Consider the following 55,640-nt stretch of genomic DNA (forward strand, 5'->3'; position numbering starts at 1 on the left):
GCGCAGGATGCGGCTTGGCGTAATGCGCTGGCCGTGCCGTTCGGCTACCGGCATCCCGATTACGACGCCTACGTCCTCCACACCACCTTCGCCTACCAGATCCAGCATCTTGCGGATGATCGGGCCGCCGCATGGCTGGGGCCTGTTCGATGATTGCCTGGCACTTTTTGAACAGCAGGCTCCCGTAGTCGAAATCAAGCCGCCCCCTTCTGCAGCTTCAGGGACATGGAGCACTTCGAGGAAACTGCTGGTCCTGGGCCTGCCGTAGACTCCGGCCTGTGGAGCGTAACAAAACTGACATCACCGCGACACGGCAGGTTCATATGGCTGCGCTAGGCGAGAGCCTGACGATCAATGGTCCGGACTGGAACCTGCCCCATGTCAGCAAGCTCTGCCACGCTCGAAATCCGCGGTGTCAGCCGACGATTTGGCAAGAACACCGCCGTCAGCGACATCAACATCGCGATCCCGCAGGGTCAGATGGTCGGCGTCATCGGCCGTTCGGGCGCCGGCAAATCGACCCTTCTGCGCATGATCAACCGTCTCATCGATCCCAGCCAGGGGTCGATTTTTTTTGACGGCGCCGAGGTTTCCCAATTGCGCGGCTCGCCGCTGCGGCGCTGGCAGCGTGACTGCGCCATGATCTTCCAGCAGTTCAACCTGGTGCCGCGCCTCGACGTGCTGACCAACGTGCTGCTCGGCAAGCTGAACCACCGTTCGACCATCACCAACCTGTTCGGCATGTTCTCGCGCGCCGAATGCGCCGAGGCGGTCGCGGCACTCGAGCGGCTCGACATCGCCCGCACCGCGCTGCAGCCCGCAGGCACCTTGTCGGGCGGCCAGCAGCAGCGCGTCGCCATTGCCCGCGCCATGATGCAGCAGCCCAAAGTGATCCTCGCCGACGAGCCGATCGCCTCGCTCGACCCGCTCAACGCCAAGGTGGTGATGGATTCGCTGCAGGACATCAATCTGCGCGACGGCATCACCGTCGTCACCAATCTTCACACGCTGGACACCGCCCGCACCTACTGCAATCGCATCATCGGCATGGCCGCCGGCAAGGTCGTCTTCGACGGCCCGCCGGAAGAACTCAACCGCGAGGCCGTGCGCCTCGTCTACGGCGCCGACAGCAATGGCCAGGAAATCTCCGAGGCCATCACCTCGACCAGCGTTGCCTTCAGCCGAAAAATCGCCGCATCCGCCGGACCGCTCGAACCCGCATTCCCGGGATATTGAGTCCATGATCCCGAAAAGTGGAATCCGGTTTTCGGGCAAGATCATGGACAAACAAGAGAGCGGCCTGGATCGACAGCCCGCGTCAAGGGCACCTGTCAAAATCGAGAACGCTGCCGGCGCGGGGCCGGAACCTACAGGAGAGATTACAGATGTTCAGGAAGATGGTTTTCAGCGCCGTTTCGGTGCTCGCCATGGCGACCAGCATGGCCCATGCCGCCGACATGAAGGAATTTCGCGTCGGCATCCTCGGCGGCGAAAACGAAACCGACCGGCTGCGCAACTACCAGTGCCTCGCCGACCATCTGAAGGCCGAATTCGGCTTCGAAAAGGTTTCGCTGTTCCCCGCCGCCGACTATGACGGCGTCATCCAGGGCCTGCTTGGCGGCACGCTCGACTTCGCCGAACTCGGCGCTTCCGGCTACGCCAGCATCGCTCTCAAGGACCCGAAGGCGGTCACCCCGATCCTCACCACCCAGCAGACCGACGGCGCCACCGGCTACTATTCGATCGGTCTGGCGCTGAAATCCTCCGGCATCACCGATATCAAGTCGGCCAAGGGCAAGAAGCTCGGCTACGCCGATCCGGATTCGACCTCCGGCTATCTGATCCCGCTGACCCAGATCCCGAAGGACACCGGCGCTTCGAACGAAACCTTCTTCGCTTCGACCCAGTTCAACGGCGGCCACGAGAACAATGTTCTGGCCGTGCGCGACGGCAAGGTCGATGTGGCGGTGGACGATTCCTCCGGTATCGGCGACTTCAAGGACGGCTACACCTCGGGCACCTTCCACAAGGAAGTCGCCAAGGGCGCCGTCGACCCCAACGACTTCGTCGAAGTCTGGCGCTCGGGCCTGATCCCGAACGGCCCGCTGGTCGTGCGCACCGCGCTCGGCGACGAAATGACCGCCAAGCTCGCCGACTTCTTCACGCAGTTGCCGAAGAAGGACAAGGCTTGCTTCGAAGGCGTCGAAGGCGGCGACTTTACCGGCTACGTCCCGGTTAAGGCGGACTTCTACGACGTCATCGTCGAAGCCCGTAAGGCAGCCATTGGCGGCTAACGGCGAAATCAGGAAGGGCGGCGTCGAGAAAACGCCGCCCTTCTTGCATGTCCGATCATGACCCTTTCCGTGACAGCCCCTTCCGGCGCCACTCACCAGATGGCCGACGCCTGGCGTCGCCAGACGTCCTTGCGCCGGCTCTACACCGCCATCGGTGTCGGCCTTCTCATCGTCGCGCTCGGCAGCACCATGTGGTTCGCCGACGAAGCCAATGCCGGGCATTTCTTCGACCGGTTGCCGCATTTGCTGGACTTCCTGAGCTGGCTCGTCCCCAAGGACTGGAACGATGTCTGGCGGGCGATGTTCGACATCGCTTCCCCGCATGACACCGGCACCCAGGAATTCAACTTTCCGCTTGGCCGCTCCTATGTCTGGGGCAGCTTCTACATCCCCGAATATTTCGAGCTGATGCTGACCACGCTCAACGTGGCGCTGGTCTCGACCTTCATCGGCTTCGTCTTCGCCGTGCCGTTCTCCTTCATCGCGGCGCGCAATCTGACGCCGCATCCGGTGCTGCGGCTGATCGTCAAGCGCCTCATGGAGCTGCTGCGCGCCTTTCCCGAGATCGTCATCGCCGGCCTGTTCGCCGCCATCGTCTCGATCGGCCCGATCGCTGCCATCATCGCCATCGGCCTGCATTCGATCGGCGCGCTGGGCAAGCTGTTCTACGAGATCAACGAGAACATCGACATGCGCGCCGAAGAGGGCCTGAGGGCTGTCGGCGCCAACTGGTTCGAGCGGGTGCGCTTTGCCGGCCTGCCACAGGTGCTGCCCAACTTCATGTCCTACACGCTGCTGCGTGTTGAGATAAATGTCCGCATTTCCACCATCATGGGCGCGGTCGGCGGCGGCGGCATCGGCGAGGAGTTGAAGCTGTCGATCTCGCGCGGCTTCGGCGCCAAGACGATAGCCCTCGTGCTGCTCCTGTTCACGACGATCTTCATCGTCGACCAGTTCTCCGCCTGGCTGCGCCGCAAGCTGGTCGGCGAGCAGGCTTTCGTGGTGGGGGCTTGACCATGGCTGCCTTGACCGCCGATCAAATCCAGTCGATCGAAGAGCGCTTCCCGCAGGTGTTCCAGCGGCCGTTCCACAAGCGCTTCGGGCCGCTGATGCTGCTTGGCGGCATCTTCCTCTACCTGCTCTATGCCTTGTGGTTCTTCAACCTGCCGCAGGTCATGCGGGAATCGCACTGGGAGCGCCTGCCGCTGTTTCTGACCCAATGGATCAGCTACGACGTGCAGCCGATCTTCCGCCTCGACGAAACGCGGATCACCGCCAAATATCCACGCTTCTCGGTGCTCGGCCCGAACCCAGATCCGGACTGGGTGAAGACCAATGCCGATGGTTCGGTGACGGTCCTTATCGACGGCGCCGCCAAGTCGGTCACCTTCAGCAAGACGCAAGCGACGATAACTGCCAATGGTGAGACCGTTGCGGTCGTGCTTGGCACCGGCAAGCCGCTGATCTCGGGGCCGGTTCCCGGCTGGATCACCGCGCATGAAGATGAGGTCGTCGCCGACATGGGCTTTGCCGGCGAGGCCCGTGTCGCCGTTGACCGCGTCAGGATCCGAAAGCGATTTCTCGGCTGGGCAAACTTCGTCTTCGACACCCGCTCGCCGTTCTTCGGCAAGTCGGCAAGCGAAGTCGCCTCGCTGATCGTCTCCGGACCGGAACTGAAACCAGGCACGTCCAACCTGGCACTGGCCGGCGACAACATCTGGAACAACGCCCAGTGGCAGCATGGCGATGTCTGGACCAAGCTCCTGCAGACCATCGTCATGGCCTTCCTCGGCACCATGCTGGGCGGCATCGTCGCCTTTCCGCTGGCCTTCTTCGCCGCTCGCAACATCACGCCCAGCCGGCTGGTCAACCAGGTGCTCAAGCGCTTCTTCGACTTCATGCGCTCCATCGACATGCTGATCTGGGCGCTGTTCTTCACCCGTGCCTTCGGGCCGGGACCGCTGGCGGGCAGTGCAGCCATCTTCTTCACCGAGATCGGCACGCTCGGCAAAACTTATTCCGAGGCGCTGGAGAACATCGACGACAAACCGCGCGAGGGTATTACCTCGACCGGAGCCAACGGCCTTCTGGTGCAGCGCTACGGCGTGCTGCCGGAAGTGGTGCCGGTGTTCATCAGCCAGACGCTCTACCAGTGGGAATCCAACACCCGCGGCGCGACCATCATTGGCGCTGTCGGCGCCGGCGGCATCGGCCTGAAGCTGTGGGAAGCGATGCGCACCAACTCCAACTGGGCCAACGTCTTCTACATGGTGCTGCTGATCCTGGCCGTTGTCTTCATCTTCGACAACATCTCCAACTTCCTGCGCCGCCGGCTGAGCCAGACGATCCACGACTACAACAGGCTTCAGGCTGAGCAGGGATGATCGTCCTGTGGTTCACAATTGGGCGAAAAGTCGGCGGGACAGCACCCCCCTCTGGCCTGCCGGCCATCTCCCCCGCAAGGGGGGAGATCAGATGTCCGTCGGCCTTCGCTAGTCTCCAGCGTTGGAAGGAAGGCGCCGCCAGCGGAACCGCCAATCTCCCCCCTTGCGGGGGAGATGTCCGGCAGGACAGAGGGGGGTGTGAAGGAACGCGGCGGCAGGTGTTGGGCGGCTTCGCTCAGTCCCACTATAAGGAAGGCGCCTACGCCGCCCTCTTCCACCCATTTTTGATATGCTCATACCCCTCGCGATAGACAGCTTCCGGCGTTTCGGAAAAATCGCGCCACACCTTGGTCGCCGCCGCCAGGTCCTTCAGCGAACGGCCGAACGCTTCGATCGTCAGCCAGCCGTCATAGCCGCTCTTGCGGATGGCCGAGAATGTTTCCTTCCACGGAATGTTGCCCCGCCCCGGTACGCCGCGATCATTCTCCGAAATATGGATATGCACGACATTCCTGCGGTGTTTCGTGTAGGCGCCGATCGGGTCGGCCTCCTCGATATTGGCGTGGAAGGTGTCGTACATTGCCTTGATGTGCGGCCGGTCGATGGCGTCGATATGCTCCGACAGATCCGCCATCGTGTTGAGGAGATAGCATTCGAAGCGGTTGAGCGCCTCGAGCCCGATGGTGACGCCCTTGTTGCCGGCATGGTCGCCGATCGCCCGCTGCGAGGCGACGGAGCGCTTTTTCTCGGCAGCGGTCGGTCCGGAGCCGGAAAAGGCGCCGAGCGTCGAATGCAGCGGGCCACTCAGCGTGTTTGCGGCAAGTGCCTGCGCGCAGTCGATCGCCCATTTCATGTAGTCGACACCGGCCTTGCGCGTCGCCGCGTCGGCCGAGATCAAATTCATCCGGGGATCGCCCATGGCCGAAACCGCGGTCCGCTCCAGCCCGATGCGGTCGAGCAGATCGCCGAGCTTTTTATAATCGTCCGGCGCGCCGGCGAAGATCGGTATCTCGACGCCATCAAAGCCGGTTGCCTTGATATCGCGCAGCAGTGGTTCGTGTGCCTTCGACACGGCCGTCGTCCATAAGAACATGCACATGCCGATTTTCATCGACGCCCCCCTCCCCTTGGATCCCCCGGACCGCCTCTATTTCAGAGCTTCGTCCACGCCCCATTCTTCTTCGACGACTTCACGCAGGCCTCGATGAAGGCCATGCCCTCGACGCCGTCCTGGATGGTCGGGAAGACGACGTCCTTGGCCGGCTTGCCGCCCTTGCGGCGTGCCGCGCGGATGGCGCGCGCGGCCTCCTGGTAGATGTTGGCGAAACCTTCGAGATAGCCTTCCGGATGACCTGACGGCACGCGGCTGACACGGCCCGCCACCGGCAGCGCGCCGGCGCCGTTGCGGGTGATCAGTTGCTTCGGCTGGCCGAACGGCGTGTACCAGAGATAGTTCGGGTCGGCCTGCACCCATTCCAGCCCACCCTTCGAACCGTAGATGCGCAGCTTCAGCCCGTTCTCATGGCCCGGCGCCACCTGGCTTGCCCAGATCATGCCCTTGGCCGGGTGCGTCTTGCCGACCGGCCTGAAGCGCAGCATGACGTTGACGTTGTCATCGAGTAGCCGGCCCGGCACGAAGGCGTCGAGATCGGCCGACAGGGAGTCCAGTTCCAGCCCCGAGACGAAGCGGGCGAGGTTGTAGGCATGCGTGCCGATATCGCCCAGCGCACCGCCGGCGCCTGCCTGCTTGGGGTCGGAGCGCCACGCCGCCTGCTTCTGGCCTGTCGCGGCCAAATCCTCGGTCAGCCAGTCCTGCGGATATTCGGACTGCACGATGCGTATGTCGCCGAGCACACCCTTGGCGACCATTTCGCGTGCTTGCCGGATCATCGGATAGGCGGTGTAGTTGTGCGTCAGCACGAACACCTTGCCGGTCTTCTCGACTATCGCCGCAAGCTTTTTTGCTTCGGCGAGCGTCGTCGCCAGCGGCTTGTCGCAGATGACGTGGATGCCGGCCTCGAGGAAGGCCTTTGCCGCCGGCACATGGACATTGTTGGGCGTGACGATGGCCACTGCCTCGATGCCGTCGGGGCGCTTCGCCTCGGCCTTGGCCATCTCGGCATAGGATGCATAGCTGCGTGCGGGGTCGAGCCCCAGTTCGGCGGCCGAGGCCTTGGCACGAGCCGGGTCGGCTGACAAAGCACCGGCAACCAGCACGAAATCATTGTCCAGCCGCGCCGCGATCCGATGCACCGCGCCGATGAAGGCACCTTGCCCGCCGCCGACCATGCCATAGCGGATCGGGCCGCCTCCCGTTTCCGACTTCGATGCGCCGACCATGTCTTTCTCCCTCGTTGTCTCACCTCCCTTGAGGGGAGGTCGATCCGCGCAGCGGATCGGGTGGGGTCGTTGAGGCAGAGTTCGGCATGAACCGACCCCTCCCGGCCCTTCGGGCCACCCTCCCCTCGAGGGGGAGGGGAAACCGCGTCAGATTCCCATCATGGCGCGCAGCAACTTCTTGTCGGTAGCGCCACCGGCGAAGTCGTCGAATGCCTTTTCCGTCACCCGGATGATGTGATGCTCGATGAAAGGCGCGCCCTCGGCCGCGCCGTCCTCCGGATGCTTCAGGCAGCACTCCCACTCCAGCACCGCCCAGGAATCATAATTGTACTGCGTGAGCTTGGAGAAGATGCCGCCGAAATCCACCTGTCCATCGCCCAGCGAACGGAAGCGCCCGGCGCGGTTGGTCCAGCTCTGATAGCCGGAATAGACGCCTTGCCGGCCGGTCGGGTTGAACTCTGCGTCCTTGACGTGAAACGCCTTGATGCGCTCGTGATAGATGTCGATGAATTCGAGATAGTCGAGCTGCTGCAGCAGGAAATGCGACGGATCGTAATTGATGTTGCAGCGCTTGTGGCCGCCGACCGCATCGAGGAACATCTCGAAGGTCGCGCCGTCGAACACATCCTCGCCGGGATGGATCTCGTAGCCTAAATCGACACCATTATCCTCATAGACATCTAGGATCGGCTTCCAGCGCTTGCCGAGCTCAGCGAACGCTTCCTCGATCAGCCCTGCCGGCCGCTGCGGCCAGGGGTAGAGGTAGGGAAAGGCCAGCGCTCCCGAGAAGCTGACCGAGGCCTTGAGGCCAAGGTTCTTCGAGGCCTTGGCCCCGAACTCCATCTGTTCGACCGCCCATTTTTGCCGTGCCTTGGGATTGTTGTGCACTGAAGCCGGCGCAAAGCCGTCGAACTGCGCGTCATAGGCAGGATGCACCGCCACCAGTTGCCCCTGCAGATGCGTCGACAGCTCGGTGATCTCGACGCCGGCATCCGCGCAGATGCCCTTCACCTCATCGCAATAGGCCTTGGAGGAAGCCGCCTTCTTGAGGTCGAACAGCCGCGCGTCCCAGGTCGGGATCTGCACGCCCTTGTAGCCGAGACCGGCCGCCCATTTGGTGATCGACGCCAGTGAGTTGAACGGCGCGGCGTCGCCCGCGAACTGCGCCAGAAACAGCCCAGGGCCCTTCATTGTCGTCGGCATCGGCATCCTCCCTCATTTCTCTCGACCGAGCATAGCGCCGATTGGAAACAGGGCCAGCCACTTTGGTCTTTTCTCAACGGGTGCTTGCACGCACCGCCATTCTGGTATTACCAAATGTGGAAATTTGGTCAAGCCATGCAATGCGCCGTCAAGACCCCAAAATCACCCGGTGCAGGCCTATATATCTCAATATAATCAAGCAAATAATCCACAGCGAAAGTTGCATCCCAGCGCTTCTTGCCGATCTGGAGAATTTGCTGTAGACCTCGCTTCAGGCCCAATTGGTCGAACCAGTTTGCGAGAAAAGGCTGGGAACGCCTTGGGGAGGAACCTTTGTGTCGCCTTTTGGCGATGCATGTCGCAGGCGAACCATAGAGACGATTTGGGAAGGACAGACCATGCATCTTTCGACGCACAACTGGATGCGCGCGGAACCCTTGGAGACGACGCTCAAGCGCATCAAGAAATTCGGCTATGAGTCGATCGAGATTTCCGGCGAGCCCGAGCAGTACAAGACCAAGGAGACCCGGGCGCTGCTGAAGGAGCATGGTATTCGCTGCTGGGGCGCGGTGACCCTGATGCTGGGCGAGCGCAACCTTGCCGCCAGGAACCAGGGCCAGCGCGAGCGTTCCGTTCAATATGTCAAGGACGTGCTGACCATGGTCAGCGAACTCGATGGCGAGATCATCACGCTGGTTCCGGCGACCGTCGGCAAGGTTGTGCCTGACGGGACCGAAGAAGAGGAATGGAAGTGGGTCGTCGACGCCACCCGTGAATGCTTCACCCACGCCAAAAAGGTCGGCGTCAAGATCGCGGTAGAGCCGCTCAACCGCTTCGAGACCTATCTGTTCAATCGCGGCGCCCAGGCACTCGCTCTGGCCGACGCGGTCAGCCCCGAATGCGGCGTCTGCCTCGACGCTTACCACATCCACATGGAAGAATTTAACGTCTATGACGCGATCCGGCAGGCCGGAAAGCGCCTGTTCGACTTCCATGTCGCCGACAACAACCGGTTTGCCGCCGGCCTCGGCCAGATCGACTGGCCGAAGATTGTCGCCACCTTGCGCGAGATCGGCTACGACGGCGCGCTGACCAATGAGTTCGTCGCGCCCGTCGACCGGACGCCGGCAGCCCCCTATCCCGACATGGTCGAGCGTAATCCGGTCGACATCTCGCCCGAGCAGCTGAAGTTCATCCAGGACCACGGCTCCAGCGTGCTCACCGAGAAATTCTACACCGACCAGATGCGCATCAACGCCGAAACGTTGCTGCCGCTGATCAAGTAGTCGACCGCGTCTGGGAAATTCGCCCTTCCGCCCTGACCGGCGGCAGGGCTGGGGAAGAACATGCGTATCAAGTCCGTCCAAGCCTGGTGGATCCGCGTTCCGATCGAAGCCGCTCTGCAGCACCGCAGCGACTTCGGTCAGGTGACGACCTTCGACGCCGCCATCCTGCGCATCGAGACCGATGACGGGCTGGTCGGCTGGGGCGAAGGCAAGAACGCCGCTGGCAGTGCCGGCAGCTACGGTGCGCTCGTCCACATGCTGAACCATGAGGTCGGGCCGCAACTGGTCGGCCGCGATCCGGCCGACATCGGCGTCATATGGGAGATGCTCTACAATGGCGTGCGCCACGACAGCGCCGCGCGTGGCGGCCACGCCATGCCGCAACTGGCGCGGCGCGGCATGAGCATCGCCGCCATCAGCGCCGTCGACATCGCGCTGTGGGACATTCTTGGCAAATCGCTTGGCGTTCCGGTCTGGCGGCTGCTCGGCGGCCGCAAGCTCGATCGCATGCCGGCCTATGCGTCCGGCGGCTGGGCAGCCGCCGACGCCATCGGCGAGCAGTTGAAGTCCTATATCGCCAAGGGCGGTTTCAAGGCACTGAAGATGCGCGTTGGCGCCATGGATGGCGCGGCACACATTTCCGCCACCCGCGTGCGGGCCGCACGGCAGGCGCTCGGCCCCGATGTCGAACTGATGGTCGACGCGCACGGCACCTACACGGTGGCCGAGGCCAAGCGCTTCATCCACCTTGTCAACGATTTGGACCTCGCCTGGTTCGAGGAACCTATTATCGCTGACGACAAGCCCGGCATGGCTGAAGTGCGGGCGTCAGGTGCCGTCCCGATCGCCACCGGCGAAAGCGAGGCGACACGCTATGCCTTCCGCGACCTTGCCGTGCTCAAAGCCGCCGACATCTTCCAGCCTGATCCCGCTTTCTGCGGCGGCATCAGCGAGGCGATGAAGATCGGCACCATCGCCAGCGCCTTCAATTTGCGCTTTGCACCCCATTTGTGGGCCGGCGCGCCCTGTTTTTTCGCAGGCTTGCATGTCTGCGCCGCCTCGCCGTCGAGTTTCACCGTCGAATATTCGCTTGGCGCCAACCCGATGATCCATGATCTGGTCGAAGAGACTGTCGAAGCCAGGGACGGTATGATAGCGATCCCGGAAAAACCGGGTCTGGGATTCACCATTTCGGAGCGGTTCCTGGAGGCGCACGCGCAACGCGGTTGACGATGAAAGAAAAGAACCTCCTCGCAGAACTCGCTGCCTACCTGTTCTCCCATTCGGACAAGGAGAGCGGCCGAACGCCTTCGGAACGCGAACTGGCGGAGCATTTCGCCGTCAGCCGCGGTCAGATCCGCGAGGCGCTGGCCATCCTGGAGGCCATGCGCATCGTCGAGCGTCGAGCCAAGTCCGGTATCTACATCGACACCAAGCAGGCCAGTGTGGAGGCCATGGCGCTTTTTGCCCGCGCAGGCCTGCCGCTCGACCCGATCCAGATCTACGAGACGGTCGAACTGCGCAAGATCCACGAGATCAAGGCGGCCGAACTTGCCTGTTCGCGCGCCACCGAGGAGAATTTCGAGCGGCTGCGCGAAATCCTGAAGGCTTCGGAAGAGCGCATCGCCGCCGGTGAAGGGCTTGCCAGGGAAGACCGCGAATTCCACCTCGAAATCGTGCGCGCCACCAAGAACAGCGTCTTCCACAATGTCTGCAGCGTCTACTACATGATGGGCGAGCAGCGCCTGCCGATCTATTTCAACGACCCCGAGCGCAACCTGCGCTCGCATGCCGAGCATATCCAGATTTATGAGGCGCTGCTGCGCCGCGACGGCAATCTCGCCCAGGCGCTGATGAGCGCCCATCTGCAAGGGGCTGAGAGCTACTGGAAAGGCCTGATCGAGGGCCATGGCGAGGAACCGCAAAGCCCGGCGCTCGAAAAAGCCTGACCGACATGGCCCGTATCCTCACGACACACCCGCTACACCCGCGCGCCTCGGCCATGCTGGCCGGCGCCGGCGAACTCGTCGTCGCTTCCGCCATCGATCCGGCCACGCTGGCCGCCGAGGCGAGGAATGCCGACATCGTCATCGTGCGCGCGCCGCTGCCACCACAGCTTTTCGACGGCGCAAAGCTGCTGAAGGCGGCAATCCGCCATGGCGCCGGGCTCGACATGATCCCCATGGAAGCAGCGACCGCCGCCGGCGTGCTGGTGGCGAATGTGCCGGCGGTCAATGCCCGCTCGGTTGCCGAGCACGTCATGTTTGCGGCGCTTGCTTTGCTGCGCAATTTCCGCGCCGTCGACCGCGACCTGCGCACCAAAGGCTGGCTCGCCGGCCGCGAGCACGCCAATTCCAACATCGAGCTTGCCGGCAAGACGATCGGCATCGTCGGCCTCGGTGCCGTCGGCCAGGCGGTCGGCCATATCGCCGCGCACGGCTTCGACTTGAAGGTGGTGGCAACGACGCGCAGCATGCAGCCGGCGCCGGACAAGGTCGGCTTCCTGTCGATCGACGCGCTGGTCGAGCAGAGCGACATCATCGTGCTCTGCTGCCCGCTGACGCCGGAAACGCGCGGCCTGATCAACCGTGAGCGGATCGCCCGAATGAAGCCCAATGCGCTGCTGATCAACGTGTCGCGCGGACCGGTCATCGACGACGACGCGCTGATCGAGGCGTTGCAGAAACGCCGTATCGGCGGCGCCGCGCTCGACGTGTTTGCGACGCAGCCGCTGCCGTCGAATCATCCCTATTTCGGCTTCGACACTGTCATCATCACGCCGCACATGGCCGGGATCACCGAAGAATCGATGATGCGCATGGGCGTCGGCGCGGCGGGTGAAGCCTTGCTGGTGCTGGCCAACAAGCTGCCGGTCAATCTGCGCAATCCGGAAGTGGTCGATCACTACCGGCGGCGGTTTCCGGCGAGCCTGTAACACATCGCGGTTTCGCCCCAATTCTCCGCGACGTTGAGAGCCATGTCCGATCCACGCCTCGCATCCCTGGTAGCCGTCGTGTGTTCGCTCTGCGCCATGCCGTCATTCGCGGCCGAAAGCAGCTATGTCTATTGTGACAACGGGCTGCGCTGCTTCAAGGCGCCCTGCCCATCCAACAGCGCACTCGACCTTGCCACCGGCACGATCATCAAGGGCGTGTCGATCGACCCCAGCGGATTGCCGCAGGCCGACAAGGCGATAACCGATCTTTCCGACGCGCTTTATGCCGGCAAGATCGTCGTCAGAGGCTCGATCGAGCACCGCACCCAGACGATCACCGGCAAGGAGCACAATCTGCCCTGGCTGGTCGCGACCCGTATCGTACGCACCGCCAAGGACAGCGAACGCAAGCACTGTTCGTCGCACTGATCGTCGGTCCAACCCCGGTCACGAGCCAAGCAGCGACTCAATTTCAGCAGCAATCCGCAGCAGGCGCCGGTCATGCCCGTTGCGCGCCACCAGCATCAATCCGGCAGGCAGCGCCGTGCCCGGCATCGGCAGCGAGATTGCGCAGAGATCGAACTGGTTGGCGACCTGCGTGTTGCGCAGCAGCAGGCCTTCGGTGCGGTCGCCCAGCTCGGCGTCGTCAGCCATCGAGACGATGGTCGGCGCCGTCACCGGCGTGGTCGGCAGAGCCAGCACATCGACCGATGCCAGCCGCTCGTCCATGGCGACGACGAGTGCTGTGCGGCGGCGCATTGCCCTGATGTAGACAGGCGTCGGCAGCATTGCCGCCCGCGACAAAGGTCCGCTGACATGCGGGTCGACCGGCACCGAAGCCCCAGCCGCCAGCCAGTCGGCATGCACTTCGGCCCCTTCCATGGCAGCGATCGAGCCACGCTTGGTGGCAGCCCGCAAATCGGCAAGCAGATCATCGATCGATAAGCCCGCGATCCGCGCGCCCGTCTGTTCGATCTTGCCAAGGCAGCGGTCGAACGCGGTCGCCACCTCGTCTTCCGTCTCTTCGAAAAGAATGCCGCGTGGAATGCCGACGCGAAGCCCTGCAAGGGCAATCGGCGTCAGCGCGGTCGGCACTTCACCGGCCATCACGGCGTCGGCGGCGGCACATTGGGCGACGGTTCGGGCAAGCGGACCGATCGAGTCCAGCGTGGCGGACAGCGGGAACGCGCCGGCGAGCGGCACGCGCCGCGCTGTCGGCTTGAAGCCGACGACACCGTTGAGTGAAGCCGGAATGCGTATCGAACCGCCGGTGTCGGAACCGATCGATATTTCGCTCGTCGCCTCACCGACCGAGACGCCGGCGCCTGAGGAAGATCCGCCCGGAATGCGGCTGGCGTCCACGGCATTGCCGGGCGTGCCATAGTGCTGGTTGTCGCCGATCGCGGTGAAGGCGAATTCGGTCATGTTGGTCTTGCCGATAATGACCGCGCCGGCTTGCCGCAGCCGGCTGACGATCACGGCATCGCACAGCGGAGGTGCTGCGGTCCTAAGCATCAGCGAGCCGGCCGTGGTTGGCTCGCCGGCGACATCGAACAGATCCTTGACCGAGACGATGGTGCCATCGAGCGGCCCAAGCGTCACCCCGGCTTGGCTGCGCGCATCGCTGGCATCGGCCGCGGCACGCGCGGCTGCGGCATAGAGCTTCGTGAACACGCGCTCTTCACCGGCACGGGCGGCAAGGCGCGCGAGAATGGTTTCCAGATGATCACGAACGGATTGCATTTCGGTGTCGGACTCCGAACGCCTTGAACGTCCTTGGGGAATGGCTTGCCGAGACTTAACCCGGCGCAGGCGGTTTTGCACCCTGTCTAATGCGAGGAAAAATCCGATGCTCTACAAAGGCAGCTGCCACTGCGGCAAGGTCGCCTTCGAATTCAAGGCCGAACTGACGGGCGCCTTGCGGTGCAATTGCTCGATCTGCTCGCGCAAGGGCGCCCTGTTGTGTGCCATCCCGCACGGGACCTTGCAGGTCCTGGCCTGGGGCGACGATCTGGGCATCTGCACATTCGGCAATCATGCCATCGCGCACCGGTTCTGCCGGGCCTGCGGCATCCATCCCTTTGCGGAGGATGTCCGCGAAGGCCGTGAACGCAGCGCCTACATCAACATCAACTGCGTGGCCGATCTCGACCCCTCGACCCTGTCGGTCTTCGATTTCGACGGGCGGTCGGCCTGAGTTCGTTCATCGCTGCCGTCACAACGGCGCCGGCCCGAAAACCGTGATGGTTCTCGGGCCGACGCGCAGTGTCAGGGAAGCCTGATTGCGTCCAGGCTACTCGGCCTGCTTCGGGCCGCGCAGGAACACCACGATGGCCGCCAGCAATGTCGCCGCGCCGCAATAGGCGAAGGCGCTGGCGACGCCGGTGTGGTCGACCAGCAGGCCGCCGAAGACGGCGCCGAGTGCGATCGCCACCTGGAACGTCGCCACGATCAGTCCGCCGGCGCTTTCCGCCCGGTCGGGTGCTGCACCTCCGGGCCGAGGAACAGGCCGATATCCGCCAGGCCAGCTGACGCACAGGGTTCCGAACTCAGCTTGACAAGGCAGCAGCCAGTTCGGCGGTCCCGGCAGTTTTTTTTGCGGCAGCTTTTCGCGATAGGAATTTTTTCTTGACTCGGTGACCTCAGCTATGCTACATTTTTGCCCATGGTGCTGATTTGCGCCAGTGACCCGCCGCACAGGCGGGTTTTGCGTCTGATGCTACGTCAGCCGACGCCCCGGCGGAGGAACCCGTTGGCCCGAGTTTGTTGCCCCTGAGCTGACGCATGGAGGCCGTGACGGACTGGTGATTCCAGGCTAGAGAAATCAGCATGGTTTTCACCTCGCCCAAGACTGGCCTGCCGGCCTCGGACGGTCCGCTAACCGACATCTTGCGCGGATTGCGGCTTGATGGCGTCGACTATGGCCGCTGCGAACTTTCAAACCCATGGGCCGTGTTGTTTCCTGCCCAGAAGGCAGCAAGGTTTCACTTTATCGGCCGCCGCCAATGCTGGCTGTTTTCGCCAGCCGGGGAATGGATTGAGCTGACACCCGGCGATGCATTGCTCTTGCCGCGCGGTGCCGAGCATGTCGTTGCCAGCGCGCCTGGCATTCCGGCCGTGCCGATCGAAAGCTACACTGTCGAGCCTTTGCAGGACAATGTCTTCAATGTCTCCAACGGCGGCCACGGCCCGAAAACCTTGCTGTTTTGCGGCAGCATGCATTTCAACCTGGACGGGTCACACCCCTTGCTGGGCATGATGCCGGACATGATGCGCGCCAAGGAATTGATGGCTGGCGAGCCAGGTATTCCGCATCTGCTGGAAGCTATGGCCGGCGAAATCACCATGAACCGGGCCGGCTCTGGCGGCATGCTGGCGCGACTGGCCGACGTGCTGGCTGCAAGCATCATCCGTTCCTGGGTAGAAAACAGTGGCGGCGACACCAGAGGCTGGACCGCGGCGATCAAGGATCGCGACATCGGCCGCGTACTTGCCGCCATTCATCTGCAGCCCGACAGGAACTGGACTGTCGAAGCGCTGGCGCGCGAAATGGGCGCCTCGCGATCGGCCTTCGCCGAACGCTTCACGGCCATCGTTGGCGAAACACCGGCGAGATATGTCGCCCGGATACGCATGCACCAGGCGCGGCAATGGCTGATCGACGATCGGATGCGGGTTTCAGTGGTCGCCGCCAGACTGGGTTACGATTCCGAAGCATCGTTCAGCCGGGCGTTCAAGCGCATCATAGGCATCGCGCCCAGCCACCTGCGCACCGTCGACGGCACCTCCGAAAACCGCTGAGGCGATCCCGGATCCGCGGCCGTGGCTTGCCGGGTCTGGATGAATTGCCGGGTCTGGATGAATTGCCAAGCCTTCCGGACGCAATGCCATTGCCGGGCCACCCGCATGCAATAGCTTGCCAGGACCAAGCAGCCAGAGGCCTGCGGCAAGTCGGTCCGAAGAGGAGAACCAATGCCAAATCATCCGAAGCTCATCGCACTCGCCGTCATGCTTGCGGTTCCCGGGCGCGCCTTTGCCCTCGAGGACAGCTACCTGCCGGCCGACAAGATCCCCTATGTGGCGGAAGTACCCGACCAGCCGCATCGTCTTGGCCCATTGTGGGGCAAGCGGGCCAAGGGTCCGGCAGGCACGTTGCTGAAGGTTCCCGGCAACTGGCGTGCACCGGTCCATGCGCACACCGCGGATTATCGCGCAGTGGTCATTAAGGGGCTGTGGGCGCACTGGCAGATGGATGGCGGCGAGGCGACCAAGGTCGAACTGCCTCCTGGATCCTACTGGACCCAGAAAGCCAATGAGATGCATGACGACGCCTGCGTCTCCGACACGGAATGCGTGATCCTGCTGATCAACGACACGCCCTACGAAACCTACTTCCAGAAATAGGCTGGGATGCGGCCTAACGCATGTCGCCCAAAAGTGACCTCGGTTTTGGGAGAACGACATGCACAAAAACAAAGACCTAAAGCGCGTCGCATGAATCCGTTTCAGCGCGACGCGCTTTATGAGGCGTGTCGCAAGCTGACGCCGCTGCCCTTGTCGAACAGCACCACCTTGTCGGGGTTCCAGGCAAAGCGCACCGCCTGCTCGATGGCGACGTCGGTCCTGGCCGGCACGGTGGCTCGCAGTGTCGCGTCGCCGACGCGCAGCGTCAGGATCTTTTCGACGCCGTGGTTCTCGACGTCGTGGACACGCGCCTCGACCGGCGCGCCGCTCTCGAGATAGACGTCCTCGGGACGAATGCCGAAGACGAGCGGGCGACCGTCGGTCGCCGCACCCGCCTTTAGCCCCCCGAAAATCTTGGCTCCCCCTGAAAATGGCAGTTCGAAATTCAACGGAGCCATCACCGCGCGGCCGTTCACAAGCTTGCCGTCGATGAGGTTCATCGGCGGCGAGCCGACGAAGCTCGCCACATAGGTGTCGCGCGGATTGTTGTAGATCTCGTGCGGCGTACCCGTCTGGACGATGCGGCCATGGTTGAGCACGCCGACCTTGTCGCCCATCGACATCGCCTCGATCTGGTCGTGGGTGACGAACAGGAAGGTGGCGCCGAGCTGCATCTGCAGGTTCTTCAGTTCAGTCCGCAGCGCCTCGCGCAGCTTGGCGTCGAGTGCCGACAGCGGCTCGTCCATCAGGAACACACGCGGCTTGCGCACGATGGCGCGGCCGATCGAGACGCGCTGCATCTCGCCGCCGGACAGCCGATCCGTCTTGCGGTCGAGCAGATGCTCGATCCGCAGCGTACGGGCGGCACGGTCGACGCGATCCTTGATCTCGGCGTCGGGCAGCCGGCGAATTTTCGGCTTCAGCGGGAATTCGAGATTTTCGCGCACCGTGTAGCGCGGATAGAGCGAATATTGCTGCAGCACCAGCGCCACGTCACGCTCGGCCGCACCCCAGTCGGCGACATCGACGCCGTCGATGAAGACCTGGCCTTCGCTCGGCTTTTCCAGCCCGGCGATAAGCCGCAGCGTCGTCGTCTTGCCGGCGCCCGTCTCGCCCAGCAGCACGAAGAACTCGCCATCGGCAATATCGAGATCGAGCCCGGTGAGCGCAGTGTGGTTGCCGAAGGTCTTCGAGATGTTCTTGAGCTGGATATGGGCCATCAGAGTCTCACCTCAAGCGACTTGCCGCTTGCCTTGTCGAAGAAGTGCGCCTGGGTCGGGTCGATCCTGGCGAAGACCCTTTCACCGGGTCCGGCAACAAAGCCGCTCTTGGTGCGAGCCCGCAGCAACTCGGTTCCGACCTTGAGATCGACGATGTCGAAGGAGCCGAGCGGCTCGACGATATGCGTGTCGACAGCAACGAAGCCCTCGGTCGCCTCGCGCCGAATGAGCACGCCCTCCGGTCGGATGCCCAGCGCGAGCTGCCGCCCGGCATGGCCGTTGAGCTTCGACAGCAATGCCTGCGGAAATTCGAAGCCGGAAGCCGCGCCGCCGACCGTTACCGAGACCGCGGATCCGGTCTCGGCGACTGCGGCATCGGTGACATTCATCACCGGGCTGCCGACGAATTGCGCCACGAACAGATTTGCCGGCTGCGAATAGACCTCGTCGGGCGTGCCGACCTGCTGCAAGACGCCTGCGTGCATGATGACGATGCGGTCGGCCAGGCTCATCGCCTCGATCTGGTCGTGCGTGACATAGATGGTGGTCGAGCCCTGCTTGATGTGCAGCCGCTTGATTTCCGCGCGCATCTCCTCGCGCAGCTTGGCGTCGAGCGCGCCGATCGGCTCGTCCATCAGCATGGCCTTCGGCCGCCGCACCAGCGCCCGGCCGATGGCGACGCGCTGCATGTCGCCACCCGAGAGCGCCGACGGCTTCTTGTCCAGCAGGTCGGTGATCTGCAGCGTCTTGGCGACGGAGCGAACCTCGCTGTCGATCTCCGTCTTGCTCTTGCGCGTGGCACGCAAGGGGAAGGCGATGTTCTCGTAGACGCTCATATGCGGATAGAGCGAGAACGACTGGAACACCATGGCGATGTCGCGGTCGGCGGCCTTCAAATGCTGTACCGGCTTGCCGTCGATGAAGATGTCGCCCTCGTCGATGGTTTCCAGCCCGGCGATGGCGCGCAGCGTTGTCGTCTTGCCGCAGCCCGACTGGCCCAGCAGCACGATGAACTCGTTGTCGGCGATCTTGAGGTTCAGGTCCTTGATGACCTGGACGGCGCCGAAGAATTTCTGGACGCGGCGAAGCTCGATCTGGGTCAATGCTGTGCTCCCGGATTGCGCACCTGGCCGGTGCCGGCCTTTTCCTCGGGCGCGATCTTGGAGGTTACGTTGAAGCCGACGAGTCCGATCAGGATGATGGTCAGGCCATAGGTGTGCAGCAGCATGCTCCAGGGCTGGCAGAGCGCGATGATGCCGAGCACCATCAGGATCTGCGATCCGGGCTCGAGGTATTTCTGGTTGATGGCGCGAAAACTCATTTGCGGATCGCTCCGAAGGACATGCCGCGCAACAGATGGTTGCGAAGCAGGAAGGTGAAGATGGCGACCGGCAGCAGGAACAGGAAGGTTCCGGAGGCGATCACCGTCCAGTCCGGCAGGCCCGAACCGACCTGGCTCGGGATGAAGGGAGGCGCGGTCTGGGCGCGGCGGTTGGTCATGATCAGCGCAAAGGCGTATTCGTTCCACGCGGTGATGAAACAGAACACGGCGGTGGCGGCGATGCCCGTGGCGGCCTCCGGCAGCACGATCTTGAAGAACGCCTCCATGCGCGTGTAGCCGTCGACAAGCGCTGCCTCCTCATACTCCTTCGGGATCTCGTCCATGAAACCCTTCATCAGCCACACGGAGAAGGACAGGTTGAAGGCGGTGTAGAGAATGATCAGGCCCAGATGCGTGTCGTTGAGCCCGACTGCCCGGTACATCAGGAACATCGGAATGGCGACCACCACCGCCGGCAACATGCGCGTCGACAGGATGAAGAAGAGCAGGTCCGCCTCCCCTTTCACCTTGAAGCGCGAGAAGCCATAGGCGGTGAATGTCCCCATGCCGACCGCCAACACCGTCGAGGTGATGGCGATGATGAGCGAGTTCAGGAAGCGGCTCGGATATCCCGACCATTGCACCTGGCCCTTGCCGTCGCGCACGATCTTCTCGCCGCCGTCGAACACGACGCGCTCCCACCACGGGGCGGCGGCATATTCTTCAGCCGACGGCGGGCTGCGCAACTGTGAGCGCTTTGTGAAAAGTTTGACGAAAGGCGAGATGGTCGGCTCGAACATCACGGTCGGCGGGATCGTCGTGGCCAGGTTGCGTGGCTTGAACGAGGTCGCCACGATCCAGTAGATCGGCGCCAGGAAGATGATCGTCACCAAAAGGACGGCGACAATAGCGACCTTGTTGAGCGCCCGTTCACCCGAAGTCTGGACGGCCGCCATCTCAGCGCTCCTTAACTTTGTTGAGGTATTTCACATAGATGTTGGTGATCGCCAGCACCATGATCAGCACGATATAGGCAAGCGCGCAGGAGCGCCCTGTCTGCCATTCCTGGAAAGCCATCTTGTAGAGACGGATGGAAATCACCTCGGTGCTCGGCTGCGTCGAGAGCACATAGGCAAGATCGAAAGTCTTGAAGGCTTCCATGGTGCGGAAGATGACCGCGATCATCAGGATCGGCGCGACCAGCGGCAGCGTGATGCGGAAGAAGGTATAGAACGGCCCGGCGCGGTCGATCGCGGCAGCTTCATAAAGATGCTTCGGCACCGCCGAAAGCCCGGCGAGCGACAACAGCATGACGAAGGGCGACCACATCCAGATGTCTGTGAACGCGACCGCGTAGAGCGCCATCTTCGGATCGCCGAGCCATTGGAATTTGCCGAGGTCGAGCACGTAGTTGATGACACCCCAGGACGGATCGTAGAGCAGTTTCCAGAACAGGCCGACCACCGCCATCGAAAGCATCATCGGCAAGAGCAGCAATGTCGTGATCAGGCCCTTGAGCGGAATGGTACGATTGAGCAGCATCGCCGTTCCAAAGCCGACGACAACCTGACCGACGACCGAGACGATGACGTATTTCGCGGTCACCGCGAAATTGTTCCAGATATAAGGGTCGCTGAGGAGTTCGCGATAGTTCTTCAGTCCGACGAAATTGGCCGGCGCATTGGTCGACGCGCGGAAGTCGGTGAAGGAATAGCCGAGCGAATAGATCAGCGGAAAGATGTTGAAGACGATCAGGAACACGATCGTCGGGATGATGAAGAGGTTGCGTATCGAAATGTCGCTGAGGCCGCGAGAGGCGGCTCTGGAGGAGGTATTCAGCGGTGTGATCATTGTGGTCGCCAAGACCTGCTCCCATTCCTGAAAAAGAAAACGGAGGAGGCACGGGCCTCCTCCGCACTACATGTCGGTTATTGGCCGCGGCCGTATTTCTTGAACGTGGCGTCCCAATCCTTCGCCAGCGCATCCAGCATTTCCTTGGCCGTACCATCGCCATTTACGATGTACGGATAGACACGCTGGTTGAGCTGCTGCAGCAGTTCCGCATATTCCGGCACCGCCCAGAAGTCCTTGACCTTGAACATCGTGTCGTAGAAGGCCTTGTTGTAGGGCGTGGCGTTCTGGAACTCGGCCGATTCCAGCACGGCCTTGTTGCAGGTGTAGCCGCCGAGGGCTGCCCACTTCTTCTGCGTATCGTCCTGGATGAACCACTTCAGGAATTTCATCGCCTCTTCCTTGTTGTTGGAATAGGAGACGACGGAAATGCCCTGGCCGCCGAGCGCGGCGAATTGCTCACCACCTGGACCTGCCGGGTTGGCGAAAAAGCCGGTGTTCTTGGCATGCGGGTTCGACGCCTCGTTGATCAACGAGGGGAAGAAGGCGAAGTAGTTCATGCTCATCGCCGCCAGGCCTTCGGTGATGGCCTGGTTGTTCTCGACGAAAAAGGCGTTGGTCCAGCCCGGAGGCGTGAAGCCGAACAGCTTGCGGTAGTTTTCTGCCGCGGCTACCGCCTTGTCCGAGTTGATGATGCCGTCGACCTTGTAAGTGCCGAAGTCGCCGAGCTCACCGCCATACGAGAACAGCGCGTTCTCGAAGCCCATCGCCAGGCCGTCATACTGATTCTGGGTGTAGATGGCGATGCCGTAGCGGTTCTGGTCGGGCCTATTGAAGAACTCCGCGATGTCGGTCATTTCCTTGAAGGTCTTGGGAACGGCAAGTTCGTAGCCATACTTGGCCTTGAACGCTTCCATTTCCTTCGGGTCCTCGAACCAGTCCTTGCGGTAGGCCCAGCCCACTGCGTCGCCCTCGGCCGGGATAGACCAGTATTTGCCGCTGTTGCCGGGATATTCGGAGTAGAACTTGACCGTCGCCGGAGCCATCTTGTCGAGAACCTGGTTCTCTTTGACGAAGTCCGTGAGGTCGACATAGTGACCGCCCTCGGAGGCGGCACCAAGCCATTGCGAGTCGCCGACGACCAGGTCATAGGCGCTGCCCTTGGCGTTGAACTCGGTGAAGGCCTTGGTCTGGAAATCGGCCCACGGGGTGGTTTCCACCGTGATCTTGACGCCGGTTTGCTTCTCGTACTCGTTGCCGAGTTCCTGCAGATAGTTTGCGGGATCCCATTCAGCCCAGAAGATGGTGAGTGACTTTTCCTGCGCGTAAACGGACGTTCCGCAGGCAAGCGTTAAGCCGATACCAGCAAGTACGCTGGTCACTAACTTGCGCATAATGATTTCCTCCCTTGTGCGCGTTCTACCTTATCGTGCGAGCCGGCAACGTGGCCGGCCCTGGTAGTCCCTCCCGTGATCGCACCTTTCCGGTTTCGAGCCTCCTCGCCCCGCCGGAAAATGGATCGCAGCCCTCACTTTCGATCCGCATTTCTGATCCAATCTGGTATTACCAATTTTGCATGCACGTCAAGCCCTTTCTTGGCAGCTTGACATGGCCATTGCCATGGGATTCCCGCTTTATCTGCCTGTTTTACCAAGATTTTCCTACTCAGTGATATGATTTGGTATTGTCCGATACCCCACCCAACGGCTAAGATCGGTAGTGTGCATGCCAATCTGGTCGAACCAGTTAGGCTCTATTTCATGACTGCCTTCGGATCGAGGCTGCCTCCTTCATCGACCGATTCCGCGACTGCCGCACGCACCAGCGCCCCGGCCGCCCACTGTGCGACCGCCCTCGTCCGGCGGCTGTCCAGCCCCCAGATATCCTTGAGCACGATCAGCACCTCGACGCCGAAGATCAGCGACAGCGCCTGCGCCAGCCGCTTGAAGTCGCGCGGCGGCAAACGGCCCTTGAGCGGCACGATCGCATCTTTCAGCAAGTCGATGCGATGGCCGCGCGTAAAGGCGGGCTCACCGCCCAGCGTGCCAGCCTGACGCCGCGCCCATTGATCGAGCGACAGCTTCAGTGCTGCCTTGAACGTGGCTTCGAAGGCCTCGATGCGCGGCATGGCCGTATCGAACAGCTCGGCGACCCGGCGCTCGGCATCGGCGGAGGTCGATTGCCAGGTGAGGATCGGCCCCAGCCCCTCGTCGACGACGGCCTGCACCAGTGCCGACTGGCTCGGGAAGTAACGATAGGCGGTGGCGCGGGAAACCTCGGCGGCCTCGGCGACCTCGCTGACCGAGGGTGTGACGCCCGCCTGCATCAGCCTTGTTGCCGTCTCCAGCATCAGCCGTTTCGTCCGCGCGCGCGGCCCACGTTCGGGCACTGGACCGGTTGCCCGTTCAGCGTCGTCGCTCGCAGCGGATTGTTGACGTGAGACATTCATGCCAATACGATACGCTCGTCTAAAAAATTTGCAATGGCGTCCGCATCGTCGAGTGGCCCGGGCAATGAGCGATGGAGGCGGCATCGCGCCTGCCAGGATTGGGGGAGCGCAATGAAGCGTATCTATGTGGTGGGTACCGCGGACACCAAGGGCGAGGAACTCGCCTTCCTGGCCGATGCGATCGCTGCTGCGGGCGCCCTCGTTAGCCGTGTCGATGTCGGAACGCGCGGCGCAACCATCCCCGTCGATATCAGCGCGAGGGAAATCGCCGACCATCATCCCGGCGGCCGTGACGCCGTGCTCGGCGGCAATGATCGTGGCGCCGCGGTCGCCGCGATGGGCATCGCCATCGCCCGCTTTGCCCAATCGCGCAACGACATCGCAGCCATGATCGGCATCGGCGGCGGTGGCGGCACATCGATCATCACGTCGGGCATGCGCGCCCTGCCACTCGGCTTGCCCAAGATCATGGTCTCGACGCTCGCCTCCGGCGATACCGCACCCTACGTCGATGTCTCCGACATCATCATGATGCCAGCGGTGACAGACATGGCCGGACTGAACCGGCTCTCCCGTGTCGTGCTGCATAATGCGGCTCAAGCCATATCAGGCATGGCGGCCAGACCGGCGCCGCCGCCAGACGGCCGGCCGTCGATCGGCCTCACCATGTTCGGCGTCACCACACCTTGCGTGACCGCCATCGCCGACCAGCTCCGTTCCAGATATGACTGCATGGTCTTCCACGCCACCGGCACAGGCGGCCGCAGCATGGAAAAGCTGGCCGACAGCGGCTTGCTGTCCGGCGTCGTAGACATCACCACGACCGAAGTCTGCGACCTGCTATTCGGCGGTGTGCTGCCCGCGACTGACGATCGTTTCGGCGCCATCGCTCGCACGGGGCTGCCCTATGTCGGCTCCGTCGGCGCGCTCGACATGGTGAACTTCTGGGCGCCTTCGACCATCCCGGAGCACTATCGCGATCGGCTGTTCTACGAACACAATCCCAATGTCACGCTGATGCGCACCACGGCGGACGAATGCCGTGCGATCGGCGAGTGGATCGGCACCAGGCTCGCCCGCTGCGGGGGGCCGGTGCATTTTCTCATCCCGGAAAAAGGCGTCTCGGCGCTCGACATCGAAGGCGGCGCCTTCTTCGACCCGGAAGCCGACACCGTTCTGTTCGATGCCATCGAGCGCACCATCAAGCCCAACAGCAAGCGCCGCGTGACGCGCCTGCCGCTGCACATCAACGATCCCGAATTCGCAAAGGCTGCAACATCAGCCTTCCTCGACATCGCCAGACAGTGAGAGATCTCAAAAAATGCCCGCCATACCGCGCAAGGACATATTGAAGAAATTCAGGGGAATGATCGACAAGGGCGTGCCGATCGTCGGTGGCGGCGCCGGCACCGGCCTGTCGGCGAAGGCCGAGGAAGCCGGCGGCATCGACCTCATCATCATCTACAATTCCGGCCGCTACCGCATGGCCGGGCGCGGCTCGGCCGCCGGCCTGCTCGCCTATGGCAATGCCAACGAGATCGTCAAGGAAATGGCCTATGAGGTGCTGCCGGTGGTCAGACACACGCCTGTGCTGGCCGGCGTCAACGGCACCGACCCGTTCGTCATCATGCCGCTGCTGTTGGCCGAGTTGAAGACCATGGGCTTTTCCGGCGTGCAGAACTTTCCCACCATCGGTCTGTTCGATGGAAGCATGCGGCAAAGCTTCGAGGAAACCGGCATGGGCTTCGGCCTCGAGGTCGACATGATCGCCGAGGCGCACAAGCTCGATCTCTTGACCACGCCCTATGTCTTCAACCCCGACGAGGCCCGCGCCATGACAAAAGCCGGCGCCGACATCGTCGTCGCCCATATGGGTGTGACGACAGGCGGCTCGATCGGCGCCACGTCAGCCAAGTCGCTCGACGACTGCGTTCAGGAGATCGACGCCATCGCCAATGCCGCGCGCTCGGTGCGCAAGGATGTCATCCTGCTTTGCCATGGCGGTCCGATTTCGATGCCCGACGACGCCGGTTACATCCTCTCCCATGCCAAGGGCCTGCACGGCTTCTATGGCGCAAGTTCGATGGAACGGCTGCCGGCGGAAGCTGCGATCGCCAGACAGACCGCTGATTTCAAATCGGTGACACTTGGTGGCCAGAAGATCACGAAGAAAAAGAAGGGATGAGATAGATGACCGACAAGAGCAAAATGTTTGTCTACCCGAAGGACGTCAGCGCCTTCGGCTTCGACTGGGGAAAATTGGCGCTGACCGTAGCGCCCGAGGTGAATGGCGCAACGCGCTTTTCCGGCGGCGTCGTCGACCTGCCCTCCGGCAAGGGCCATACCCGCCACAATCATCCGGGCGCCGAGGAAATCATCTTCGTCATATCAGGTCATGGCGAGCAGATGGTCGAGGACGAAAAGGGCAATCCGGTCGTGGCAAAAGTCGGCCCCGGCTGCACCATCTATGTCCCAGAAAGCCGCTTTCATTCGACGCTGAACACCGGCGATGGGCCGATGCAGCTGTTCGTCGTCTATTCGCCGGCCGGGCCTGAACTGGTTTTGCGCGAGCTGCCGGATTTCAGGCTGCTTCCGGCGGGGCAGTGATGAACTCGTTCTAGGGTAGCGCTGCCCCTCATTGTCCTGCCGGACATTTCTCCCCGTATAGTGACGGGGAGAAAGACGCAGTCATCGGCGCTTTCGCTAGTTTTCAACGCCGCAAATAGGTGCCGAGGGCGCGGCTGCCCTCTTCTCCCCGTCACTATACGGGGAGAAGGTGCCGGCAGGCGGATGAGGGGCAGCGCCAGCCTTGGGTTCTATAAAATCCCGCCCCTGTTCCATCCCCTGCCACGATCACCGAACATCACATAGCCGGTGTCGGTGACCGCCAGCGTGTCCTCCAGCTTGATGAAGCCGTGCGTCGGGTGGAGCATGGTCGTCTCCACCGACAGCACCATGTTCTTCTCCAGCGGCTTTGCCGCATAGGTGCCTTCATAGGTCACCGGGTGGTTGGTCATCAGGAACGGCGCCTCATGTGTGATCAACCCCATGCCATGGGCGAAGAAATCCGTGTAGGGCGCGACCTTCGAGGCCTTCAGCACGCCCTCGGCATGCGAAATCATGTCGCCGCCCAGCGTGCCCGCTTTGACTTTTGAGAAGGCCGCCTGCTGCACCGTCTCGACCTCGGCCAGCAAATCCTCGAGCTCGGCATCCGGTTCGCCCAGAATGCCCATGCGGCAGAGGTCGCCGATATAGCCATGATAATTGCCACCGGAATCGATCGACAGCACCTCGCCTTGCTTCCACGCCTGCGGTGAAGCGGCGCGGTTGTGGCTGGAGCCCAGCGTCAACAGGCAATATTCGAAATGAATGCCGCGATTGGTTTCCTCACGCCGCAGCTGTTCGATGATCTCGCCCTTGGTCGTGCCTTCGCGCGCCCAGGCAATGGTCGCCAGCATGGAATCGGTGATCAGTTCGGAGGCGGTGCGCAGCTTCTCCAGCTCCGCATCGGTCTTGATGGCGCGCATGCGCTCCAGCATATCGGTCGCATCGATCAGTCTGGCGTCCGGCAACGCCTTGCGGATCAGCGTATAGGCATCCGACGGCAGGAAGCCAGGCTCGATGCCGATGCGGGCGCCGGCCATGCCGATCTTCTGCAGGTGCTCGACGGCGAGGTTGGCGGCGTCGAGCGTGCCCCAGCAAGCGGCGTGCAGCGTCGGCGTCCAGAACGGGTTATTCTGGTGTTCGCCGCCTTCCATGCGGTTGCCGATATAGGCGGCATGATCCGGCCCGCCCTTTTCGTACACGACGATCGGCAGGTAGCGGCTGTGGCCGATCGCATCCATGGCGGCAAAGAAGATGAACTTGTAGCCGCCCAGCAGATATTGCGTGTTGTGCTTGGAGGTGGCGAGCAGCACATCGATGCCGGCCTCCTCCATCAGCCGGTCGACCCTTGCCTGGTCGAACGGGATATTGCCGACGGCATTATTGCCCGGAGCAATGTTCATCTCTCTCTCCCTGAATTGCCTGCAATCGCTGACTGTCTCAGTCCAGATCCCTTGGCTACGGTCAAATCTGCACCATTTTGCCCACTCTGGTCCAGCCAGAAATAGGAAAAACAGCACCGTTCGATGTCACCATGTCGTCTTCCGTCGCATATTCGATCAATCTGGTCTTACCAGATTGATCGAACTGAGCCACGCCCTCCAAACTGGTCCAGCGGACGAAAATTTCAAAGCCAAGCGAGGATGCGCCAATTCCGTCTCTGGCGAAACCCTCGGCAAAGCTCATAATTGCCGCCGCAAGGGATGCTGGCGGGCTTGCCGGCGTCCGAGGGGTATTGGCGCACCCGACCGGGTCGCGGAGAGGACGGAGTTCGATCATGTCAGGTTTCACGATTTCCAGACGCACGATGCTTGCCGGTTCGGCAATGCTGCTGGCCTCCACCGCAATGCCGGCACCGGGCTGGGCGCAGACGCCAAAGAAGGGCGGGCGGCTGGTGCTTGCCGCCGATTCCGAACCGCGCAACCTCAACCCGGCGATTGTCGCCTCCAACGGCGTGTTCTTCATCTCCAGCAAGATCGTCGAAACGCTGGCCGAAGCCTCCTTCGACGGCAAGGACGGGCTTGCACCACGGCTGGCGCTGAGCTGGGAAGGTGCCGCCGACGGGCTCTCGGCGACGTTCAAACTGCGCGACGGCGTCAAATGGCATGACGGCAAGCCGTTCACTTCGGCCGACGTCGCCTTTTCGGCGCTGCAGATCTGGAAGCCGCTGCAGAATCTCGGCCGCACTGTGTTCAAGGATCTGGCCAGCGTCGACACGCCCGACGATCTCACCGCCATCTTCAAATTCGCCAAGCCGACGCCGTTCCAGCTGATCCGCAACGCGCTGCCGGCGCTGAGCAGCGTGGTGCCGAAGCACATCTATGAGGTTGGGAAGATCGAGGACAACCCGGCCAACAACGCGCCCGTCGGCACCGGGCCGTTCAAATTCGGCGAGTACAAGGCCGGCCAATATTACCGGCTGACCAGGAACACCGACTACTGGGGCAAGGACGAGCCCTATCTCGACGAGATCATCTATCAGGTGCTCCCGGATCGCACGTCAGCGGCGAGCGCGCTGGAAGCCGAGGAGATCCAGCTCGCAGCCTTTTCCGCCGTGCCGCTGGCCGACCTCGACCGCATCTCGAAAGTGCCGGGCCTGAAGGTGATCTCCAAGGGTTACGAAGGGCTGACCTATCAGCTTGTCGTCGAGATCAACCATCGCCGCAAGGAACTGGCCGACCTGAAAGTACGCCAAGCGATCGCGCACGCCATCGACAAGGATTTCGTCATCAAGACGGTGTTCCTCGGCTATGCCGCCACGGCCACCGGTCCGGTGCCGAAGAACGATCCGCAATTCTACACCGCCGACGTGCCGACCTATGTCTTCGACGTCGCCAAGGCCAACGCGCTGCTCGACGAGGCCGGCTACAAGAAAGGTCCGGACGGCAAGCGCTTCACGCTAAAACTGCTGCCTGCGCCCTATTTCAACGAGACCAAGCAGTTCGGCGACTATCTGCGCCAGGCGCTCGCCGCCATCGGCATCGACGCCCAACTGGTCAACAACGACTCGGCCGCGCACATCAAGGCGGTCTACACCGACCACGCCTTCGACCTCGCGGTCGGCCCGCCGGTGTTCCGCGGCGACCCGGCGATCTCGACCACCATCCTGGTGCAGAGCGGCATTCCGGACGGCGTACCGTTCTCCAACCAGGGCGGCTACAAGAACGACGCACTCGATGCGCTCATCGCCAAGGCATCGGAGACGCTCGACACCACTGCCCGCACCGACCTCTACAAGGAATTCCAGAAGGAGGTGGCCACCGACCTGCCACTGATCAACGTCGCCGAATGGAGTTTTATCAGCGTCGCGCGCGACACTGTCGGCAACATCGCCAACAACCCGCGCTGGGCGGTGTCGAACTGGGCGGACACGTATTTGGAATCGTGACAGAATTGCGCGGATGAGAGTTCGCGAGAAAAGGGGAATTTGGCCGAAGGCCGAGTTCCTTCACACCCCCCTCTGTCCTACCGGACATCTCCCCCGCAAGGGGGGAGATCGGCTATTTGTCCGCCCCGCCAATTATGCAACCTCGAAAATTGGCGAAGCCGTCGGTGACATCCAATCTCCCCCCTTGCGGGGGAGATGTCCGGCAGGACAGAGGGGGGTGCCCAGACACCGCACCTCTCACGATCAGGCCGGCGTCCTTTTCCCATGACCCGCACCCTCACCCTCATCCGCCGTCGCCTGGTCGGCAGTATCTTCGTGCTGCTGATCGTCGTCGTCGGCACCTTCCTGCTGCTCGAAGCTGCCCCCGGCGACGCGGTCGACGCCTATATCGTCTCGACCGGCGGCGACGCCGGCATGATCGAGCTGTTGCGTCATCGCTGGGGTCTCGACCAGTCGGAACTGACGCGGCTGGCCAATTACCTCTGGGCGCTGTTGCATCTCGATCTCGGGCAGTCGGTGACCTTCTCCCGGCCGATCCGTGATGTGATCCTCGAACGCCTGCCCAACACGCTGCTTTTGATGGTCAGCGCCACCGCGCTTTCCTTCGGGCTCGGCTCGGCACTCGGTATCTATGCCGGTGCGCGGCCAGGCAGTTTCCGTGATCGCTTCCTGTCGATCGGCTCACTGGCGCTCTATGCCGTGCCGGGTTTCTGGCTCGGACTGGTGCTGATCGTCGTCTTTGCCGTCGACCTGCGCTGGCTGCCGATCGGCGGCATCGAAACCCTGGCCTCCGACAAAACCGGCCTTGATCGCGCCGCCGACATCGCTGTCCATCTTATCCTGCCCGTTTCCGCCCTCGGCTTCATTTATCTGGCGCTCTATCTGCGCATGATGCGCGCCGGCATGGCCGAGGTCTGGCGGCAGGATTTCGTCCTGGCCGCCCGCGCCAAGGGGCTATCCCGCCGCCGCATCGTGCTCGCCCACGTCGCCCGCAACGCATTGCTGCCGCTGGTCACCATGCTCGGCCTGCAGTCGGCGCAGATGCTCGGCGGCAGCGTCGTCATCGAGAGCGTCTTTTCCGTGCCCGGCCTCGGCCGGCTGGCGCAGGAGGCGGTCGCCTCCCGCGATACGCCGCTTCTGCTCGGCATTATCCTCACCAGCGCCGTCCTGGTCATTGTCATCAATTTGCTCGTCGACATCGCCTACGCCTTCCTCGATCCGCGCGTAGGCGCCAGCGAGGCCGGTGGGTGAGCCCGCTCCGCCGCTTTCTGCGCACGCCCGAGGCGGTCGCCGGCGCCATCCTCCTGGCGGCGCTGATCGCCATGGCGCTGTCGGCGTCGCTGCTGTTCCCCGGCGACCCGCAAGCGATTGCCGGGCCGGCGCTGCTGCCGCCGTTTCAGGACTGGTCGCTGCCGCTCGGCACCGACCGGCTTGGCCGCGACGTGCTGGCCGAGCTTTTTCATGGCGCCCGCACATCGCTGGCTGTCGGGCTTGCGGCCGCGGTCGCCGCCCTTGTCGTCGGCGCCGTGGTCGGCACATTGGCCGGCTTTGCCGGCGGCCTCGTTGACGAGGTGCTGATGCGCATCACCGACGCCTTTCAGACCGTGCCGAGCTTCCTGCTGGCGCTGGCCTTCGTCAGCGTCGTCGGACCGTCACTCGGCATCGTCGTGATTGCCATCGCGCTCGGCACCTGGACGGGGCCTGCCAGAGTGGCCCGCGCGGAAGTCCTCTCCATTCGCGAACGCGATTATGTCGCCGGGGCCAGGGTCATCGGCATGCACCCGCTGGCGATCACCTTTCGCGAGGTGCTGCCCAATGCCTTGCCGCCGGTGCTGGCGATGTCGTCGGTGATCGTCGCCGCCGCAATCCTCACCGAAGCGGCGTTGTCGTTCCTCGGCCTGGGCGACCCCAACCGGGTCACCTGGGGCGGCATGATCGCCGAAGGCCGCGCCGTCCTGCGCACCGCACCCTTCCTGTCGATCGTCCCAGGCATAGCGCTGGTGCTGACCGTGCTCGGCGTCTATCTCGCCGGTGAAGGCATCGTCGAGACGACGGCGGTCAGGAGAGGCCTGTCGTGACCGCGCTGGCTTCGATCCGCGACCTGACGGTGATCTACCGCCGCGACGGCAGCGAGGTGACGGCGCTGAAGGGTGTCAGCCTCGATATAGAGGCTGGCGAGCGCTCGGCTATCATAGGCGAAAGCGGCTCGGGCAAGAGCACTCTGGCGTTGGCGATTGCGGGGCTGTTGCCGGTCTCGTCCAGGGTTGAGGGGCATATCGATTGGTTCTTGCAACCATCGCCAATCTTGGGTGCCAAGGCACCCCCCTCTGTCCTGCCGGACATCTCCCCCGCAAGGGGGGAGATTGCGCTCTCACCTCTGCCTTCGCCAATCACCAATGTCGCGGAAGGGGAGCGGTCGGCGAAGCTGCTGATCTCCCCCCTTGCGGGGGAGATGTCCGGCAGGACAGAGGGGGGTGTGACGGAACGCCAGCCCTTCAGATCCGAGCCCCGCAAAATCCCCCTCCTCGGCCGCGACATCGGCTTCGTCTTCCAGGACCCCTCCGCCAGCCTCGATCCTGTGATGACCATCGGCAAGCAAATCGCCGAAGTTGCCCACACGCATCTCGGCCTCGATTGGTCACAAGCATACGCGAAAGCCAAAAGCCTGCTCGAGCGCGTCCGCCTGCCGGACCCGGACTCAGCCTTGCGCGCCTTCCCACATCAGCTTTCCGGCGGCCAGAAGCAGCGTGTGGCGATCGCCGCCGCCATTGCGGCCGGTCCGAAATTGCTGATCGCCGACGAAGCGACCAGCGCACTCGATACCATCGTGCAGGCCGAGATCGTCGCCTTGATCAGACGCCTGGTGAACGAGGACGGCATGACGCTGCTGTTCATCAGCCATGACATCGCGCTGGCGGCCGAGCTTGCCGAGCGCATCGCCGTTTTCCGTCATGGCCAGTTGGTCGAGCTTGGCATGACGGCGCAGATTGTCGGCGCCCCGGCCCAGCCCTATACGCGTGCATTGCTCGACGCCCATATAGGCCTCGACACCAGGCCGTTGCTGAACCGAGCCAGGCTCCACGCATGAGCCTGCTGGCGGTGTCCAACCTCACCAAGCGCTACCGTCGCGGCGGCAAGACCATCGCTGCCGTCGACGATGTCTCCTTTCACATCGACCCCGGTGAGACACTTGCGGTGGCCGGACCTTCCGGCAGCGGCAAGTCGACGATCGCGCGGTTGGTGCTGCGATTGATCGAGCCGGACGACGGACGCATCGAATTCGAAAGCGACGATTTCCGGGCCTTGAGCGGCGCCGCGCTGCGAGCACGCCGCGCACGCCTGCAAATGGTGTTCCAGGACCCATTGGCCGCCTTCAATCCGCGCGCCACGGTGGCGCGTGTGCTCGACGATCCCTTGCGCATCCATGGCATCGCCTCCCGCGCCGAGCGCCCGCGCCGCATCGCCGCCTTGCTGGAGCGCGTCGGGCTGACGGCTAATCTCGCCCCACGCGCCATCCACGAGATCTCCGGCGGCCAGCGGCAACGCGTCGCCATTGCCCGCGCCATCGCCACGAAGCCGTCGCTGATCGTGCTCGACGAGGCGGTGTCGGCGCTCGACGTCTCCGTGCGCGGGGAGATCCTCGAGCTTTTGCTCGACCTGCAACGCCAGGAAAAGATCGCCTATCTCTTCATTTCGCATGATCTCGGCGTCATCAGGTCGGTCGCCCACCGCGTCATCCTTCTCGACGCCGGCCGAATTGCCGAGAACGGCGATGCCTGTGCCATCATCGACGCGCCGCAATCAGCCATCGGCAAGGCGCTGGTGGCGGCCGCGCCAAGATTGAGCCGGGCCGGACCATGATCCCGAAAAGTGGGATCGCAGGCATGACAGCCCAGCATTTGCTTTGCCCGAGGCACCGAGACGGGACGGCGTCGTCACCGATAACCTACCGGGGCGTCGTCGTCCGCGAAATCTTGATGCGGCTGGCGTCGGCCGGCCTCGATTGAGGCTCGGCCGCCACCACCCGTTCGCTCAATAGCCGACGGTGAAGCGCTGCCTGATGTGGGCCGGCTTCTCGATCTCGTCGACCATGACAATCGCGTAGTCCTCGAAGGAAATGCTGCTCCCCTTGTCGGAGGCGAGAAGCGTGTCCTTGCCGAGGCGGAATTTGCCGGTGCGCTCGCCAGGCACGAACATGGCGGATGGCGACAGGAACGTCCAATCGAGGTCGCTGACCGTCTTCAATCTGTCCAGGAAGTCGGCGCCCTTCTGCGCTTCTGCCTTGTAGATCGCCGGGAAGTCGGGGCTATCGACCAGCCGCTTGCCCGGTGCGACTTCGAGACTGCCGGCGCCGCCGACGACGAGATAGCGCTTCACGCCGGAGGCGCGCACCGCCTCGATCAGCGTATCGGCATCGCTGTCCAGGAAATGCACGGAGCTGATCACCGCGTCATGGCCGCGGATCAGGTCCGCGAGACCTTGTCTGTCGAAGACATCGCCCTTCCTCGCCGTCACGCCCGGAAGCACGACGATCTTTTCCGGGTTGCGCGCAATGCCGGTGACGGTGTGGCCGCGATCGGAGAGTTCCCTGAGAAGGCGCGAACCGACAGCGCCCGATGCACCAATGAGAGCGACTTTTGCCATGTCTGTTTCCTTGTTTCTTGGGGGTCTGGAGGCTGGGATCACGCCGCCGCGATATGGGCGACGAGATTGTCGAAGCTGCCGAACAGTGCGTTCGAACCGATGAGCCGGGGCGCATCGTTGCGGATGACCGCCAGCGAAGGCACACCATCGGCATGCAGGCGCTGGAACAGCGCACGGCCACGGCCAACCAGATCGCGGTGAGCCATCAGCAATGTTTCAGTCGACGCCTTGAGCATTTCGGCGGCGTCCGCCATGCCGGCGGCGGCGAGCACCTCGGCCACACCGCCGATCGTCACGACATCGCGTCCTTCCACATAGCGCGCATGCTGCATCGTCTTCAGCGCGGCAAGCCGGCGGCTGGGATCTTCCAAGCCGGCGGCAGTGATACCGAGTGTGGCGGCATGCGAATCGAGCAGGGTGCCACGGAGATTGAGGACATTGTGCCGGTAGGCCGGGGTGAACGCTTGTCCGGTCAGGCGCTCGATGCGCTGGTCGTTCGCCCAGGCATGCGCCGCAAAACCTTCATCCATCGGCCGCGCGCCGGCGCCGGTAAACAGGCCGGTCGGCAGCAGTTCGACGCGCACGCCGGTGGCCGGCAACCGGTCGAGCATCGGGGTGGCGCCATAGCACCAGCCGCAGAGCGGATCGAAAAGATAGGTCACTTCTGAATTGCTCATAGTCGCTGCCATTCCTGCCCGGCCACCGGACTCATCGAGGCCGTCGCTCATATGTGGCAGACGGCGGCCTTGCGATAAATGGCGCCCAATTATACAAACTGTCTGATCTGATCATACAAAGGGCAGCCAGCTTGGCCGAACTTCTGAACCTCAATCGGCTGGCTTATTTCACCACGGTGATGGAAACCGGATCGTTCACTGCCGCGGCCGACCGGCTTGGCGTCGCCAAGGCCGTGGTCAGCCATCAGATCGGCAAGCTCGAAGAGGAGCTGGGCGCAACGCTGCTGCAGCGCACGACCCGGCGTGTCACGCCGACCGAAGAGGGTCGCCTCTTTTATGACCGCGCGATGATCATCCTGCGCGAAGCGGAGGCGGCCTATGGCGAAATCTCGCGCGGAGCCGTCGAACCGAGCGGAACGCTGAGGCTGACGGCGCCACTCGACTACGGCACCAAGATGGTGGCTCCGGTCATGGCGGCCTATCTCAGAACCTACCCGCATATGCGCGTCGAGGCGATCTTCGACGACGCCGTCAGCAATCTGGTGGACGAGCAGATCGATCTCGGCATCCGCGTCGGCTGGCTCACCGATTCCTCGAACCAGGCGCGGCGCCTGGGGACGATCCGGCAGATCGTGGTGGCGAGCCCTGGCTTCGCGGCGAGCCTGCCGCCCGACGTGACGCCGCGCCAGGCAAGATCGCTGGCCTGGGTCGGCAACACCCAGTTGCGCGGCATCGGCCAATGGCTGTTTTCCAGGGACGGCGAAACGGTGCTGACCGAACTCAATCCGGTCATCATGTGCGACAAGAGCCCCGCCGCCCTGGCTTGTGTGCTCGTCGGCATCGGGCTCGGCGTCTTTCCAGACTACAGCGTCAGCGACGATATCGGCGAGGGCCGGCTGGTGCCGGTGTTTGCCGACTGGAGCCTGCCGTCAGGCGGCATCCACGCGGTCTTTCCGCCGGCCCGGTTCCGGCCCGCCAAGGTGCGCACCTTCGTCGATCTGCTCGCGGCGGCCGAGAGACGGCGATCGCGCGGTGTTGCCGCGGCTTGAAGCCGATGGCAGTCAGCGGGCCTCTTGCAGGATCATCTCGGCTGCCTTTTCCGCGATCATGACGACCGGCGAGTTGGTGTTGCCCGAGACGATCGTCGGCATGATCGAGGCATCGACCACGCGCAGCCCGCCAAGCCCGTGAACACGCAGGGCCTCGTCGACCACCGCCATCGTATCCGAACCCATCTTGCAGGTGCCGACGGGGTGGAAAATCGTCGTGCCGATATCGCCGGCCTTGCGGATGAGCTCTTCGTCGCTGTCATACTGCGTGCCGGGCAACATCTCTTCCGGCGCAAAGCGCGCCACCGCCCGGGCCTTCATCAGGCTGCGGACATGGCGCAACGACGCGACGGCCACGCTGCGGTCCCCCTCGGTGGAAAGATAGTTCGGGCGGATCTTCGCCGCCTCCCGCGCATCGGCTGAACCCATGTGCACGCTGCCCCGGCTTTCGGGGCGCAGATTGCAGACCGAGACGGTGACCGCGGGAAAGCGATGCAGCGGCTCGCCCAGACGGTCGGTGCTCAGCGGCTGCACGTGATATTCGAGATCGGGCGTTGCGAGGCGTGGATCGCTCCTGGCGAAGATGCCGAGCTGGCTCGGCGCCATCGACAGTGGCCCGCTGCGCTTGAGCGCGTATTCCAGCCCCATCGACGCACGGCTGACCAGATTGTGGTAGCGCTGGTTGAGCGTGGCGGTGTTGGCGACCTTGAAGACGGTGCGAATCTGCAAATGGTCCTGCAGGTTTTCTCCAACGCCCGGCAAGGCATGACGAACATCCACGCCGATGCTCGAAAGCAGGTCGGGGCGGCCCACCCCCGACAGTTCGAGCAGCTTCGGCGAGTTGATGGCACCGGCCGCAAGGATCGTCTGTCCAGCGCGGACCTGGTGCAGGCGGCCGCCCTGGCGGAAAACCAGTCCGGTGACGCGCCGGCTGTCGAATTCGAGCCGTTCGGTCTCCGCGCCGAGCACCACGCGCAGGTTCTTGCGCCCCGCTATACCGCGCAAAAACGCCTTCGACGTGTTCCAGCGCACGCCCTTCCTTTGGTTGACCTCGAAATAACCCGAGCCTTCATTGGTGCCGGTGTTGAAGTCTTCGGTGCGCGGAATGCCGAGTTCCTCGGCAGCGTCCCGGAAGGCGTCGAGGATCGGCCACGACAGCCGCTGCCGTTCGACCCGCCACTCGCCGCCGCTGCCGTGCATGGCGCCCTTGCCGCCGTGATAGTCTTCCGATTTGAGGAAATAAGGCAGGACATCGTCCCAGCCCCAGCCGGCATTGCCGGCCTGCCGCCAACCATCATAGTCGGCAGCCTGGCCTCGCATGTAGATCATGCCGTTGATCGATGAACAGCCGCCGAGCACCTTGCCGCGCGGATAGTTGAGGCTGCGTCCATTGAGACCGGCTTCCGGCTCGGTCTTCATCATCCAGTCGGTACGCGGGTTGCCCATGCAGAAGAGGTAGCCGATCGGGATATCGACCCAGTGATAGCGGTCGCTGCCCCCGGCCTCGAGCAGCAGCACATTGTTGCGCGGATCGGCCGAAAGCCGGTTGGCAAGCACACAGCCGGCGGAGCCGGCCCCGACGATGACGTAGTCGTAACTGCCGAACGGGGACGGTGGAGCTTCGGTCACGTGCGCGCCTGCTGTCCGGCGATGCGGTCCCACATCGGGGTCATCGCCTGGTTGATCTCGCCGTACAGTCGATACCGCCGTGCATACGCGTCGGCAACCGCCTCGTCAGGCACAAAGCGTCGAGCGGCTGCAGTCATGGCGGCGGCCCCGGCACTATAGTCCGCGAAAATGCCGACGCCGGTGCCCGCAGCGATCGCCGCTCCCAGCGCGCCGGTTTCGCGGCTGCGCGCCACGGTAACGGGCACGCCGAGGACATCGGCGAATATCTGCGGCCAGACGCTGCTGCGCGAGCCGCCGCCGGACAGCACCACCTGGTCGAAATCGGCGCCCGCTTTGTGCAAGGTCTCGACATGGCGCTTGTGCTCGAAGGCGACGCCCTCGAACAGCGCACGAAGCAGATGTGCTCGGCTGTGCCAGCCGGCGATGCCGTAGAAGCCGGCGCGCGCATGGCCATTCTGCTGCGAGCCGTACAGGAAGGGATGATAGATCGGGATGTCACTGTTGGGATCGACTGACGCCACCAGTTCGCTGCACAATTCGAACGGCGACTTGCCGGCTTCGCCGCCATGTTCGAGGAATTCGCGAACGATCCATTCGAGATTGGCGGCCGAGGTGGCACTGGATTCGATCGCCAGATAGCGCTGGCGATCGAAAGTCGACAGCATGAAGATCGAAGGGTCGCGGATCGGTTCGTCGGTGATGACCTGGTTGATGCTCCAGGTTCCGGCGATGACCGAGGCGGCACCGGTTCTGGTCACGCCCGAACCGACCGCGCTGGCGACGACATCGAACAGCCCGGCGACGACCGGCGTGCCGATGCGCAGTCCAGTCAGGGCCGCCACCTCCGCGCTGACATGGCCGGCAATGTCGGCCGATTCCAGCACTGGCGGCAGCAGGTCCATGCAATCGCCTAGCCCATAGGCGGCAAGCAGGTCCGGCTCGTAGCGGCGATCCCGCATCTGCAGCAGACCGCAGCCCGACATATCTGAAGTATCGCTGCTGCGCGCACCTGTCAGGCGGTTGACGACAAAATCCTTGCACAGGAACACAGTTCCGATGTTGGCGAACAAAGCCGGCGAGAAGCGCTTGAGCCAGGCAAGCAGGGTCGGTGTCTGCGCCGCCCACGGCCGTTGCAGGCAATGTGCATAGGTGCGGTCGCCGACATTCTCTTTTGCCCATTCGGCAACGATGCCGACCGCGCGTGTGTCGAGCGACTGGATGCCGATCAACGGCGCACCATCGCGATCGAGCGCGTAGAGCCCGTTGCCATGACCGGCGCAGCCGATGGCAACGATCTCGCCGGCGTCGATACCGGCTTCAGCAATGCATTGGCCGATGACCGAAACCGCGTTGCGCCAGAGTTCGTCGAGGTCGCGTTCGACATGTCCGGGCTTTGGCATGGACGAGCGGCCGTCACGGGCGGCGAATGCCAGCTCGCGGCCGGACAAGTCGAAGAGGATGGCCTTGATGACGGTGTTGCCGGCATCGAGGCCGAGGATGTAGCTTGCCATTGGCGCCTCCCGAGGCCGCAGCCTATGCCTGGTTGTACAGATCCCAGGCCACGCCGCCATCGGCATCGTCATGAATGATCGCCATCAGCCCGCGCACGACGGCGCTCGGATTGGCATGCTGGTAGATGTTGCGGCCATAGACCATGCCAAGCGCACCCTGTGCCATCAAGGCAGTCGACTTGTCGAACACGGCACGCAGATCCTCCTTGCCGCCGCCGCGCACCAGCACCGGGCAGCGCGCCGCCTCGACGACGCGGTGGAAGTCGTTGGGATCGGTGGTCGGATCGGCCTTGACGATATCGGCACCCATCTCGCGGGCAAGCCGGGTCAAGGTGACGATCTTTTCGGCATCGCCGTCGACCATGTAGCCGCCATGCTCTGCGACCGGCAGCATGGCCAGCGGCTCGATCATCAGCGGCAGACCGTATTTCTCGCAATCCGCGCGCACGCGGGCGATGTTCTGCACGCATTGCCGGAACAGGTCCGGCTCGTCGGGCAGCATGAACAGATTGACCACGACGCAAGCCGCATCCATCTCGATGGCGCCAAGCAAGGGCTCGGCTTCGTTCTGCAGCACCGCCCACATCGCCCGGTGGCGTATCCTGTTATAGGGATTGCCCATGTCGATGCGCATCACCAGCGCCGGCTTGTCCTTGCCAGGCACGGCCTGCAGCAGGTCGGCCTGGCCGTAGTTCATCTGGATAGCGTCGGGGCCGGCCTTGACCAGTTGGTTGACGACGCTGGCCATGTCTTCCAGCCCGGCAAGGAAACTCGGCTCGTTGCAGACGCCGTGATCGATGGCGACGTCGAGACAGCGGCCGCCGCCGAACAGACGGTTCATGCGGACTTTCTTGTTTACGCGCATAGGGCGCTCCTTTGATGCGTCTGGAGATCGATGCCGTGCCGGTAGGCCAGCAAGGTGAGGAAGGTCGAGCGCTCGGTGGCGGCCTCGCTGGCGCTCCAGCCCTTGTGCGCCGCCAGCATGTCGAGAACGGCATTGACGAGGTCGAAGCTGAGACCGCCCGAAATGGCGATGGTGGTGCGGCGCAGGAACAGGTCGGCGAGGCACTCGACCTGCTCGCGCTCGATGATGCGCCCTATCTCGCTTGCCGAATAGTCCGACCGCGGCAGCATCTGTTCGCCCGCCGGGTGCGAAACGAAATCCCTGGCCGACGTGCCATAGCGTTGCAGAAGTGTGTGCGCGCGCTCGACCGGCAGGCCATGCTCGGCAGCGAATGATGCGCACCAGACCTGCGGGTCGGCCGGAAAACCACGGCCGCCACCGATGGCCATGTCCTGCGTGCCCTGGCTGCGCGCGAGGCCGAGCCGCTTCAGCGCCATGTCGGCGGCCAGCGCTCCAAACGAACGGAAGGTGGTCCACTTGCCGCCGATCATGCACAACGTCGCCGGCAGATGCCCGCTTGCTTCCACGAACTCGCAAAAGTGATCTCGCGGTATGCGGCTCGTAAAACTGTCCTCGCTGGCCGGCAAAGGACGCACGCCGGCGAAGCGGAACACAATCTGGTCGTCGGCAACCTTGATCGAGGGAAAGACGAAGGCGAGAGACTGCAGGATGTAGCGCATTTCGTCCGCCTCGCAACGGACCTTGTCCGGATCATCGACCCGGATGTCGGTCGAGCCGATCAGCACCTTGCCTAGATAGGGAAACAGGATGCAGATGCGTCCGTCCTCGTTCTCGTAATAGACCATGTGGCCGCCGAGCGCGTCGAACAGTTCGCTGTTGTCGACGATCAGATGCGAGCCCTTGGTGCCACCCATCATAGTCTGCGCCGTTGCCCCGATGGCCTTGTTGGTCAGGTCGATCCAGCCGCCGCTGGCGTTGATGACCAGTTGCGGCCGCACCGGCAACTTTTCGCCGGTCAGCGTGTCGGTGATGACAAGGCCGTCGCCGGTCGACGACGCCTGAGCGTAGTTCAGGGCGCGGGCGTTCGCCGCGCTCGCCGTGGCGTCCAGCAGCATCTCCAGACCGAGGCGTTCTGGCCGGCTCACCCAGGCGTCGTAGTAGGTCGCCGAATTGCGGATCGCCGGATTGATCGCCGGCCATGTCTTCAGGGTTTCGGCGCGGCCCCTGAACCTGTGCGTCGGCATCAAACGCCGTGCGGCGGTGAAAAGGTCATACATGGCCAGCCCGGCCTTGATGACCAGCGCCCCGCGCCGGCTGGGCCGCCGCGTCAGCCCCAGGAAACGCACCGCACCGTTGGCGAGACCGGAGAAAATGTCGAAGATCGGCACCGTCGTCGGCAACGGGGCGACATAGTGCGGCGCATTCCTCAGCAGCCGGTCGCGTTCGAGCAGCGATTCGCGCACCAGTTTGAACTCGCCGTTTTCGAGGTAGCGCAGGCCGCCATGCACCATGCGCGACAGGGCGGCACTGGCGCCGCTGCAATAATCGCCTTTTTCCGCCAGTACGACATCGACGCCTTGCAGCGCCAGTTCGCGAAAGACGCTGATGCCGTTGATGCCGCCACCGATGACGAGCACGGCGATATCAGGCCGGTCGCGCAGACCAGCGATTGTATGGCTACGGTTCATCGGGGCTGTTGCCTTTTTTGCTCAGGCATCCATCGCGGTGAGATGCGCGGCTGCCGCGGCGTCGATTGCCGCAAGCTCGCTTGCGGCAAGCGTGATCTCGCCGGCCCGTGCATTGTCGAGCGCCTGTTCAGGATTGCGCGCGCCGCACAGGGCGAAGGTGATGCCCGGCTGGGCGAGCGTCCAGGCGATGACGATCTGCGCCATCGACGCCTGATGGCTCTCGGCGATCGGGGCGATGGCCTCTTTCAGCTTTGCCACCTTCTGACGGTTGGCCGTGGAAAAGCGTGGGTTGTCCTTGCGTTGGTCGTCGCCGCCGAATGTGCGCGCTGGGTCGACCGTGCCGGTGAGCAGCCCCAGCGCCAGCGACGAATAGCTGAGCGTGGCGATGTCATGGCGGCGAGTGATCGGCAGCAGGCTGCCTTCGATCTCGCGATCGATCATCGAATAGCGCTCCTGGATCGCATCGAGCTGGCCGGCATCGATATAGTGGCCAAGATCCTCGGCGCTGATGTTGCTGGCGCCAATGGCGCGGATTTTGCCGGCCGCCTTGAGCTTTTCCAATACCGCCATCGTCTCGGCGATCGGCGTCGTCGGGTCCTGCCAATGGGTGATGTAGAGGTCGATATGATCGGTGCCGAGACGCCGCAGGCTCTGCTCGACCTCATAAACAATGCCGTCGGCGCCGAGATAGCGATGCACAGGCTTGTCGTCCTGATCGAAGAAATGGCCGCCCTTGCCGGAATGCCAGTTCAACCCGCATTTGGTCGCGATCACCACTCTGTCACGCTTGCCCTTGATGGCGGTGCCGACGATCGCCTCGCTGCGGCCCAGACCGTAGGCCGGCGCTGTGTCGATCAGGCTGAGGCCGGCATCGATCGAGGCTTCGATCGCCTTGACCGACTCCTTCTCGTCGGTGCCGCCCCACATCCATCCGCCAATCGCCCAGGTGCCCAGGCCTACAGCCGACGCCGATATGCCGGATTTGCCGATCTGCCGCTGGATCTGTCGAGAATTCATGCTGCCTCCTGTTCGGCCAGTTCGAGGATCTGGAGCCCCGTGGCCTCGTCCGTGACGATGGTGTCGAGATGGTTGCCGCGCAGGGCGGCGAGGATCGGCGCGACCTTGCTGGGGCCGCTTGCAATGCCGATCGAGCGCGGGATGGTCGCGAACTCGTCCAGCGTCAACGAGACCAGCGAACGGTTGAGCGAATAATTGCAGAGCTTGCCCTGGCGGTCGATGAGATGGGCGAGCAGCTCGCCTGTCGCCCCGGACTTTTCGATCGCCTGGCGATCGGCATTCGAGGATGGATGCAGGTCGTAGTAGCTGGAATCGTCGGTCAGGATGGAGCCGACACCCACCACCGCGACATCGGCCTCGCGCGCCTTGCGAAACACGTCTGCGACGGAGCTGATGCCCATCAGCATCTCGCGCTGCTGCGCGGTATCGGCAAACAGCGGCGCATGGATCTGGTAGGCGCGGCCGCCGAGCTTGTCGGCCATCAGCGAGGCGACGTGGTTGACGTCGGTGTAGTGCTTGCCTTGGACCAGCCCGGTGGCGGGAATGATTTCGACGTCGTAGCGGCGCCCCGGCTTGAGACCGGCGACCAGCGCGCTGACACCCTTGCCGCCGGTGATCGAAATCGTGTCGCCATCCTTGATGGTGTCGAGCAGCAGCCCAGCCGCCGCCTCGCCGACGCGCTGCAGGGCCGTGTGTGGGTTGTCGGAGACCGACGGAACCACCATCGCCCGCTCGATGCCGCCCAGCGCCACCAGCCGCGCTTCCAGGTCGACCAGATGGTCGATCGGTGACTTGATCTTGATCTCGACGAGGCCGAGCTGGTGGCCGCGCTTGATGAGCCGGTTGACGGTGGCGTGCGAGATGCCGAGTTCCCCGGCGATCTCGGCCTGGGTCTTTCCTTCGATATAATGCAGGACAAGCGCCTGGTGCATCTGACGAACAGCGGCGATGTCGTCGCGGGTTTTGGGAGGGGCCATGGCCTTGTTCGGTGCCTTTAGAGTTCAGGACTTCTTGCGATGCAGGAAGTGATCGATCGACACCGCCGCCAGCAGGATGCATCCCTTGATCATGTCCTGCCAATAGACCGAGACGTCGAGCAGGATAAGCGAGCTCGTCACCACCGAGAGCAGCGCCATGCCGAGGATTGCCCCGAAGATGGTGCCCGAGCCGCCATTCAGCGAGGCGCCGCCGATGACGGCCGCGGCGATGATGTTGAGCTCCATGCCGGCGCCGAAGGTCGGCGTCGCCGCGCCAAAGCGCGCCATGTAGATGACACCGGCCAGTCCAGCGAGGGTCGAGCACAGCACCGTGACCCAGAACTTCACCTGATTGGTCCTGATGCCGGAGAACTGCGCGGCCTTCTCGTTGGAGCCGGTGTAGAAAACCTTTCGGAAGGCCGTGGCGCGGCGCAGCAGGAAGTCGAAGATCGCCACCACGACGACGAAGATCAAGATGACATAGGGGATGTTGTTGAAACTGCCCTGGCCGATGGCCTTGAAGGCCGGCGGCAGGGTGAACAGCGACAGCGGCGTGCCCTTGGTGACGACCAGGCACATGCCGCGCACGATGACCATGGCGGCCAGCGACGTGATGAAATGATTGAGGCCTATCACCGTGACGAAGAAGCCCATGGCCGCGCCGATCAGCGCGCTGACGCCGATGCCGATCAGGCTTGCCGTCCAGGGATCGAGGCCGGCGAGGAACAGCGCACCCGAGACCACCATCGAGAAACACACGACCGAGCCGACGGACAGGTCGATGCCGCCGACGATGAGCAGGATGGTCATGCCAACGACCACGATCCCTTCGATGGAGAAGCTCATCAGCATGGCGCGGAAATTGCCCCATGTCAGGAAGTGCGGCGAGGCGAAGCTCATGGCGATGCACAGCGCCAGGATGATGACGATCAGTCCGGCCTCGCGCATCGAGGCGAGCTGAGCGAAATTGATGCGCCGCCCGGCGGCCTTGATCTCGGCGTGCACGAGCGCTTCTCCTGATTGCCTAGGCGACATTCTGGGCCTGCCTTTGATTTGAACTATCCTGAACGCCAGAGGCGAGCATGATGATGGCTTCCTCGCCGAGCTCGTCGGCGGTGAGTTCGCCGGCGATCCTGCCTTCGCGCACCACGAGAACGCGGTCGCACAAGCCAATCAGCTCCGGCAGTTCCGACGAGATGACGATGACGCCGACACCGCTGCCGGCAAGATGGCGCAGCAGCCGGTGGATCTCGACCTTGGCGCCGACATCGATCCCGCGCGTCGGCTCGTCCATGATAATGACCTTGGGATCGACAGACAGCTGCCTGGCGATGGCGACCTTCTGCTGGTTGCCGCCGCTCAGCGTCGAGACAGCGGCCTCGATGCCGGCCATGCGCACGCCGAGCCTGCCGGTCAGCTCCTTCGCCTGACGATCCTCGGCCTTGCGATCGAGCAAGCCGAGTGGCCCGGTGAGCCGGCCGAGGTCGAGCGCGGAAATGTTCGCGTCGATCGGCAGATCGACGAACACGCCGGAACCTTTGCGGTCCTCGGAAAGGTAGACCAGCCCCGCCTTGACCGCATCGCCATAACCGCGCAACCGCAGCTGCTTTCCGTCGAGCGCGACGGTTCCTGCCGTCATTGGCCTGAGACCACAGACCGTTTGCGCGATCTCGCTGCGACCGGCGCCGATCAGGCCGCCAATGCCCAGGATTTCGCCGGCGCGAAGCTGCAGATCGACGTCGGCGAAGCGGCGGCCATCGGAAAGCCTCTCGACCGACAGGAGCAGGCGCCCGGGCTCTTGCGGCGCCAGCTTGTCGGGATAGAGCTGGGTGATTTCGCGGCCGACCATCTTGCGTACGACATCGTCCGGTGAGACGGCTGCGATCGGATCGGTCGCCACGTAGCGACCATCGCGGAAGACGGTGACGCGGTCGCACAGCGAGAAGATCTCGGCCATGCGGTGGCTGATATAGACCACCGAAATGCCACGTTCCTTGAGCCCGCGCACGATCGAGAACAGGCGCTGCGCTTCGCTTTCGGTCAGCGCCGCGGTCGGCTCATCAAGCATCAGCACCTTGCAGTCGAGCGTCAGCGCCTTGGCGATCTCGACAAGCTGCTGGTTGGAAATGGAGAGGTCGGCGACCCTGGTGCGCACCGGAATGGGCGCGAGCAGGTCCATGACCTTCTGGGCGTCGGCGTAGAGCTTTTGGAAATTCATCAGCGGCGCGCGCCGGCTGTTGATCGCGGCCATGTAGATGTTTTCGGCAACGGTGACGTCCTGACAGAGCGCGATTTCCTGGTGAACAAGCGCAATGCCGAGGCGTTGGGCGGTCGCGGGCGAGTGGATCGAAACACGCTCACCATCGATCAGGATATCGCCCTCGTCGGGCTGCAATACACCGGCGATCATGTTCATCAGCGTCGACTTGCCGGCGCCGTTCTCTCCGCACAGTGCATGGATTTCGCCGCGCCGCAGCTCGAACCGTACGTCGCTCAGCGCCTTGACCGGGCCGAACGCCTTGGACAGGCCACGGATTTCAAGAATGGGCGCCTGGGTCACGCCGTGCTCCTGCGATGAACCTGAGGGGGAGGAAGGAGGCCGAAGCCTCCTTCCCGGCTGGTCCGGCCTTGCCGAGGCCGGGGCGGCGAGATCGAGACTATTCCTCGATGCCCTTGGTGCCGCGGCGCTTGAGGTACTTGTCCCAGTAGAAGTCGTCCGCATTGTCCTTGGAGACGATGGAGAAGCCATTGTCGACGAAGGGCACGCTCATCGGGTTGAAACCCGAACGCTTGGCGTCGTTCATCGGATCGATCAGGCCGGGATGCTTGGCCATCCACAACAGCATGAAGCCCATATAGCCCTGCATGCCCTGGTTTGGATTGACCGAGCCGAAGATCTCGCCGGCCTTGATCATGTCGAGGATCTTGGCATTAACGTCGGCGAGCATGACGCGGATCTTGCCACCGCCTTCCTTGGCGGCCTGGGCAGCGCCGATGGCCGAGTTGGCCTCCGGCATGAACACGGCGCCAAGATCAGGATGCGCCTGCGCCAGGCTCAGAACCGCCTGATAGGCCTTGGTCGGGTCCTGGTTCGAGGCGGCGCGGCCGACGAGCTTCATGTCAGGCCATTTGGCTTCCATGCGGGCGACGAAGGCGTTGACGCGCTTGTCGTGGTTGTCCTGGCCGGGATTCTCCAGCACGGCATATTCGCCCTTGCCGTCCATCGCCTTGGCAACGGCGTCGGCGGCATAGGTGCCTTCGGCGTTGTTGTCGGAGGTGATGTAGGAGACGCGCTTGGAATTCGGCGAGTCGGCGGCGAAGGTCACCACCGCGGTGCCCTGCTCGATGGCGCGGTTGATCGGCTCGATGAACGGATCGGAATTCATCGGGTGTACCAGTATGCCGGCAGGCTTCTGCGCCAGCGCCTGGTCGAAGGTCGCGATCTGCTTGTTGACGTCGTATTCGGGTGTACCCGTATATGCGGTTTCGCAACCGAACTGCTGGCCGGCCTGCTTGAACATTTCATAGACCGGGAACCAGTATTCAACGCCCGAGACCATGACGTTCATGACGTATTTTTCACCCGGCTCGCATTTGAACGGGTTGGGGGTTTCGGCGCGTACCTGCATCGACCCAAAGCAGGTCGATGCAGCCGCCGCGATTGCGAGCGTGCTCAGAAATTTGCGCAAGTTTCCTCCCTTGGCCGAAGCCATCCTCAATGACCGTCGCAGGCGCTCAGCGAGCGCTGCCGTATGGATTTGATGATGCCGACCTTCCTCCGAAAGCCGACGATCGGGACATTACAGCCTCAGCGCATGCTGTCAATATAATTCACATATTGAAATATATTTCACGACCTACTTCCGAGTGTCGGGAAGCGCGAGCGGCATCGAGCCATGCCGCGGGGGCTGGAGACTTCCCGCAGTTTTGGCTACGGACAGTAGCGGATCGTGGCAATGGTGAGCGCGCCTTACATCGCTCAGTTCCCGATCACCTGTTTTGATGCAGGATCGTCTCGGCGGCGATGAAGCCCCATGTCAGATTGGGACCCAGCGTCGTGCCGGCTCCCACGGCGCGCGTGCCGATGGGGTTGGCCATGGCAAGCCCTGCCGCATAGAGGCCGGGGATGATGGAACCGTCCGGCCTCAACACCTGCGCGCGCTCATTGGTGCGGGCGCCGCCCTTGGTGCCAAGGATCGAGCGATTGATCGTCATGCCGATGTAAGGCCCCTTGTCGATCGGCTTCAGCCGGTCGGGGCCATGCGCCTTGTATGCCTCCCAGCCGTTCTCACCGCGGTGGAAATCCGTATCGTGTCCTTTTGCGCAAAAGCTGTTCCAGCGCGCGATCGTCTCCTCGAGCGCGGCTGCTGGCAATCCGAGCTTGGCGGCAAGGCCAGCGATCGTGTCGGCCTTCTTGACCCATTCGCGCTCGTAGGAGGCATACCAGCGGAAAGGCAGCGACGTTTTGAGGAAACGATGATCGCCGACGAGATAGCAAGGCAGATGGATGGGGGCGCCATCTGGCCCGCGCGCATCGATCGCCTCGCCGATGTTGAAGGCGTTTTCGCTGACAAATCGCTTTCCGTGGCGATCGACCACGATCGAATGCGGTTCGGCCTGGAAGGTCATCGGCAAACCGTGTGATTTTCCCTGGTAGCGCGTCGGCAGGCAGGGATAGACGTTCGCCTGGTCCATGCGGTCCAGCTGCGCGCCGACGGAAGCCGCAAGCTTCTGGCCGTCGCCCTCATTGCCGCGCGGACTGCCAATCCGGTCGAACGCGCCGGGGAAGTGGCGTTCGCGCATCTCGGCGTCCCATTCGAAACCGCCCGTGGCGATCACAACGCCGCGGCGCGCGACGATCTTCGTGCGTCGGCCTTTGCTCTCCACTTCCGCGCCGGCGATGCGCGAGTCCGGGTCCTGAAGCAGCGTGACGGCGCGCGTTCCCGGTTGAAATGTGACGCCCGCATCGAGGCAGCCCTTGATGAGCCCGGTCATCAGGGCCGTGCCCTGGCCGCCGGAATTCGTCAGCCACCGCCATAGAAGCTTCGGCCACACCTTGAACCCGGCGCGGATGGGATGGTGATAAAGATCGAGGTCGACGATCTCCTGATACGTGAAGCTGTGCGGCAGTGTGGAGCGGCGCAAGCTCCGTGCGAACTTGCCAAGGATGCGGCGGCTGAGCGGCCTCGGCGAGAGCATGCGGCCGTAAAGCTTGCCGCCTGGCGCTTCGGCAAAGGGGTCCGGCTCGTTGATCAGGCGAAAATCGAGCGGCGTGTTGACGGACAGGAAGCGCAGCATGTCCGGCGCTGCCTTGGCGAACGCGCCCCAGAGCGCATCTTCCTTCTGCTCCCACCCTTCGGGCGCGACCGCACGCAGATAGGCAAGCGCGTCCTCGCGGCTGTCGGCGATGCCGGCTTCGGCCGCGACATGGTTGGCGGGTATCCAGACCCCGGCCCCGGACATGGCCGAGGTACCGCCCAGCCATTCGCTCTTTTCGATGACGAGCACCTTGAGACCACCCTTGGCGGCCCGCAGCGCCGCCGAGCAGGCCGCGGATCCCGAACCGATCACCAGAACGTCATACTCGCCCATCGGCATTCCCCTGCCACCGCCACCGCAGCACTATAGAGGCAGGAAATTTAATCTGTCTACTATTGTGTCGACACTTTTTGCGCTGTAATCTCTCCTGGTCAGCAACGCGCGCCCGAACGACCTTCGCAGCTCCATTCGACAGGCAGAGCCATGGACGACACCCACCTTCAACCCGCACCCTCTGGCATCCATGTTTCCGGAACCGAAACGCGCGAAAGCTACTGGCAGCCGGTTCCGGCAAACGGCCATATCGACGTCGCGCTCGCGCCGCATATCGTCGGCATGGAGCACCCCTTCGCACTGGGCACGCAATCAGTGGCGCCTGGCGGCTATGTGCGCGAACACACGCATGACCGCAACGAAGAGACGATCTACGTCCTCGAAGGCCATGGCCGAGCCGTCATCGACGGCAAGGAACATCCGTTGGAACCGGACAGCGTAGTGTTCCTGCCGAAGAATGTCCGGCACATGTTCATCAACGACGGCGAGACACCCCTGCGCTGGATCTGGTTGATCGTGCCGAACGGGCTCGAGGACTTCTTTCGCCTGATCGGCAAGCCGCGCAAGCCAGGTGACCGCGTTCCGTCCAATTTCCCGCGCCCGGAAAACGTCCTGGAGATCGAGCGCAAGACGGTGTTCGGGGCAGACCTTGCCGACAAGTTCGATCCCCTGAAACAGAACCCCTGAAGACCCCCGATGGTGACGCTCGGCCTCATCGGCTACGGCACGATCGCACGCGAGATCGTCTCTGCTTTCCCACAGGACTCATATCGCTGGGTGGCGCTGACGCGCGAAGGCACCCGCCCCGCACTGCCGGCAAATGTCAGCACTGTTACGCGGCTGGATGCGCTGATCGACGCGCGCCCCAGGGCGGTGGTGGAGGCGGCAAGTCAGCAGGCAGTGGCCGCCTATGTGCCCGCGCTTCTCGACGCCGTCATCCCGACCGTCATCGCTTCGATCGGTGCCTTCTCCGATCCGATCCTTGCCGCCCGGCTGACCTCTGCCGGCCGAAATAGCGGCGCACGCTTCGTCCTGCCATCAGGCGCGTTGGGTGGCCTTGACTACCTCGGGGCGATAGCCGCACTTCCCGAAGCGCGGGTGCGCTACACCTCGCGCAAGCCGCCGGCAGCCTGGAGAGCCGAGCTTGCCACCCTTGGCCTGTCAGCCGAGCACGACGCGGTATCCCTCTTCGAAGGCACGCCCGCGCAAGCGGCAAAGCTCTATCCGAAAAACCTCAACGCCGCCTTCGCCGTGGCGCTCGCGGCAGGCGTCGACAAGGTCACAGTCAGCGTGGTTGCCGATCCGAAGGCTGCCGGCAACACACATGAGATAGAGGTCGAGAGTACCGCCGGCACCGCCTCCTTCCGGTTCGTCAACGCGCCCTCGCCCAGCAATCCGAAAACCTCGATGCTCACGGCGCTCAGTCTCGTCGCGGCACTTGGCGAGTTGCTCGACAGGGAGGGCCGCAGCTGATGCCCTTCTTCACCGCCGCCGATGGCTGCCATATCCACTACGAGACATCGGGAATCGCCGGCCCGCGCCTCATCCTCATCCCCGGGCTTGGCGGTGACGGAAGGTTTTGGGCCGGCGTGGTACGCCTTCTCGAAGCCGACCATCGCATCATCGTCACCGACCATCGCGGCGCCGGTCGCAGCGATCGCCCGGAAAGCCCCTGCTCCATTCCCCTGATTGCCAGCGACATTGCCGGCCTGCTGGCGCAGACGGGCGGACCGGCGCACATTGTCGGGCATTCCACCGGCGGCGCGATCGCGCAGGTGCTGGCGCTCGATCATGCGAATCTCGGCCTGAGCTACACGATCAGCAGCTCCTGGGCGCGCGCAGACGCCCGTTTCCGCATGCTCTTCACCGCCCGCGCCGAACTGCTGGAGGCCGGCATGGCCGAAACCTACCAGCGCCTCGGCCACGTGCTCTGCCACGAACCGTCCTACCTCGAAACGCATGCCGGGCAGCTCGAGGCGGCGGTCGCCGCCGCCCCTGGCACCTTGGCGCCGCTGACAGTCAGTGCCGCACGCGTGCGCATGCTGCTCGACCATGATCGCCTTGCCGATCTGCCGCGTATCGACGCCCCGGTTCAGGTGATTGCCGCCACCGGCGATATTCTGACGCCATCAGCCCTTTCAGAGGCGATCGCCACTGCAATACCGGGTGCCCGGTTTGTTTCAGTCCCCGGTGCGCATTTTCATCCCCTCGCCGACCCCGAAGGTTTTGCCGCCATCATTCGTCGTTTCATTGCCAAGGCCGACAGCCAATATCATGACCGCTGAAATCGCCCCCGCTCTTATCGACCCGCGCCTCAAGCCTGGCGCCGACCTCCTCGCCGAAGGACGCGCCATGGTGCGAGACTGGCGCCTCGGCAGCTGCCGCTTCCTCACCGAGACCGGAATGCCGTCCGAAGCCGCATGGAAGCGCATGGCAGCGGCCGAAAAGCGAGTCATGCAGCACGCCCATATCGGCTTCAGAAGCGTCGACCGCACCGTGGCGGCGATCGGCGAAGTGCATGAGCAATGCCGAAAGGCAGGAGTGACGGTCGATCGTTTCGGCATCACCCTCGACTGGTCGATGGGATATCCCCAAGCCATGCGTGCAAGGGCTGCGCGCGGCACCGGCATCGTGCTCACCGGCCCCGAGGATTTCGCCCGCATCACCAACGCCGCGCCCGCTGCTGCGCATTTCGGCGACTTCATGCTCGGCCTGCCCGGCGCGGTGGAAAACACCCGCGCCGCGATCGCCGCCGGGGCAACGGCCATTGGTAACCTGGGGCAGTATTTCACCTTCCGGCTGCCCTACTGGGACGATGAAGTGGCGACCACCGAAGCGACCGTCACCGCGCTCGGCCTGATTGCCGCGCAGGATGCCGAAATCCTCGTCCATTCCAACCTCGACGACGGCTTCGCGGGGCTGTTCATCGACATGGCTTGCGCGCTCGGCATGGTGCTGGTCGAAAAGCACATCGTCGAGGATCTGATCGGCGCGCGGCTTGGCCATTGCTATGGCCACCACTTCAGCGATCCGCTGTCGCGCGCTGCCTTCCATGCCGCGCTGGTGCGGGTCAGCGACACGCCGGGAACCATGATCTTCGGCAACACCGTCTCCTACCAGTCGACCACAGCGGGCAATTACGCAAGCTTGGCGAGCTATCTCCTGGCCGACATACTCGCAGTGGGACGATGGCCCTCCGGCCATGCGATCAATCCGGTGCCGGTGACCGAAAACCAGCGCATTCCCGATATCGACGAGATCATCGATGCGCAGACCTTCGCACACCGGCTCGCGCTGCACGCACCGTTCTACGACCCGGTCTTCGACTGGGCCAGGGTAGAGGCGATGGCCGATGTGCTGGTCGAAGGCGGGCGCCGCTTTGCCGGTGCCGTCATGAAGGGGCTGGCCGAGCGGGGGGTGGATACCAAAGACCCGGCCGCGCTGATGTTCGCCATCCGCCGCATGGGGCCGAGGCGCATGGAGGCGCTGTTCGGCCCGGGTGCGGACGGCGTACGCGGGCGCACGCCGCTGATCCATGCCGAATGGGCACGCGAACTCAACCACAAGGCCGGCGCATGGGTCTCGGCGCAGAAGCCGCTGGAAAGCCCTAAACCCCTGACCGTCTGCATCGGTACGACCGATGTGCATGAGCACGGAAAATATCTCGTCGAACAGGCGCTCGAGGGTCTGGGCATCGTCATCGCCGATGCGGGTGTAGCCGTCGATCCGGAAACACTCGTCATCCGCGCCGCCGAAGCCGGGGCTGATGCCATCGCGGTCAGCACTTACAACGGCGTGGCGCTGCGCTATGCGCAGGCGGTGAAAACGGCGATGGCGGCACGCGGACTTACCTTGCCGATCCTCATCGGCGGACGATTGAACGAAGTGCCCAAGGAGTCCAATTCGGGCCTGCCCGTCGACGTTACCAAGGACATCGCGGACCTCGGCTGCCTGCCCTGCGCCGACCTCGACGAGATGCTGATCGCCCTGCGTTCCATCCGCCCCGTTGCCTGAAGCGGCAGGCTTCTTTTCCGCCGCCGACGGGCGCGTCTCACCAGGCGGTCATACCGCCGTCCACTGTCAGGATCGAGCCGGTGGCGAAAGAGGATTCGTCACTGGCGAGCCACAGGATTGCATTTGCGATTTCAACCGGCTGCGCGACGCGATTCATCGGCGAGCGCGCGTTCAATGCCGCGACAAACCCCTGAGGATCGGGATGGGTTTCCAGCATGGTTTCGAAATAGCTCGACCAAGTCACACCCGGCGCCACGGCGTTGACCCGGATCTTGTCCGCGACATGGTCAAGCGCCATGGCACGCGTCAGCGCCGCGACGCCGCCCTTGGAGGCGACATAGGCCGCCCGATCGGCAAGTCCGACCTGGGCCACGTTGGAGGCGGTGTTCACGATCACCCCGCCGCCACCCTCGGCCATGACGGGAATGACATATTTGGAGCAGAGAAAGACGCCCTTGAGGTTCACGGCCATGAGCGCGTCCCAATCCGCCGCCGCAGTGGTGACGACCGAACCGCGTATGCCGTAACCGGCATTGTTGACCAGGATGTCCACACGGTCGAATGCCTCTTGCGCGCGGCGCACCATCGTCGCCACGGAGGCTTCGTCCGAGACGTCGGCCTCCGAGGCCAGCGCTCCTGTCTTGCCGGCCACCTCGCTCGCCCGCGCGCCGTCGCGGTCGACGGCCAGCACACGCGCGCCCTCCTTCACAAAGAGTTCCACGGCGGCGGCGCCGATACCGGCTCCGGCACCTGTGATGATGGCCGCTTTGCCCTTCAAACGCATGGTCGATCCCCTTTTCAAAAACTTGTTTTGCCCTATTTTGCAGAAGCGCTTGCAAAGTGTCGACACTTTTGTATTTAATTTCGGCACGAACTCGGGGATATCGGTGAAAAACACTCCTTCCGTCGAACAACATCTGGAAATCTATCGCCGGATGCTGCTGGTGCGGCATCTGGAAGAGGGCCTTGGGGCGCTGCACAAGGAAGGACGCACGCGCGGTCCGATCCATCGCTGCGATGGCCAGGAAGCCGTCGGTGTCGCCGCGACCGCAGTGCTGGAGGCTGGCGACAAGGTCGCAACCACCCATCGCGGCCACGCGGTCTATATCGGCAAGGGCATGGCGGTGCACCCGGTGGTGGCCGAGATCTTCGGACGGGCCACCGGTGCCTGCGGCGGACGCGCCGGCCACATGCTGGTGGCCGATGCCGAAAAGGGCGTGATCGGCGGCAACGCCATAGTCGGCGCCGGCATTCCGGCCGCCACCGGCATGGCGCTGTCGATGCAGATCCTCGGCACCGGCAATGTCGCCATGTGCGTTTTCGGCGACGGCGCCGCGCAAACCGGCATCTGCCACGAGGCCATGAACATGGCCGGGCTGTGGAAATTGCCGGTCGTCTTCGTGCTCGAACACAACCAGTTCGGCTTGACCGTTCCCTCCGAAGTCCAGTCACCGGTCGAGGATCTGTCGATCCGCGCCGCCGGCTATGCGATGCCGGCCGAGATCGTCGACGGCAATGACGCGGTGGCCGTCTATCGCGCCGTGTCGGTCATGGTCGAGCGTGCCCGGCGTGGCGAGGGTCCCGGCATGGTCGAATGCAAGACTTATCGCATCGAAGGTTTTTCCACCTCCGACATGGGCGGCTACCAGAAGCCGGAGGACATTGCGGCCTGGAAAGAGCGTGACCCGCTGCTGGTCTCGCGCAAGGCGCTTTTGGGCGACGTCGGCGAGGCGAAACTCGCCGAGATAGAGGCGGCAGCCAAGGCCGAGGTGGCCGAGGCTTTCGAGACCGCTCTCTCCGACCCGATGCCCGAATTCTCGCTGGACGAAGCCTGCAACCCCTACAGCGAGACACACTGACATGGCCATGATGCGGTATGCCGAAGCGCTCAATGCGGCACTGCGCGAAGAGATGCAGGCCGACCCTTCCGTTTTCGTCTTCGGCGAGGACATCGGCCGCTATGGCGGCGTCTTCAAAGTGACGAAAGGGCTGATGGAGGAATTCGGCGAAACGCGGGTGCGCGACACGCCGATCTCCGAACAGGCGCTGACCGCCATGGCGGTGACCGCCGCGATGACCGGCACGCGGCCGGTGCTTGAAATCATGTATGCGGATTTCGTGCCGCTGACACTCGATGCGCTGGTCAACCAGGCATCGATCTACAATTACATCTGGAACGGCCAGGTGAAGATGCCGTTCGTGCTGCGCACGCAGGGCGGCGGCGGCGCCGGCGCCGGCGCACAGCACTCCAAGTCGCTCGATTCCATGCTTGCTCACATACCCGGCATCAAGGTCGTT

Annotated in this window: 54 protein-coding genes and 1 pseudogene (2 of these 55 cut by a window edge); 28 read left to right on the forward strand and 27 right to left on the reverse strand. The window is 63.5% G+C overall.

Annotation, left to right across the window (positions count from 1 at the left end):
- From NKH52_RS04090 to phnE (NKH52_RS04110), 5 genes are all read left to right on the forward strand, one after another.
- On the forward strand, positions 1-153 hold the 3' portion of the coding sequence (locus tag NKH52_RS04090) for a hypothetical protein (RefSeq protein WP_352728071.1). The gene continues 36 nt to the left of window position 1, outside the view; 153 of the gene's 189 nt are visible here — the last part of the coding sequence; its start codon lies off the left edge, out of view; its stop codon occupies positions 151-153.
- 225 nt (positions 154-378) lie between these two features.
- A complete protein-coding gene (gene phnC, locus NKH52_RS04095; RefSeq protein WP_352728069.1) occupies positions 379-1,236 on the forward strand; it encodes a phosphonate ABC transporter ATP-binding protein in 858 nt (285 codons plus the stop codon).
- A gap of 149 nt (positions 1,237-1,385) precedes the next feature.
- Positions 1,386-2,294 (forward strand): phosphonate ABC transporter substrate-binding protein, encoded by a 909-nt coding sequence (phnD, locus tag NKH52_RS04100; RefSeq protein ID WP_352728067.1) that lies wholly within the window; start codon positions 1,386-1,388, stop codon positions 2,292-2,294.
- Between the two features lie 57 nt (positions 2,295-2,351).
- Positions 2,352-3,308: a phosphonate ABC transporter, permease protein PhnE gene (gene phnE, locus NKH52_RS04105; protein ID WP_352728065.1), complete on the forward strand. Its 957-nt coding sequence runs from the start codon at positions 2,352-2,354 to the stop codon at positions 3,306-3,308.
- 2 nt (positions 3,309-3,310) lie between these two features.
- Complete coding sequence (phnE, locus tag NKH52_RS04110) at positions 3,311-4,678, forward strand: phosphonate ABC transporter, permease protein PhnE (RefSeq protein ID WP_352728063.1); 1,368 nt, start codon at positions 3,311-3,313, stop codon at positions 4,676-4,678.
- Positions 4,679-4,937: 259 nt separating this feature from the next.
- Here phnE (NKH52_RS04110) and NKH52_RS04115 read toward each other — a convergent pair whose 3' ends face one another.
- From NKH52_RS04115 to NKH52_RS04125, 3 genes are all read right to left on the reverse strand, one after another.
- A complete protein-coding gene (locus tag NKH52_RS04115) occupies positions 4,938-5,789 on the reverse strand; it encodes a sugar phosphate isomerase/epimerase family protein (RefSeq protein WP_352728061.1) in 852 nt (283 codons plus the stop codon).
- A 41-nt stretch (positions 5,790-5,830) separates the two neighbouring features.
- Positions 5,831-7,018, reverse strand: coding sequence for a Gfo/Idh/MocA family protein (locus tag NKH52_RS04120; RefSeq protein WP_352728059.1), 1,188 nt, complete (start codon positions 7,016-7,018; stop codon positions 5,831-5,833).
- A 147-nt stretch (positions 7,019-7,165) separates the two neighbouring features.
- On the reverse strand, positions 7,166-8,221 hold the full coding sequence (locus NKH52_RS04125; protein ID WP_352728057.1) for a sugar phosphate isomerase/epimerase family protein: 1,056 nt from the start codon (positions 8,219-8,221) through the stop codon (positions 7,166-7,168).
- A 398-nt stretch (positions 8,222-8,619) separates the two neighbouring features.
- On the opposite strand from NKH52_RS04125, the gene NKH52_RS04130 reads away from it, so the two are divergent.
- Genes NKH52_RS04130 through NKH52_RS04150 form a run of 5 tightly spaced genes read left to right on the forward strand, consistent with a single transcriptional unit; the run spans position 8,620 to position 12,871 of the window.
- Complete coding sequence (locus NKH52_RS04130) at positions 8,620-9,507, forward strand: sugar phosphate isomerase/epimerase family protein (RefSeq protein WP_023812461.1); 888 nt, start codon at positions 8,620-8,622, stop codon at positions 9,505-9,507.
- A 60-nt stretch (positions 9,508-9,567) separates the two neighbouring features.
- Entirely contained in the window at positions 9,568-10,737 is a 1,170-nt protein-coding gene (locus NKH52_RS04135; protein WP_352728055.1) for a mandelate racemase/muconate lactonizing enzyme family protein, read from the forward strand.
- Positions 10,738-10,739: 2 nt separating this feature from the next.
- Positions 10,740-11,456, forward strand: coding sequence for a FadR/GntR family transcriptional regulator (locus NKH52_RS04140; protein ID WP_127295118.1), 717 nt, complete (start codon positions 10,740-10,742; stop codon positions 11,454-11,456).
- 5 nt (positions 11,457-11,461) lie between these two features.
- Positions 11,462-12,442 carry a hydroxyacid dehydrogenase gene (locus NKH52_RS04145; RefSeq protein ID WP_352440823.1) on the forward strand — a complete coding sequence of 327 codons (981 nt, stop codon included), beginning with the start codon at positions 11,462-11,464 and terminating at the stop codon, positions 12,440-12,442.
- Positions 12,443-12,484: 42 nt separating this feature from the next.
- Positions 12,485-12,871 carry a hypothetical protein gene (locus tag NKH52_RS04150; protein WP_352728053.1) on the forward strand — a complete coding sequence of 129 codons (387 nt, stop codon included), beginning with the start codon at positions 12,485-12,487 and terminating at the stop codon, positions 12,869-12,871.
- 18 nt (positions 12,872-12,889) lie between these two features.
- Here the strand turns inward: NKH52_RS04150 and NKH52_RS04155 are convergent, their stop codons facing one another.
- The gene (locus tag NKH52_RS04155; RefSeq protein ID WP_352728051.1) at positions 12,890-14,185 is read right to left on the reverse strand and encodes an amidase; all 1,296 of its coding nucleotides are present in this window, start codon (positions 14,183-14,185) and stop codon (positions 12,890-12,892) included.
- Between the two features lie 106 nt (positions 14,186-14,291).
- On the opposite strand from NKH52_RS04155, the gene NKH52_RS04160 reads away from it, so the two are divergent.
- Positions 14,292-14,639: a GFA family protein gene (locus tag NKH52_RS04160; RefSeq protein ID WP_352728049.1), complete on the forward strand. Its 348-nt coding sequence runs from the start codon at positions 14,292-14,294 to the stop codon at positions 14,637-14,639.
- A gap of 96 nt (positions 14,640-14,735) precedes the next feature.
- On the opposite strand, the pseudogene NKH52_RS04165 reads toward NKH52_RS04160, so the two are convergent.
- Positions 14,736-14,930 (reverse strand): annotated as a pseudogene (locus NKH52_RS04165) (MFS transporter); the annotation flags it as partial.
- Between the two features lie 341 nt (positions 14,931-15,271).
- Here NKH52_RS04165 and NKH52_RS04170 point away from each other — a divergent pair.
- Positions 15,272-16,243 carry an AraC family transcriptional regulator gene (locus tag NKH52_RS04170; protein WP_352728047.1) on the forward strand — a complete coding sequence of 324 codons (972 nt, stop codon included), beginning with the start codon at positions 15,272-15,274 and terminating at the stop codon, positions 16,241-16,243.
- A 171-nt stretch (positions 16,244-16,414) separates the two neighbouring features.
- Positions 16,415-16,846 (forward strand): DUF4437 domain-containing protein, encoded by a 432-nt coding sequence (locus NKH52_RS04175; RefSeq protein WP_352728045.1) that lies wholly within the window; start codon positions 16,415-16,417, stop codon positions 16,844-16,846.
- A 116-nt stretch (positions 16,847-16,962) separates the two neighbouring features.
- Here the strand turns inward: NKH52_RS04175 and NKH52_RS04180 are convergent, their stop codons facing one another.
- The 7 genes from NKH52_RS04180 to NKH52_RS04210 all read right to left on the reverse strand — a co-directional run bounded on the left by NKH52_RS04180 (position 16,963) and on the right by NKH52_RS04210 (position 23,687).
- Positions 16,963-18,066 (reverse strand): ABC transporter ATP-binding protein, encoded by a 1,104-nt coding sequence (locus NKH52_RS04180; protein WP_352612886.1) that lies wholly within the window; start codon positions 18,064-18,066, stop codon positions 16,963-16,965.
- Entirely contained in the window at positions 18,066-19,169 is a 1,104-nt protein-coding gene (locus NKH52_RS04185) for an ABC transporter ATP-binding protein (protein ID WP_352728042.1), read from the reverse strand. The genes NKH52_RS04180 and NKH52_RS04185 overlap by 1 nt, the downstream gene beginning before the upstream one ends.
- On the reverse strand, positions 19,166-19,387 hold the full coding sequence (locus NKH52_RS04190) for a hypothetical protein (protein WP_127293505.1): 222 nt from the start codon (positions 19,385-19,387) through the stop codon (positions 19,166-19,168). Before NKH52_RS04190 ends, NKH52_RS04185 begins: the two co-directional genes overlap by 4 nt.
- Complete coding sequence (locus tag NKH52_RS04195) at positions 19,384-20,343, reverse strand: carbohydrate ABC transporter permease (protein ID WP_013529496.1); 960 nt, start codon at positions 20,341-20,343, stop codon at positions 19,384-19,386. The genes NKH52_RS04190 and NKH52_RS04195 overlap by 4 nt, the downstream gene beginning before the upstream one ends.
- Before the next feature lies 1 nt (position 20,344).
- Positions 20,345-21,250 (reverse strand): carbohydrate ABC transporter permease, encoded by a 906-nt coding sequence (locus NKH52_RS04200; RefSeq protein ID WP_013529495.1) that lies wholly within the window; start codon positions 21,248-21,250, stop codon positions 20,345-20,347.
- A gap of 65 nt (positions 21,251-21,315) precedes the next feature.
- Positions 21,316-22,632, reverse strand: coding sequence for an ABC transporter substrate-binding protein (locus NKH52_RS04205; RefSeq protein ID WP_127293507.1), 1,317 nt, complete (start codon positions 22,630-22,632; stop codon positions 21,316-21,318).
- A 359-nt stretch (positions 22,633-22,991) separates the two neighbouring features.
- Positions 22,992-23,687, reverse strand: coding sequence for a TetR/AcrR family transcriptional regulator (locus tag NKH52_RS04210; protein WP_352728040.1), 696 nt, complete (start codon positions 23,685-23,687; stop codon positions 22,992-22,994).
- Positions 23,688-23,798: 111 nt separating this feature from the next.
- Between NKH52_RS04210 and NKH52_RS04215 the strand changes: the two genes are divergently transcribed.
- The 3 genes from NKH52_RS04215 to NKH52_RS04225 are packed head-to-tail and all read left to right on the forward strand — an operon-like array spanning position 23,799 to position 26,294.
- Entirely contained in the window at positions 23,799-24,995 is a 1,197-nt protein-coding gene (locus NKH52_RS04215) for a Tm-1-like ATP-binding domain-containing protein (RefSeq protein WP_352728039.1), read from the forward strand.
- 13 nt (positions 24,996-25,008) lie between these two features.
- Positions 25,009-25,872 (forward strand): phosphoenolpyruvate hydrolase family protein, encoded by an 864-nt coding sequence (locus tag NKH52_RS04220; protein WP_352728037.1) that lies wholly within the window; start codon positions 25,009-25,011, stop codon positions 25,870-25,872.
- A gap of 5 nt (positions 25,873-25,877) precedes the next feature.
- Positions 25,878-26,294 carry a cupin domain-containing protein gene (locus tag NKH52_RS04225; protein WP_352728035.1) on the forward strand — a complete coding sequence of 139 codons (417 nt, stop codon included), beginning with the start codon at positions 25,878-25,880 and terminating at the stop codon, positions 26,292-26,294.
- A 209-nt stretch (positions 26,295-26,503) separates the two neighbouring features.
- Here NKH52_RS04225 and NKH52_RS04230 read toward each other — a convergent pair whose 3' ends face one another.
- Complete coding sequence (locus NKH52_RS04230; protein WP_352728033.1) at positions 26,504-27,694, reverse strand: M24 family metallopeptidase; 1,191 nt, start codon at positions 27,692-27,694, stop codon at positions 26,504-26,506.
- Between the two features lie 61 nt (positions 27,695-27,755).
- The gene (locus NKH52_RS04235; RefSeq protein WP_352629592.1) at positions 27,756-28,070 is read right to left on the reverse strand and encodes a hypothetical protein; all 315 of its coding nucleotides are present in this window, start codon (positions 28,068-28,070) and stop codon (positions 27,756-27,758) included.
- Between NKH52_RS04235 and NKH52_RS04240 the strand changes: the two genes are divergently transcribed.
- From NKH52_RS04240 to NKH52_RS04260, 5 genes are all read left to right on the forward strand, one after another.
- The gene (locus tag NKH52_RS04240) at positions 28,069-29,679 is read left to right on the forward strand and encodes an ABC transporter substrate-binding protein (protein WP_352728031.1); all 1,611 of its coding nucleotides are present in this window, start codon (positions 28,069-28,071) and stop codon (positions 29,677-29,679) included. The two genes, NKH52_RS04235 and NKH52_RS04240, sit on opposite strands and share 2 nt — an antisense overlap.
- A 264-nt stretch (positions 29,680-29,943) precedes the next feature.
- Positions 29,944-30,930 carry an ABC transporter permease gene (locus tag NKH52_RS04245; RefSeq protein WP_352728029.1) on the forward strand — a complete coding sequence of 329 codons (987 nt, stop codon included), beginning with the start codon at positions 29,944-29,946 and terminating at the stop codon, positions 30,928-30,930.
- Entirely contained in the window at positions 30,927-31,757 is an 831-nt protein-coding gene (locus NKH52_RS04250; RefSeq protein WP_352728027.1) for an ABC transporter permease, read from the forward strand. Before NKH52_RS04245 ends, NKH52_RS04250 begins: the two co-directional genes overlap by 4 nt.
- Complete coding sequence (locus NKH52_RS04255) at positions 31,754-32,767, forward strand: ABC transporter ATP-binding protein (RefSeq protein ID WP_352728025.1); 1,014 nt, start codon at positions 31,754-31,756, stop codon at positions 32,765-32,767. Before NKH52_RS04250 ends, NKH52_RS04255 begins: the two co-directional genes overlap by 4 nt.
- Complete coding sequence (locus tag NKH52_RS04260) at positions 32,764-33,540, forward strand: ABC transporter ATP-binding protein (protein WP_352728023.1); 777 nt, start codon at positions 32,764-32,766, stop codon at positions 33,538-33,540. The genes NKH52_RS04255 and NKH52_RS04260 overlap by 4 nt, the downstream gene beginning before the upstream one ends.
- Before the next feature lie 171 nt (positions 33,541-33,711).
- On the opposite strand, the gene NKH52_RS04265 is transcribed toward NKH52_RS04260, so the two are convergent.
- Together NKH52_RS04265 and NKH52_RS04270 are read right to left on the reverse strand one after the other, a co-directional pair.
- Positions 33,712-34,323, reverse strand: coding sequence for an NAD(P)-dependent oxidoreductase (locus NKH52_RS04265; RefSeq protein WP_352728021.1), 612 nt, complete (start codon positions 34,321-34,323; stop codon positions 33,712-33,714).
- Between the two features lie 38 nt (positions 34,324-34,361).
- On the reverse strand, positions 34,362-35,000 hold the full coding sequence (locus tag NKH52_RS04270) for a DsbA family protein (RefSeq protein ID WP_352728020.1): 639 nt from the start codon (positions 34,998-35,000) through the stop codon (positions 34,362-34,364).
- Between the two features lie 131 nt (positions 35,001-35,131).
- Between NKH52_RS04270 and NKH52_RS04275 the strand changes: the two genes are divergently transcribed.
- The gene (locus NKH52_RS04275) at positions 35,132-36,049 is read left to right on the forward strand and encodes a LysR family transcriptional regulator (RefSeq protein ID WP_352728018.1); all 918 of its coding nucleotides are present in this window, start codon (positions 35,132-35,134) and stop codon (positions 36,047-36,049) included.
- Between the two features lie 12 nt (positions 36,050-36,061).
- Here the strand turns inward: NKH52_RS04275 and NKH52_RS04280 are convergent, their stop codons facing one another.
- The 10 genes from NKH52_RS04280 to NKH52_RS04325 all read right to left on the reverse strand — a co-directional run bounded on the left by NKH52_RS04280 (position 36,062) and on the right by NKH52_RS04325 (position 49,328).
- Positions 36,062-37,678: a GMC family oxidoreductase gene (locus NKH52_RS04280; protein ID WP_352728016.1), complete on the reverse strand. Its 1,617-nt coding sequence runs from the start codon at positions 37,676-37,678 to the stop codon at positions 36,062-36,064.
- Positions 37,675-39,189: an FGGY-family carbohydrate kinase gene (locus NKH52_RS04285; protein ID WP_352728014.1), complete on the reverse strand. Its 1,515-nt coding sequence runs from the start codon at positions 39,187-39,189 to the stop codon at positions 37,675-37,677. Before NKH52_RS04285 ends, NKH52_RS04280 begins: the two co-directional genes overlap by 4 nt.
- 22 nt (positions 39,190-39,211) lie before the next feature.
- Positions 39,212-40,054: a class I fructose-bisphosphate aldolase gene (locus tag NKH52_RS04290; protein WP_352728012.1), complete on the reverse strand. Its 843-nt coding sequence runs from the start codon at positions 40,052-40,054 to the stop codon at positions 39,212-39,214.
- A complete protein-coding gene (locus NKH52_RS04295) occupies positions 40,045-41,742 on the reverse strand; it encodes a glycerol-3-phosphate dehydrogenase/oxidase (protein ID WP_352728010.1) in 1,698 nt (565 codons plus the stop codon). Before NKH52_RS04295 ends, NKH52_RS04290 begins: the two co-directional genes overlap by 10 nt.
- A 21-nt stretch (positions 41,743-41,763) precedes the next feature.
- A complete protein-coding gene (locus tag NKH52_RS04300; protein WP_352728008.1) occupies positions 41,764-42,759 on the reverse strand; it encodes an aldo/keto reductase in 996 nt (331 codons plus the stop codon).
- Positions 42,756-43,736, reverse strand: coding sequence for a sugar-binding transcriptional regulator (locus tag NKH52_RS04305; protein ID WP_352728006.1), 981 nt, complete (start codon positions 43,734-43,736; stop codon positions 42,756-42,758). Before NKH52_RS04305 ends, NKH52_RS04300 begins: the two co-directional genes overlap by 4 nt.
- Before the next feature lie 24 nt (positions 43,737-43,760).
- Positions 43,761-44,684, reverse strand: a complete 924-nt coding sequence (locus NKH52_RS04310) for an ABC transporter permease (protein ID WP_245270382.1) — start codon at positions 44,682-44,684, stop codon at positions 43,761-43,763.
- 76 nt (positions 44,685-44,760) lie between these two features.
- Positions 44,761-46,296, reverse strand: a complete 1,536-nt coding sequence (locus NKH52_RS04315; protein WP_352728004.1) for a sugar ABC transporter ATP-binding protein — start codon at positions 46,294-46,296, stop codon at positions 44,761-44,763.
- 97 nt (positions 46,297-46,393) lie between these two features.
- Complete coding sequence (locus NKH52_RS04320; protein ID WP_013529471.1) at positions 46,394-47,425, reverse strand: substrate-binding domain-containing protein; 1,032 nt, start codon at positions 47,423-47,425, stop codon at positions 46,394-46,396.
- A gap of 301 nt (positions 47,426-47,726) precedes the next feature.
- Positions 47,727-49,328 carry an FAD-dependent oxidoreductase gene (locus tag NKH52_RS04325; protein WP_352728002.1) on the reverse strand — a complete coding sequence of 534 codons (1,602 nt, stop codon included), beginning with the start codon at positions 49,326-49,328 and terminating at the stop codon, positions 47,727-47,729.
- Between the two features lie 150 nt (positions 49,329-49,478).
- Between NKH52_RS04325 and NKH52_RS04330 the strand changes: the two genes are divergently transcribed.
- Genes NKH52_RS04330 through NKH52_RS04345 form a run of 4 tightly spaced genes read left to right on the forward strand, consistent with a single transcriptional unit; the run spans position 49,479 to position 53,342 of the window.
- Positions 49,479-50,015 carry a cupin domain-containing protein gene (locus NKH52_RS04330; RefSeq protein ID WP_352728000.1) on the forward strand — a complete coding sequence of 179 codons (537 nt, stop codon included), beginning with the start codon at positions 49,479-49,481 and terminating at the stop codon, positions 50,013-50,015.
- 9 nt (positions 50,016-50,024) lie between these two features.
- Positions 50,025-50,801 carry an aspartate dehydrogenase gene (locus tag NKH52_RS04335; RefSeq protein WP_352727998.1) on the forward strand — a complete coding sequence of 259 codons (777 nt, stop codon included), beginning with the start codon at positions 50,025-50,027 and terminating at the stop codon, positions 50,799-50,801.
- Positions 50,801-51,613, forward strand: coding sequence for an alpha/beta fold hydrolase (locus tag NKH52_RS04340; RefSeq protein ID WP_352727996.1), 813 nt, complete (start codon positions 50,801-50,803; stop codon positions 51,611-51,613). The genes NKH52_RS04335 and NKH52_RS04340 overlap by 1 nt, the downstream gene beginning before the upstream one ends.
- Positions 51,603-53,342, forward strand: a complete 1,740-nt coding sequence (locus NKH52_RS04345; protein WP_352727994.1) for a cobalamin-dependent protein — start codon at positions 51,603-51,605, stop codon at positions 53,340-53,342. The genes NKH52_RS04340 and NKH52_RS04345 overlap by 11 nt, the downstream gene beginning before the upstream one ends.
- Before the next feature lie 37 nt (positions 53,343-53,379).
- Here the strand turns inward: NKH52_RS04345 and NKH52_RS04350 are convergent, their stop codons facing one another.
- A complete protein-coding gene (locus NKH52_RS04350; protein WP_352727992.1) occupies positions 53,380-54,126 on the reverse strand; it encodes an SDR family oxidoreductase in 747 nt (248 codons plus the stop codon).
- A gap of 103 nt (positions 54,127-54,229) precedes the next feature.
- Between NKH52_RS04350 and NKH52_RS04355 the strand changes: the two genes are divergently transcribed.
- Together NKH52_RS04355 and NKH52_RS04360 are read left to right on the forward strand one after the other, a co-directional pair.
- Positions 54,230-55,201, forward strand: coding sequence for a thiamine pyrophosphate-dependent dehydrogenase E1 component subunit alpha (locus NKH52_RS04355; RefSeq protein ID WP_352727990.1), 972 nt, complete (start codon positions 54,230-54,232; stop codon positions 55,199-55,201).
- Position 55,202: 1 nt separating this feature from the next.
- Positions 55,203-55,640, forward strand: partial view of an alpha-ketoacid dehydrogenase subunit beta gene (locus NKH52_RS04360; RefSeq protein ID WP_027035434.1) — the start only. The gene runs 537 nt beyond the window's last position; 438 of the gene's 975 nt are visible here — the first part of the coding sequence; it begins with the start codon at positions 55,203-55,205; its stop codon lies beyond the right edge, outside the window.

Source organism: Mesorhizobium sp. M1066 (assembly GCF_040318635.1).
In the GTDB taxonomy this organism is placed as follows: domain Bacteria; phylum Pseudomonadota; class Alphaproteobacteria; order Rhizobiales; family Rhizobiaceae; genus Mesorhizobium.

What these genes read in the sequence shown, in the direction of transcription:
- phnE (WP_352728065.1), top strand. Translation starts at nt 2,352, where the DNA reads ATGACCCTTTCCGTGACAGCCCCTTCCGGCGCCACTCACCAGATGGCC.
- NKH52_RS04215 (WP_352728039.1), top strand. Translation starts at nt 23,799, where the DNA reads ATGAAGCGTATCTATGTGGTGGGTACCGCGGACACCAAGGGCGAGGAA.
- NKH52_RS04125 (WP_352728057.1), bottom strand. Translation starts at nt 8,221, where the DNA reads ATGCCGACGACAATGAAGGGCCCTGGGCTGTTTCTGGCGCAGTTCGCG.
- NKH52_RS04190 (WP_127293505.1), bottom strand. Translation starts at nt 19,387, where the DNA reads ATGAGTTTTCGCGCCATCAACCAGAAATACCTCGAGCCCGGATCGCAG.
- NKH52_RS04300 (WP_352728008.1), bottom strand. Translation starts at nt 42,759, where the DNA reads ATGAATTCTCGACAGATCCAGCGGCAGATCGGCAAATCCGGCATATCG.
- NKH52_RS04335 (WP_352727998.1), top strand. Translation starts at nt 50,025, where the DNA reads ATGGTGACGCTCGGCCTCATCGGCTACGGCACGATCGCACGCGAGATC.
- NKH52_RS04145 (WP_352440823.1), top strand. Translation starts at nt 11,462, where the DNA reads ATGGCCCGTATCCTCACGACACACCCGCTACACCCGCGCGCCTCGGCC.
- NKH52_RS04240 (WP_352728031.1), top strand. Translation starts at nt 28,069, where the DNA reads ATGTCAGGTTTCACGATTTCCAGACGCACGATGCTTGCCGGTTCGGCA.
- NKH52_RS04150 (WP_352728053.1), top strand. Translation starts at nt 12,485, where the DNA reads ATGTCCGATCCACGCCTCGCATCCCTGGTAGCCGTCGTGTGTTCGCTC.
- NKH52_RS04270 (WP_352728020.1), bottom strand. Translation starts at nt 35,000, where the DNA reads ATGAGCAATTCAGAAGTGACCTATCTTTTCGATCCGCTCTGCGGCTGG.
- NKH52_RS04155 (WP_352728051.1), bottom strand. Translation starts at nt 14,185, where the DNA reads ATGCAATCCGTTCGTGATCATCTGGAAACCATTCTCGCGCGCCTTGCC.
- NKH52_RS04325 (WP_352728002.1), bottom strand. Translation starts at nt 49,328, where the DNA reads ATGGGCGAGTATGACGTTCTGGTGATCGGTTCGGGATCCGCGGCCTGC.
- NKH52_RS04195 (WP_013529496.1), bottom strand. Translation starts at nt 20,343, where the DNA reads ATGGCGGCCGTCCAGACTTCGGGTGAACGGGCGCTCAACAAGGTCGCT.
- NKH52_RS04205 (WP_127293507.1), bottom strand. Translation starts at nt 22,632, where the DNA reads ATGCGCAAGTTAGTGACCAGCGTACTTGCTGGTATCGGCTTAACGCTT.
- phnD (WP_352728067.1), top strand. Translation starts at nt 1,386, where the DNA reads ATGTTCAGGAAGATGGTTTTCAGCGCCGTTTCGGTGCTCGCCATGGCG.
- NKH52_RS04160 (WP_352728049.1), top strand. Translation starts at nt 14,292, where the DNA reads ATGCTCTACAAAGGCAGCTGCCACTGCGGCAAGGTCGCCTTCGAATTC.
- NKH52_RS04170 (WP_352728047.1), top strand. Translation starts at nt 15,272, where the DNA reads ATGGTTTTCACCTCGCCCAAGACTGGCCTGCCGGCCTCGGACGGTCCG.
- NKH52_RS04245 (WP_352728029.1), top strand. Translation starts at nt 29,944, where the DNA reads ATGACCCGCACCCTCACCCTCATCCGCCGTCGCCTGGTCGGCAGTATC.
- NKH52_RS04260 (WP_352728023.1), top strand. Translation starts at nt 32,764, where the DNA reads ATGAGCCTGCTGGCGGTGTCCAACCTCACCAAGCGCTACCGTCGCGGC.
- NKH52_RS04115 (WP_352728061.1), bottom strand. Translation starts at nt 5,789, where the DNA reads ATGAAAATCGGCATGTGCATGTTCTTATGGACGACGGCCGTGTCGAAG.
- NKH52_RS04285 (WP_352728014.1), bottom strand. Translation starts at nt 39,189, where the DNA reads ATGGCAAGCTACATCCTCGGCCTCGATGCCGGCAACACCGTCATCAAG.
- phnE (WP_352728063.1), top strand. Translation starts at nt 3,311, where the DNA reads ATGGCTGCCTTGACCGCCGATCAAATCCAGTCGATCGAAGAGCGCTTC.
- NKH52_RS04135 (WP_352728055.1), top strand. Translation starts at nt 9,568, where the DNA reads ATGCGTATCAAGTCCGTCCAAGCCTGGTGGATCCGCGTTCCGATCGAA.
- NKH52_RS04220 (WP_352728037.1), top strand. Translation starts at nt 25,009, where the DNA reads ATGCCCGCCATACCGCGCAAGGACATATTGAAGAAATTCAGGGGAATG.
- phnC (WP_352728069.1), top strand. Translation starts at nt 379, where the DNA reads ATGTCAGCAAGCTCTGCCACGCTCGAAATCCGCGGTGTCAGCCGACGA.
- NKH52_RS04295 (WP_352728010.1), bottom strand. Translation starts at nt 41,742, where the DNA reads ATGAACCGTAGCCATACAATCGCTGGTCTGCGCGACCGGCCTGATATC.
- NKH52_RS04225 (WP_352728035.1), top strand. Translation starts at nt 25,878, where the DNA reads ATGACCGACAAGAGCAAAATGTTTGTCTACCCGAAGGACGTCAGCGCC.
- NKH52_RS04235 (WP_352629592.1), bottom strand. Translation starts at nt 28,070, where the DNA reads ATGATCGAACTCCGTCCTCTCCGCGACCCGGTCGGGTGCGCCAATACC.
- NKH52_RS04290 (WP_352728012.1), bottom strand. Translation starts at nt 40,054, where the DNA reads ATGCGCGTAAACAAGAAAGTCCGCATGAACCGTCTGTTCGGCGGCGGC.
- NKH52_RS04265 (WP_352728021.1), bottom strand. Translation starts at nt 34,323, where the DNA reads ATGGCAAAAGTCGCTCTCATTGGTGCATCGGGCGCTGTCGGTTCGCGC.
- NKH52_RS04230 (WP_352728033.1), bottom strand. Translation starts at nt 27,694, where the DNA reads ATGAACATTGCTCCGGGCAATAATGCCGTCGGCAATATCCCGTTCGAC.
- NKH52_RS04340 (WP_352727996.1), top strand. Translation starts at nt 50,801, where the DNA reads ATGCCCTTCTTCACCGCCGCCGATGGCTGCCATATCCACTACGAGACA.
- NKH52_RS04345 (WP_352727994.1), top strand. Translation starts at nt 51,603, where the DNA reads ATGACCGCTGAAATCGCCCCCGCTCTTATCGACCCGCGCCTCAAGCCT.
- NKH52_RS04350 (WP_352727992.1), bottom strand. Translation starts at nt 54,126, where the DNA reads ATGCGTTTGAAGGGCAAAGCGGCCATCATCACAGGTGCCGGAGCCGGT.
- NKH52_RS04305 (WP_352728006.1), bottom strand. Translation starts at nt 43,736, where the DNA reads ATGGCCCCTCCCAAAACCCGCGACGACATCGCCGCTGTTCGTCAGATG.
- NKH52_RS04330 (WP_352728000.1), top strand. Translation starts at nt 49,479, where the DNA reads ATGGACGACACCCACCTTCAACCCGCACCCTCTGGCATCCATGTTTCC.
- NKH52_RS04120 (WP_352728059.1), bottom strand. Translation starts at nt 7,018, where the DNA reads ATGGTCGGCGCATCGAAGTCGGAAACGGGAGGCGGCCCGATCCGCTAT.
- NKH52_RS04175 (WP_352728045.1), top strand. Translation starts at nt 16,415, where the DNA reads ATGCCAAATCATCCGAAGCTCATCGCACTCGCCGTCATGCTTGCGGTT.
- NKH52_RS04210 (WP_352728040.1), bottom strand. Translation starts at nt 23,687, where the DNA reads ATGAATGTCTCACGTCAACAATCCGCTGCGAGCGACGACGCTGAACGG.
- NKH52_RS04180 (WP_352612886.1), bottom strand. Translation starts at nt 18,066, where the DNA reads ATGGCCCATATCCAGCTCAAGAACATCTCGAAGACCTTCGGCAACCAC.
- NKH52_RS04310 (WP_245270382.1), bottom strand. Translation starts at nt 44,684, where the DNA reads ATGCGCGAGGCCGGACTGATCGTCATCATCCTGGCGCTGTGCATCGCC.
- NKH52_RS04140 (WP_127295118.1), top strand. Translation starts at nt 10,740, where the DNA reads ATGAAAGAAAAGAACCTCCTCGCAGAACTCGCTGCCTACCTGTTCTCC.
- NKH52_RS04130 (WP_023812461.1), top strand. Translation starts at nt 8,620, where the DNA reads ATGCATCTTTCGACGCACAACTGGATGCGCGCGGAACCCTTGGAGACG.